A 57671-nucleotide genomic window follows, 5' to 3' on the forward strand; every position below is an offset into this window, starting at 1 on the left:
TTGCAGCTTTCGCATATGCTGAATTTGCTTCAATGGTTCCTGTTTCCGGAAGTGCTTACACTTATTCATATGTAGCTTTTGGTGAACTTGTAGCCTGGATTATAGGTTGGTCGCTCATAATGGAGTATTCCATTGGTAATATTACAGTTGCCATTTCCTGGTCTGATTACTTTACGGGGCTTCTCTCCACAATAAAAATACCCTTTTTAGGCATAGATGGTGTCCATGTTCCAGACTGGATGACTATGGATTACCTGACGGCTTTTAACGGACACAAACATGCAGATGCCTTATTAGCAGCCGGTAAAAATCTGGCAAATTTAGATTCGGCAACAGCCTTAGCCAATAATGCCTGGATTACTGCCCCACAGATTTTAGGTTTTCACTTCGTTGCTGACATTCCTGCTTTAGGGATTATTATACTGATTACCTGGTTAATCTACCGTGGTATGAAAGAAAGCCGTAATGCCAGCAATGCGATGGTTGTGGTAAAGTTAGCAGTAATCCTTTTAGTATTAGCAGTAGGTGTATTTTATGTAGATACTAAAAATTGGGATCCCTTTGCTCCAAATGGCGTTTCTGGGGTTCTGAAAGGTGTTTCGGCCGTATTTTTCGCTTACATCGGCTTTGATGCTATTTCTACTACAGCAGAAGAATGTAAAAACCCTCAGCGAGACCTTCCCCGTGGAATGATGTGGGCCATTATTATTTGTACCATATTATATGTAGCCATTGCGCTGGTTTTAACTGGTATTGTTAAATCTGATACGCTGGCTGTAGGTGATCCTTTGGCTTTTGTTTTTGATCAGATTGATTTAAAGCTGATGAGTGGAATCATTGCTGTAAGTGCAGTTTTTGCCATGGCCAGTGTATTATTAGTATTTCAAATGGGTCAACCCCGTATCTGGATGAGCATGAGTCGTGATGGTTTATTACCAAAATCCTTCTCAAAAATCCACCCAAAGTATAAAACGCCTTCATTTGCTACTATTGTAGTAGGATTTGTCGTAGCTGTACCTTCATTGTTTATGAATCTGACCATAGTAACAGACCTTTGTTCAATTGGAACTTTATTTGCCTTTGTATTGGTTTGTGCGGGTGTATTGGTTCTCCAGAACCGTCCCGATGTTCAGCGGGGAAAATTTAAAATCCCTTATGTTAATAGTAAATTTATCATACCCATTGCATTAATTGCAGCCATAGCATTTGCTTTTACTCAATATGGTAAAGAGACCAAAGCATTTATATTTAACAGTCCAAAAACGATCGAAACAGTAACGTTTGTTACATCTTTAAGTGGTGACGAACTTAAGATTGTTAAAGAAGAAATTATAAAACATGCTGCACCACAATTAACACTAACAGAAAAAGTGGATGCAGAATCTTACCTAAGCAACCTACCTGCCGATCGCTACGAACAATTTATTGCGTCTTCTCAAGTAGCTGTTGATAAAAAATATGAGCATGGCTGGGGATTATTTAAACACAAAATCCCTATGTGGATCTTCCTGATCATCTGTCTCATCATCACTTATTATAGTTTCACAAAGAACTTATCTTTAATTCCTGTATTGGGATTAATCAGCTGTCTTTATATGATGTGTGAGTTGGGCATTACCAATTGGATTGGATTTGGTGTATGGTTAGTTATTGGTTTGATCGTATACTTTGCCTATGGTTATAAACATAGCAAACTGGCAATTGCAGAAGACTAAAAAAATCCCTTATCGAATGGCTAATCACCAGCAGATAAGGGATACGATTTTTTAGATTCAGTTCGGTTAATTAAAATATTTTCAATCCGACAGACAGATTAAATATCCCTGTCTTTTCTCCCAATCCTTTATTGATTTTGGTCAGTCCCCTGCTATATCTTGCATCAATAGTGAGGTTGCCAATATCTACACCAGCATTAATTACTCCTCCTGCTGTGAACTTTTTGTAATCAAACCCGGTGGGTCCACTTACTTTATTCAAGGTATAATTAATATCTGGGCCAGCAGAAACTCTAAAGTTTAATTCCTCAGTATTGATGATTTTATATCCCAGCATCAACGGTAAATTCAATTGACTAAATTTTGGCTCATAAGTATTTGACGCATAACGGTAAGCACTTTTAAATTTCACGAAGTTCAGCTCCGGCTGAAAATAAACTGCCTGCCCGACTCTGGCAAATGCCCCAAAATTATAACCAATTTTGCCTTTTTTATCGGTAATACTGCTTATGCTTGTAGGCAGAGTGGCATAGTTTACGCCTGCCTTTAGGCCGAAAGTTATGCCAGAATCCTGTGCTTTTACTGCTCCTGCCGTTAGCGCCATTACTACCATCATTAAATAAAACCTGATTGTTTTCATACTTTTCATTTGAATAAATAAATGTTGTTTTTAATAGTATGACAACGAATCTTGGTTATACCCCTACGTGAAGGAAAAATAAATGTTCACAGTATGTCAACCAACCCAAAAGACATTTTTCATCATATACTTTCCCGCTTAATATCTATCTCAAACTAACTATCGGCTTCTATCGGTCTGGTGTCCTCACCGACCGAAACAGGCAACTTCAACACTTAAATTTTCAAAAAAAATTCCTATCTTTCTTTTCAATTATCCCTGTAACTTAACAATGATATTATGCATATCTTTCATAAAAGACAGGGTCAAATGGATTTTAATTATCCATATTTTTATACTCAAACCATTGTAAACTTCAGTCACTTATTAAAAGATGACAATTTAAAAATGGTACTCATTAAGTCGCTAAAATTTTTGATCTCTAAAAAATTAATCGAGGTTTATGGCTATGTAATAATGCCTAATCATATTCATTTGATTTGGCGTATGCTCAAATTAAATGGAAAAGAGAGTCCTTCGGTTAGCTTCAGTAAGTTCACTGCGCACAAATTCAAAAAATATCTGGAGCGAAATAGTCCACACCTTTTAGAAAATTATCGATCAGATAAAATGGATAGGGCTTATCAATTCTGGAAGCGAGATTCACTGGCGATACCATTAGATAAAGAAAGTAGCCTAATTCAAAAACTGGACTACATTCATGATAATCCTATAAAGGATAAATGGAGCTTGTCTATCTGCCCCGAAGATTATAAATGGAGCAGCGCAGGTTTTTATCTGAATGGAGAAGATAGTTTTGAATTAACCAGCCATTATAAAGATTAATATCTCGGTCGGTGTGGACACCAACCGATAGATCAACTAATAATAATCTTCTATAGTATGACAACGAATCTTGATTATACCCCTACGTGAAGGAAAAATAAATGTTCACAGTATGTTAACCAGGCGATAGATCGATTATGACTTCTTAACCCAGACTTTTCTCAAATAATTCCTTATTGGGATATCCATAAAAACCAAAATGGTATAAGCCAGAACAATTAGCCCAAACACTCCAAACAATATGACAACAGACATCTGTTGAAGGTCAGGTTTGTAACGCGCCACATAGCTCATAAACAACCAGATGAAAGGGTAATGAATCATGTATAATGGATAAGAAATTTCTCCCGACCAGTTGCAGATCTTTCCCCACCCCGACTTCAGCTGTGCTCCTGCACCCAATGCCACCAAAAAAGGAAAATATAGTATGACTATCAAAATATCGATAATAGCATTCGTCTTTTCAGAAAAAGGAATTAAAAATACCATTATCAAAAGTATGACAAGAGATAAAAATCCTAAACGCGATTTAATGATCCAGTTGGATCGATAAACCAATATTCCGGCAGTAAACGAATAGAAAACCCTTATTCCTCCTCCCAGTATATTATCTCCTCCCCATCCTACACCAAGGTAGCCTGAATGAAACGATTCATAACAGATGGCTACAGCACCAATGGCAGCCAAGACCCACATCAGTTTATTACGCAGTTTGACTAGAATTAATGCATAAACAATATTAGCCAGGTATTCCCAAAAAAGTGACCAGGTAGGTGGATTGAGATGAAAGAGATTAAAATAGCGCTCGTGTACAAGTGGATAAGGAATCATTAAACACGATGTAATAAACATTAGCGGTGTACGATCTGCATAAAGCTGATAAAGGTTGCTAAATGGATCAAAAACAAAAGCCAGAAGCCCGATAATTGACCCCATGATAACCAATGGATGTAAACGGATAAACCTGATTTTCAAAAACATAGTAAAACCTATTTGTTTTAACTTATGATCGTAAGCATAAGCAATTACGAACCCTGAAAGACAGAAGAAAAAATCTACAGCCAAATGCGCATGGGCAATAAAACTCTGGTGATAATCCGGAACAGCAATTTCCATGAAATGATAGATGACTACAGCTATTGCAGCGAGTCCACGGAGGCCGTCTAAAATGGCAAAGTGCGGTCTTGTTTTTAAAGCGACCGCCGGGGCATTGGTTTGAGACATTTGGTTAGTGTTGAAGTATTATTTTACGTCATGAACGTACCTCACAAAGAAAACACATATCGCTCGATAGCTCATCCCATTACCGTATCACTTTTTCAATATTTCATCTCATTTTTTGTGTTTTCCAAAGTCTTTAGTTAAAAATAAGCCCGGACCAGAAAATAAATCCTGATCCGGGCATTCTTTTGGGTGCTAACTACTTGTTTTGAGAAGCTGAGATAATTACCCTTGCCACTGCATCGGGATTCGATGCAAAAATGACATGACTGCCTTTCACTTCTGTGATCTTGGTGTTGGATCGTTTGTACATATTACGTTGAATATCCGGGTTGATGCTTTTATCTTCTGTGGCTACTATACCATAACTCGGTTTAGTTCTCCATGCTGCATCCGCTACAGGAGTTGAAAAACTCTCGGCGTAAATTGGTTGTTGTGAGTCAAACAGAAAATCTGTTTCAGCTTTACTTAAATCCGCAGCAAAACCTGCATGAAATTTATCTTTAGCATAATATACAAAGCCTTTATCATCTGGTGGCAAAATTCCGAATTCTGGAGCTGATGGTAGTGAAGAAGCCCATTTAATAGTATTTTCACCCTTGTCTGGCTGATATGCTGCAACGTATACCAAAGCAGCCACCTTTTCGTGCAGGCCAGCCTCGGTAATGACAACACCTCCCCAGGAATGCCCAACTAGTATTGTCGGACCATCTTGTTTATCCAGTATCCTTTTGGTAGCTTCAATATCATCTTTCAAACCTGTTAATGGATTTTGTACAACTGTAACGTGATATCCTTTCTGAACCAGAATGTCGTGTACCCCTCTCCATCCAGATCCATCAGCAAACGCGCCATGAACAATGACTATATTTTTAATATTTTTTTCCTGAGCTGCAGCAAACTGTGCCAGGAAGGTTAAACTGCCCAAGGTGATTAAAAGGGCCACAAATGTTTTCGAAATACGGTTAATAAAATTGAATGGGTTTTTCATGATGATATATATTGTTTGTTGATTAATTCACTTAGTAAGCGTTCTTTTTTATCTTCTCTACTTTTGTTACAACTCTGTTTTCCAGCACATTATCCATAGGGCGTGTGATTGGAAAAACTGCTGTCATCAGTTGTGCAAGGCCTATTAAAAGGCCATTCACGTGTTTTGTTTTATGATTTGCCATCAGATTATTATTTATTTATGAGTGATTTACCTCAATCTTAGTTACAGCAGTGATTTGTCCGGTTCTGGCATTTTGAATCAGCCCGATTATCTCCCAATCCTGTTTTTCTGCATCTTTGGGAAAGTTTAATATTGCACTGCCAGCATGTGTCTCCTTCAAAGAGATCACAGCGGTTTTGCGAACGATTTGAATGTGTGAAAGACTACGCCCCTCATTTTCGCCTCTTTTAACATCGGTATGCCCGTTTTTTTGCACCAATGCCAGCACTAACTCCTCCCCAGCCTGAACAGCTTTCGCATCATATGTTACCGTTACTGCTTTAGCATCTGCCTCACTGCTCAGGGATAGCGCAGTAGTATGTTTAATGAGCAACTGTCCATCAATTGCATTACTGATTTTCGGCTCATCCGATCCAATAAATTCTGATGTACCATTAACTACAAGTTGTGGGGTATAAACCTGTGAATTTAACCAGCTACTATATCTTTGCTGCCTCCTGGTATTTTCTGCACTTCCAAAAACATCTTTCCAACCGAGATTGTCAAAATAATCTACATGATAAGCCAACACATAGACTGGCTTCCCATTTGATTCACGATCTATTTTAGCTAAAAGTTCTTCTGCCGGAGGACAGCTCGAACAACCCTCCGAAGTAAAGAGTTCTAATACCGCAAAACTTTTTCCGTTGATGGGTAGTTCAACAACTTTATTTGTAGTGGCGCTTGTCCAGATGAATGAATTGAGTACAACAATTGCAATGACGACCATACTTAATGCTGCTATTTTTCCAAAAGTTTTCATATTTCTATTTCTTTTTTGATCAAAAATACCAGCCGTTAGCCCCCTGAACCACTATAAAATGGCTGAGTTAGACAAAAGAGATGGGGAGATGGACGGGAAGGGTTTTGAAAAATTAAAAACAGGAAGCAGAAAGCCCAAAGATTAAGGCCAAAAGGTAAAAATCACGCTAAATTATTGCACGCGAATATGCAAAGTGCTGATTGCATTAACATCAGCACATTGCATATTTTAACTTTCAACTATTCCGTGTTTTTGTTTCCCTTCAAACGATTGCGGTGCTGCTTGCCCCATTTAATCATTTCCAGGATAATATCGCCAAAAGACTCGCAGTAATCGGTTGAGGTATATTCGACTACAACAGGGGTATCATCAATAACAGTGCGTTTGATCAGCTGATTAGCCGTCATTTCCTTAAGTTCTTTAGAAAGCATTCGGGTGGTAATACCTGGGATACTTCTTTCAATATCTCTAAATCGGCGGTTTCCATTACAAATGGAGTTAATAATTGGCAGCTTCCATTTACCCCCCAATACATATAAGGTATCTTGCAGCGCCTGTATTTCTTCCTTCTGATTTCTCGGATTAGACAATACTTCCTTTGCTAATTTTAATCTACTTTCTTCTGCCATGATAGCCCCACATTAAGTAGTGTGATTACAAATGTATACCAAATATATTTAATATTCATAAATATATACTGATGAGAATAAACCAAGCAGGTTATACAATTTAAAAAACCTCCAACAAAAACATAGAAAAACTATTTTACTCTTCGCTCGTTTTCCTGTATTGCAAGGTCATTTATACTGGCAAATCTCTTTTGCATTAAACCGTTTTCATCAAATTCCCAATTTTCATTACCATATGCCCTAAACCACTGACCATTAGCATCACAATACTCATATTCGAACCTCACCGCAATCCGATTATCTGTAAAAGCCCAAAGCTCTTTTTTAAGTCTGTAATTCAATTCCTTTTTCCACTTAGCAGAAAGAAATTTGATGACCTCTTCTCTACCATTGATAAATTCTGAACGATTACGCCATTCTGTATCTTTGGTATATGCCAAAGACACTCTTTCAGGATCCTGACTATTCCAGGCATCTTCTGCCAGCTGGACTTTCTGTGTCGCGGTCTCAAAATTAAATGGTGGAAGGGGAAGTTTTTGCTCCATAAATGTTTTATTTAAAATTAAGATCCAATCTATATTTCGATATAAATCTATCGAAAATCATTTTTTGATTTATAATTTAATTAACAAATAAAACATACCGCTAAAATTTGAAATACATGAGCTATCTTCAATAAAGAATTATTCTAGAGCACATGAATTATGCGGAACTGGCATTTACAGATGCCATCAAAAAACTACAAGAGCGGCTCGGGAGTCGTCTCAGCTATGATCGGATGGAAAAAAGGAGCTATGTTGATGGCTTAACCGAACATGAAATTGACTTTATTGCGCAGATTGATAGTTTTTACCTGGCTTCGTTCGGTGAAAACGGTTATCCCTATATTCAACATCGCGGCGGTCCCAAGGGATTTATCAGGGTAATTGATAAATCTACCATAGGGATCGTAGATTTTATTGGAAACAGACAATATATTTCTGCAGGAAATATTTCCGAGAACCCCAAGGTTTCACTGATATTACTGTCCTACCCATTACGAACCCGGCTAAAAATTTATGCCGAAGCTGAAATTGTGGAACTCGGTGAAGACAAAAGTCTTTATGACTTTTTACGTCCAAAAGATTATAAGTTTAAGCCAGAAAGAATGATGATATTTAAAATTACTGCCTACGACTGGAACTGCCCGCAACACATTAACCCGAAATATACAGTAGAGGAAATAAGAGAGCTTCTTGAGCCTCAAAAGCAGTACATAGATACATTAGAAAAAGAGATTAAAGCACTCAAGGAAAAACTACTCCAGCAACAAGCGTCAAAATCAGACCCAAAAAAACCAGAGGATAATCAGCGCTAATAAAAAACCCATTTAACGCTCTTACCGTTAAATGGGTTAGCATTGCCTATATCAAGCAAATTAAAAAAATCAATCCTTTTTTATAAATGCCATCGCAGTAATGATTACTAAACCAAGGCCTGAAATCATTAGATATCTGTCGGCGTTGTTCCAATCATAAATCTTAGCTGCAGGACCTATAAGAAATAAACAGATGGCTATAATCAACAGCACACTTCTCATATTAAACCGGAAGCCTGTTCAGCTCAATTGCATCTGGTGTAACAAAAATCAACGGTACTTTCTCTACATCTACATAACTGCTATCCAAACCAAAACTTCGTTCCTCAGACAAACTCAGGCGTTTAAGGATAAAATAGTAATCCATAACGGTACGTTCATAGAAACTCAAATTAGTAAATTTAGACAGGTGTTTTTCCAGAAGGACAAATCTAAAATCGCCGGCAATTTTATGCTTATTTAAGGATGTATATTGACTGGTAATATCAACCTCGCCATTTTTAACCAGTTCTTCTACCACTTTACGATAAAGTAGGTTTACCCGCTGCTCAATTCTGAAACCTAATTTAAAATCTATCCGAATCAGTTTCCCTGGAATCAGAAATTCGACTTTATAGTCCATGGTATAAGGTTCATCCATTACGTCTACGTGAACAAGCCAGTACACGTCGGCCCTTTTAGGCTCTTTCTGAATAATGGAATAAATAATCTTCGATTCAATTTCCGTTTTAAAGTTTGCGCTGGTTAAATAAACCAATTGAGATGAATACTTTGGTACACTCTCATCCCCGCTCAACTCACTTAAAATTTCATAGTAATCTTCAATCTCGACATATTTAACAAATCTGTTTTTGATCTTGCGGGCAACAAACCAGCTCCACATAATGGTGAACAATAGTGAACCAATCAAAACCGTTACCCAGCCACCGTGTAGAAACTTGGTTAGGTTACTGATCAAAAACGTACCCTCAATTATTACATAGGTAAAGAAGAAAGTGGCTATAATATACTTAGGAAAGCGCTTACTTCTGAGATAAAAACTCACCAGGATGGTGGTCATTAACATGGCAATGGTAATAGATAATCCATATGCCGCATCCATACTTTCAGATTTCTCGAATAAAAGCACAATACCACAACAACCTATCCATAACATCCAGTTAATGGATGGAACATATAACTGTCCTTTGGAAACTGAAGGATAGACGATCCTGATTTTTGGCCAAAGGTTAAGCCTAACAGCTTCAGAAATTAATGTAAATGATCCGCTAATCAGGGCCTGACTCGCAATTACCGCTGCCATAGTGGCCAGGATAACCATTGGAATCTGAAACTGATCGGGTACAATCTGAAAGAACGGGTTCATTTTAGCTCCAGGAACGTAGGAATCGCTATTTTGTAAGATCCAAACGCCCTGACCTAAATAATTGAGGATTAAGGTTATTTTCACAAAAATCCAACTGGTGCGGATATTGTTTCTTCCACAATGTCCTAAATCTGAGTATAGTGCCTCGGCTCCTGTAGTACAAAGGAAAACACCTCCGAGAATTAAGAAAGCGAGATTGTTTGTAGTTAATAAATGAATAGCATAATATGGATTAAATGCCTTTAGAATGCTGAAATCCTTTACAATAAAGGTGAGCCCTAATACACCGAGAACGGCAAACCACACAAACATAACCGGCCCAAACAACTTACCTACCAGGTTGGTTCCAAATTGCTGAATGATGAACAATACCGTTAAAATTGAAAGCACAATTGGAATAACCGGAACATCAAATTTCTTTGTTAAACCTTCAATTGCTGAGGTGACCGTAATACTGGGGGTAATAATACCATCTGCAAGGAGCGCGCAGCCACCAACTATTGCTGGCAGAACCAGCCATTTGGCCTTCTTACGCACAAGAGAAAATAAAGAAAAAATACCACCCTCACCTTTATTATCTGCCCGAAGCGTAATAATAACGTATTTAACAGTTGTTTGCAGCGTTAATGTCCAGATGATGCAGGATAGTACTCCCAGCACATTTAATGGATTAATATCCTGCTTTCCGCCCAGGATAGTGGTAAAAATAGCGTTTAGCGTATATAACGGAGACGTACCGATATCGCCAAATACAATTCCTAAACTGATTAGAACCCCACCGGCGGTTAATGCGTTGACATTTTTATGACTTGACACCTTTATTATATTTAGTGCGGCAAAAGTAAACTAACTCTAACAATTTAACAACCAAATTATTGTGTTAATTTTCACACTTTGTTTTTTAAAAATTTTTGTTAAATTGTGTTAAAATATGGCTTTTAAACAAAATGTTTAATTTCTTTGTTTTAAATTAATACATTTGCCTAACAATTTGATGAAACTCTACACTAAGATAACGTTACTCACCAGGACCCTGTGCATTATATGTATGGTTTTGTTGTGCAACACTAATTCTTGGTCTCAACAAACAGATTCTCTACGTCTTACCTTAAAGTCTAGAACAAAAAAAGTAAGCAGAGTTCCTGAAATAAAAGCTAATATCCAGCCCTACAAGCCTTCTTATATGTCTATTGGCGGTTCAGGCATGTTCAATACCTACAATGTAATACCTAAAACTGCTGCTGGCACAAACGGGAAAGACAAACTTTTATCTATAGTTAAGATTTATCCAAACCCGGTTGAAGATCAGTTAAACATTATCTTAAACATTGGTAAGGATGGCACACAAACCACCATTAAAATTATCGATTTATTAGGCAATGAAGTAGTAACGCTTGCCAACGAACGTCTAAATGCAGGTGAGCAAACTAAAAGTTTCACTATCCCCAGCAGATTAAACGCCGGAATTTACTTTTTGCGCGTTGTTGCCGGTTCTGAGAGCCAGGTAAAACGGATCTCAGTTTTATAACACCATTTTCTTTTCTATTTTTGAAAGGATTTGATTGCAATCAAATCTAATTCCTCATATTCAAAATTATAAAAGAATGAAAATCATTGCTATCGGACGAAATTACGCAGAACATGCCAAAGAACTTAATAATCCTATCCCCACTACCCCGGTAATTTTCCTGAAACCAGATACGGCTGTACTTAAAGACAATAAGCCTTTCTATATCCCGGATTTCTCTGATGACGTACATTTCGAACTTGAAGTTGTACTCAAAATCTGCAAGGAAGGAAAGCATATCGCGGAAAAATTTGCAGCTAATTATTATGATGAAATTGGCTTGGGTATTGATTTTACTGCACGCGATATCCAAAGTAAGCATAAGGAAAAAGGGTTGCCCTGGGAATTGGCCAAAGCCTTTGACAATTCTGCACCCATTAGCACCTTTCTGCCAAAAAGCGATTTTGAAAATCTTTACGATTTAAATTTTGAGTTGCAGATAAATGAGGAAATCCGTCAGAAAGGCCATACCAAAGATCTTTTATTCTCGTTTGAAAAAATAATCAGTTTCGTTTCTCAATACATCACACTAAAAAAAGGTGATCTTATTTTTACAGGAACTCCAGAAGGGGTTGGTAAAATAAATAAAGGGGATAAAATAGCAGCCTGGCTGGAAGGAAAACAACTTTTAAATTTTGAAGCGAAGTAAAAGATGAAGGAAAAACAAAATTATAATCAATATCCCCTATTCACATTTTTACTTCTCTTATTTTTTTCGAATTTCACTGCTCAAGCTCAGCAGATATTCAGTGCAAATAAATACCCCATCACCGATTTCCGTCAGCCTTTAGATATTATTCCTCCCGCGCTGGCAGGATCTTTTGGAGAAATCCGTGGTAATCACTTTCACTCCGGCATCGATTTCAGGACCAATCAAAGAGAAGGTTATCCGGTATATGCAGTAGCTGATGGTTATATTTCCAGATTGAGGGTACAAAACAGCGGATTCGGACTTGCCCTATACATCAACCATCCCAATGGTTTCACTACTGTTTATGGTCATTTACAACGCTTTTCACCAAAAATCGCAACAATTGTAAAAAACCTGGAGTACGAGAAAAAATCTTTTGAAATAGATGAGTTCCCTGATGCAACGCTGATTCCTGTACACAAGGGTGAGATTATTGCCTGGTCGGGAAACAGGGGCAGTTCTGGCGGACCTCACCTTCACTTTGAAATCAGGGATACCAAAACAGAAGAAACAATCAATCCTCAGTTTTTTGGCATCCAAATTCCAGATAATATTTCTCCCATAATTCATGGGCTATATGTTTATCGCCTGAATGGTAAATCCTTTAATGAAAATACTCCAAAACAGGCCATCGCCATTTCCGGGGCTAGTGGTAACTACAAAACCCTTGCTCCCATCAGTTTAACAGGAGAAGTAGGCTTTGGTGTTATCACAACAGATAGACACAATGGTTTATCTGGCACTAACGGTGTTTATGCTATACAGCTGGAGCTGGATGGAAAAACAATTTACACTTCTGCTTTGGAACGTTTTGCGTTTGAAGACAGCAAGGCCATCAATGCCCATATAGACTATCCTGCCTATATCAGCAGTAAGAGAAGTATCCAAAAAAGCTTTGTCGATCCTGGAAATCCATTGAAAATTTACAGCAGCCTGGTTAATAACGGGAGAATTAATTTCAATGATGGTCAAACACATCAATTGAAATACATCATTACGGATTCCAAAGGAAATTCATCTGTACTTCCATTTACAGTTAATGCCGGCTCAGCTCCCTTAGTTACACCAACGATTCCGGCAGGCCCATTGTTAACATTTAACAAAGTGAATGAATTTAATACTGATGAGATCAAAGCCATTTTCCCAAAAGGTACGCTATATAATGATTTAAACTTCATTTACAGAAAACAACCTAAGCCGGCAGGCAGCAATGCATGGTCTGCCCTGCATCAAATTCACAACCGGTTTACACCACTGCATGTTGGTTTTGAGCTGTGGATAAAAGTTGAAAACCTACCCGAAAACTTAAAAGATAAGGCCTTAATCGTTAACACCAACGGCTCTTCTCAAGGTGGAAATTTTGACAATGGATATATCAAAGCGACTCCAAAAAATTTTGGCAGCTTTTATATCGCAGTAGATACCATTCCACCAAGAATAATTCCCTTGAACGTAACGGGGGGAAAAAATATGGCAGGTTTATCTAAAATGACTTTTAGAATCAGCGATAATTTATCCGGAATCAAGAGTTTCAATGGATACCTGGATGGGAAATGGGTACTAATGGAATTTGATACAAAAACAGCAACGCTTTGGCATAGCTTTGACGAACGCAGCAGCCCCGGTCGTCATACCTTAGAATTGGTTGTTTCTGATTTGAAAAATAACGAGAAAAAATATACAATTTCCTTTTTTAGGTAAAATTAGTGCAAAAACTGGTCAATTATTACTGCGTTGCAAGATGTATTAGTAACTTAGCCTATAGTAATACTAGAAATAATCAACAAAATAATATGGCAGAGCTAAAAGAAGGTGATCAAGCACCTGCAATTACATCAAAAGACCAGAATGGGAACACGGTTTCCCTAAATGATTTTAAAGGAAAAACCGTAGTTCTATATTTTTACCCGAAAGATGATACTCCTGGCTGTACGGCTGAGGCTTGTGATTTTAGAGATAATTATCAAGGTTTGCAGGCTAAAGGAATTGTGGTATTGGGTGTTAGTGTTGATGATGAGAAATCTCACCAAAAATTTATCACCAAGCACAACCTGCCTTTTACACTACTGGCAGATACCGATCAGAAAATTGTTAACGATTATGGCGTTTGGGCTGAAAAAAACATGTATGGGAAGAAATATATGGGAACAGTAAGGTACACCTTCATCATTGACGAAAACGGTAAAATTGCACATATTATTAAAAAAGTAGATACTAAAAACGCTACTCAACAAGTACTCGATTTAATCAATAACTAATTAGGTTATAGCAGGTAAAATATTACCTTTGCTAAGTAACACAACCTCTTATTTTATAATTTTAATGAAACATACAATTAAAGAATTAGAAGATATTGCCTCTCAAATCAGAAGAGATATCGTAAGAATGGTTCATGGATGTCAATCTGGCCACCCGGGCGCTTCGCTTGGATGTACAGATTTTTTCACAGCCTTGTATTTTGAAATATTGAACCACAAAACCGATTTCACAATGGAAGGTGCTGGTGAAGATTTATTCTTCCTTTCTAATGGACACATTTCTCCGGTATGGTATAGCACGTTAGCGCACGCCGGTTACTTCGATAAAAGTGAGTTGGCAACTTTCCGTAAGTTAGATTCAAGATTGCAGGGTCATCCTACTACGCATGAGCATCTACCGGGAATCAGAATTGCTTCAGGTTCTTTAGGACAAGGCTTATCTGTTGCCATTGGTGCTGCACTGGCCAAAAAATTAAACGGCGACAAGTCTTATATTTTTGCATTATTAGGAGATGGCGAATTACAGGAAGGACAAAACTGGGAAGCAGCCATGTTCGCTCCGTTTAATAAGGTAGACCATTTAATTGCAACGGTTGATTATAACGGACAACAAATTGATGGACCTACAAGTAAGGTACTTTCTTTAGATAACCTGCAAGCTAAATTCGAAGCTTTCGGATGGCACGTAATCAATACAGATGGTAACGATATGCAAGCCATTGTTGAAGGCTTACATTATGCAAAAACTTTAACTGGAAAAGGTAAACCAATCTTGAATTTAATGAGCACACAAATGGGTGCTGGTGTTGATTACATGATGGGTACACACAAATGGCATGGAACTGCGCCTAATGACGAGCAGTTAGCTGCTGCTTTAGCCCAATTACCAGAAACTTTAGGAGACTACTAAAATAGACTGGAGACAGTAGATTTGAGATTTGCGACAGTAGTCGATAAACCTCCTATCTAAAATCTCATATCTCATATTTTGAAACAATGAAAAAATATACATATACAGAAAAAAAAGATACACGTTCGGGTTTTGGTGCTGGCTTACATGAAGCAGGTAAGAAAAACGAAAATGTAGTGGCTTTATGTGCCGATTTAGTTGGCTCATTAAAAATGGATGCTTTCATTAAAGATTTTCCGGAGCGTTTTACTCAGGTTGGTATCGCCGAGGCGAATATGATCGGTATAGCTGCTGGTATGACTATCGGTGGTAAAATTCCTTTTACCGGAACTTTTGCCAACTTCTCTACGGGTCGTGTTTACGATCAGATCCGTCAATCTGTAGCTTATTCTAACAAAAACGTTAAAATCTGCGCATCTCACGCTGGTTTAACCTTAGGAGAAGATGGAGCAACTCACCAGATCCTGGAAGATATAGGTTTGATGAAAATGTTACCGGGAATGGTCGTAATCAATCCATGTGATTATAACCAAACCAAAGCAGCAACAATCGCGATTGCCGATTATGAAGGTCCTGTTTATTTGCGTTTCGGACGTCCTGTTATTCCTGTTTTCACTGATCCTGATCAAAAATTCGAAATCGGTAAAGCCTGGATGGTAAATGAAGGTACCGACGTTACCATTATTGCTACCGGCCACATGGTTTGGAAAGCAATTGAAGCTGGCGAAAAACTGGCTGAATTGGGCATTGATGCAGAAATTATCAACATCCACACCATTAAACCTTTGGATGACGAAGCCATCTTAAAATCGGTTAAAAAAACCGGTTGTGTGGTTACCTGCGAAGAGCATAACAAATTTGGTGGTTTGGGCGAAAGTGTTGCCCGTTTATTAACTACCGAACTGCCTACTCCACAGGAATTTGTAGCTACAAACGATACTTTTGGCGAAAGCGGAACACCAGATCAGTTAATGGCTAAATATGGCCTTGATGCGGTAAACATCGTCGAAGCTGTTCAAAAAGTAATTGCTAGGAAAAAATCCTAATATTAAACAGAACAATTAAAAAGGCACCGAGAACACCAAGTACATCTTGTTGCGCTTAGTGCCTTTTTAGTTAATTTAAAATCTAATGGAATAAATGGTTCCATTAGATCGTTAATCCCTAACCTTGATGAAACAAGTTGAAGATTCGGAAATACTAGCCATGTTTGCTGTCGAGAAAACTCGAAATGAAGCTTTTAACTTGCTTTTAAAGAAATATCAGCAGAAAATTTACTGGCACATCCGCCGATTGGTACTCAATCATGATGATTGTGATGATCTTTTACAGGAGGTTTTTGTTAAGGTTTGGAAAAATCTCGATAAGTTTAGAAGTGATTCCCAGCTTTATACCTGGATTTACCGCATTGCAACAAACGAATCCATTACCTTCCTTAACAAACAAAAACTCAAGAATAATACACCATTGGATGAGGTTTCAAGCGAACTAGCTGACAATCTGGTTGCTTCTTCCTATTTTAATGGTGATAAGCTGGAATTAAAACTCCAAAAAGCTATTCTAACCCTTCCTGAAAAACAAAGGATTATCTTCAACATGAAATATTTTGATGATATGAAATATGAAGAGATCTCAGAAGTTTTAGGAACATCAGTTGGTGCACTTAAGGCCTCTTTTCATATTGCAGCAAAAAAAATTGAAGCTTTTATAACAAATGATGAGATAACGTATTAAACCTTTTGAAGTTAATTGTATCATATATCTGTGATGAACGAAAATATAGAAAATAACGACTGGATGAAGGAAGCTCCAACCCTGGCGACCATGAGCAGAAGAAATCCTTTTGCTGTACCAGAAGGATATTTTGAGCAATCAACAGAAAGTATTTCTACGGCTATATTTATAGATCAGTTAAAAAACAGTCAGACTAGTCAGCATAGCTTCGATACGCCACCGGGTTATTTTGAAGATTTAACCCAACGCATTGAAACACGCATTGCCACAAGCGAGCTACCAAAAGCTTCTAATACATTTGATGTTCCGTCAGGATATTTTGAAAGCTTACAAGATAGAATAAATGCAAAGGTAATTGCGGCAACTGAGCCTAAAAAAGAAGCAAAAATCATCCCACTCTGGAAAAAAGGAATGGTGAAATATGCAAGTGCAGCATGTTTCTTACTTGTTTCTGCTTTTGGTATTTATGTTTATCAAAACAATAACAATACTGAAGCCCAGCTTCATGCAACAGAACTCGCCAATGATCAAATGTTATATGACATTGATGAAAACATGATTATTGAGCACTTAGAAGCACAAACAACTCCATCACCAAAAACTAATTCTGCCTCAGATACAGAAATGGAAAACTACATCCTGAATAATTTCTCATCAAGTGATTTAAGCCAGGAACTAAATAATTAATTACAAATGAAAAACCTATTTTTTGCCTTTTTAATGATTTCATTACCTTCAATGCTTTGGGCACAACGGCCTAAACCCGGAGAGATTGAATCTTTAAAGATTGCTTTTTTTACTCAGAAACTGGATTTATCCCCTGAGGAAGCAAAAATTTTTTGGCCGATATACAATGACATGCAGGCAGAACAAAATGCATTGAGAAAGGAGCGTTTCCAAAAGATGATTTCCTTTAAAAAAACTACCGAAATTGACAATTTAACTGATGCTCAGATACAAAGTTTAATTACCAATGAGTTTGACATGAGGCAGAAAGACCTGAATCTGGAAAAGAAATACTATAACAGATTAAAATCTTCTCTCCCGATAAAAACTGTTGGCAAATTCTACCGTGCTCAGGAAGCTTTCAAAAGAGAGCTGTTAGACAGGTTTAAAGGCAGACAAAGAAATTAAAAGATAAGACTACAGGAATACACTAGCTTAGTGTCTTTGCTTTCTTGTTTCCACGAGCTCAACAATATTGCTTATGATCAGATCGGTTCGTTGCTGTTCAGTATACCCAAGGTGAACACTAATCCATTCGTCCAGATACAGTTGCACCACCAATAAAAATTACATCAGCTGCGAGCTCTGCTAATTCATCATAAACCACTTTGATTCTTGTACGGTTCTGGTGATGATTTTCATAATATAATTTCCTTAATGTTTCTTGAGCCATTTTGACCTCTCGAACTCGAATAATATCAATACTAGCAAGCAGAAGATATAAACGATCGTCATTTAGGGATCCCTGAGCTACAGCATTATGTAGAGGAGATATTAACTGGCCTCGAGTTGCACCTTCCAGGGATGGCCATACGTAAGGCTGATCACTCATTTTTTTTTGCTGAAAATAAGCGTGAGAATGAGCAGTATATATGCATTCTGTTCTTTGTTCGCGATTTGCGAACAAAGAACAGGACAATTTAGAGATTTCAGTATTGGTTATTAATAATAAGTTTTTTGTTTTATTGCAAGTGCCCTTTCTGTACTTTTGTACCATGCTTACACAACGTCAGTTGTTTTTACAACACAATGCCCAAACCTCCCCTACGCCCCTATTATTAGAATTTGTAAAGGCCAAAGGGATATACATGTATGATTCTGAAGGAAGAAAACACCTGGATCTTATTGCCGGAATTGGTGTGAGTAATGTAGGTCATTGTCACCCGGCTGTTGTAAAAGCCATTCAAGAGCAAGCCGAAACCTACATGCATTTAATGGTTTATGGCGAATATGTACAAAGTCCTCAGGTTAATTTTGCCAAAGCTTTGGCTGATGTGCTTCCAAAAAACTTAAACAGCACCTATTTTGTAAATTCGGGGGCAGAAGCTGTGGAAGGTGCAATGAAGCTGGCCAAACGTTATACTGGTAAAAAAGGCTTCATTGCTTGCAAAAATGCTTATCACGGGAGTACACAAGGTGCAGAAAGTTTGATGGAAAGTGACTTCTATTCTAAGGGCTACGGTCCCTTTTTGCCTCATGTAAGTTTTATAACACACAATAATATTGCTGATTTGGATAAAATCACCACCGATATAGCAGCAGTATTTATCGAACCCATACAAGGCGAGGCGGGCATTAGAGTGCCGGATGTAGCCTACATAAAAGCTTTAAAAGAAAAATGCCGGGAAAAAGGTGTATTACTGGTTTTCGATGAGATCCAGTCTGGTTTCGGCAGAAGCGGCAAAATGTTTGCATTTGAGCATTTTAGTATTATACCAGACATTCTTTTATTGGCAAAAGGAATTGGTGGAGGTATGCCAATCGGCGCTTTTATCAGTTCTTTGGAAATCATGTCTGTACTTTCCGATAATCCCATCTTAGGTCACATGACAACTTTTGGAGGTCACCCTGTTTGTTGTGCAGCAGGCCTGGCAACCCTTCAAATCCTCCTGGAAGAAAATATTATAAATGAGGTAGAGAAAAAGGGTCAGTTGTTCAAATCGCTTTTACAACATCCTGCTATTAAAGAAATCCGCGGAAAAGGCCTAATGCTTGCCGTAGAGTTTGAAGATTTTGAAACCAACAAACAAATTATCGACGCTTGCATTTTAGACGGGATAATTTCGGACTGGTTTCTGCATTGCAGCAATTCTATGCGCATTGCACCACCATTGATTATAAGCGAAGCAGAAATAGAAGAAGCTTGCAGCATTATCTTAAAAAACGTAAATTCAGTGCTCCAGCTTAAAGCTTAAAAAACTAAGAAATTAATCCACTATAATGAATGTATTAATCGTTGAAGACGAAAAGAGCCTCGCCCTGGAAATGGATGAGTTCTTGAGCAATGAAGGTTTTATTATAGAGCATGCCTGGAAAAAGGCATCCGCAGAAGAAAAAATTTTTGTAAACAATTACGATTTTATTTTGCTGGACTTAGGCCTACCCGATGGAGATGGGTTTGAGGTGTTGAAGCAACTGAAAGGTTTAAAAGACCGGGATGATGCTGTAATCATTTTGACCGCAAGAAGCGCTGTAGACGACCGCATTAAAGGGCTTGATGAAGGTGCGGATGACTATCTACCCAAACCTTTTTCATTAAACGAACTGCTTGCCAGAATGCACGCCATCACCCGAAGAAAACATAAACTGGAGAAAAATGAGATTAATGTTCATGGTTTCTCCCTGAACATTCAGAACCGGATGGTTTCTTTTAACGATGAAAGGTTAAACCTGACAAAAAAAGAGTTTGAGATATTCAATTACCTTGTACTTAACAAGAACCGGGTAGTATCGCGAATGAGCTTAACTGAACACGTGTGGGGAGATATCTTGGAGGTAAACTCTGACTCCAATTTTGTTGATGTACACGTTAAAAACCTACGCAAAAAACTATCTGCGCTTAGCCCAACCGATTGGTTTGAAACCGTTAGAAGCATTGGATACAGGATAAATTGTTCCTAAATGTAATTTATCAATGAAATTACAGGTAAAATTCTCATTATATAATGCCATAACCAAGGTTGCAATTATTCTGGTGTTGGGAGCAATAATCCTTTTTTCATTGGATCGGCTAGCTTATAACCAGCTTGACAATAGAATTCTCAAAAAAAAGAATAAAATTATTGAGCATCTTAATGACCAGGAAATTGATAGCCTGCTCAATAATGAAGAATCCTTTACTGATTATAATATCCTCAAAGAGGAATTTATCATTTTAACCGATATTCCGGATAACCAAAAAACCACAGAAGCTGTAATCTTCACCGAAAAAAGAGAAATTGAAGGTGATGTTGAAGTATACCGGATCCTGAACTATAAATTTCTTTATCATACTAACTGGTACAATTTAGAGATTGGTGAAACCATGACAGCCCTGGAATCGATTAAAACGTCTATACGTGGCTACACCCTGATCGTTCTTGTGGCTGCCTTATTTATTACTTTACTTGCTGACTTCACCTTCTCCAATTTTCTGCTCAAACCTTTTTATCTGATTATCGACAAAAAAATTAACCTTGTTGATGATCCGGCTCATTTCAATTACGAAAATATACCCACCAATACCGACGATTTTAAGATTTTAGACAATAGTATTAATTCGTTGATGCGAAAGATAAATACCTTATTCGCGCTCGAAAAGCAATTTATTGCTAATGTGTCTCACGAACTGCTCACGCCCATATCGATATTGAGTACCCGGTTTGAGAATATGCTCAATACCTCAAATATCCCTGAAGAGCATGAAAACAAAATTTATGCTTCCCTAAAAACACTAAATCGCCTAAAGGTGATTATCAATAGCTTATTGTTGATTTCGAAAGTAGAGAACAATCAGTTCTTAAAAAAAGAAGAAATCAGCTTGGTTCAGGAATTAACTGATATCTATGAAGACCTGGAAGATCGGATCATGGATAAGAAAATCATTTATACACAAGATGTCAGAGAAGATTTCAAATTCACAGGAAATAAAGCCTTAATCCATACCTTATTGGTCAATATCATAAACAATGCCATCAAATACAACAATCCCGGAGGAAGCATATCCATTAAAGGTCAAGCGCATGATCAGTATTTTGAGCTTCAGATTATCGATACCGGCATTGGAATGAGTAAAGTACTTGCCGAAAATGCATTTGATCGATTTAAAAGGGGAAACAGTGATGAAAATGGTTTTGGTTTAGGCCTGGCCATTGTACACAGCATTGCCAAATTCCACGAAATAGAGATTGATGTGCAATCTGAAGAGGGCAAAGGAACATCCATTTTGTTAACTTTTATAAGATAGAAGTTTAAACGGAGTGTTAACACCGTTTTGCCCAATAAACAAATTAGTACCTTTGCATTTAAATGCTTACTATTCATTTCAAAAAATCCTTTCTTTCGATTGTCTGCCTGTTTTTGGTCTTGCTATCCTCAAAGGCACAGCAGGTAGTTTCTATACAGGATACAGTTTCTCAACATATCTTTACCTTCAAAGAAATAGAAGTAATTGAAGATACGACCAATCATTTTACATTTGAACAAATCAGCAGTAAAGCATTCGATAAAGAATTTAAAGCGAGCAGCAGCAGTACGCCACAAACTAAAAAATTAAATCAAACTTATTGGTTTCGGATTAAGGTTAAACCAAACGAAGTGGCCAGGAAGTCATTTTTATTAGAATTTTTCGATCAGACGATTGATCACATTACCGCTTATATTCCACAAGGGGATCATCATTATAAAGTTGAAAACCTTGGAGATGCTAATGAATTCAATAAACGACTAATCCACCACAAAAACTTCGAAATCCCTTTGCAAAACGAGGGTAAGGAGGTACAAACCTATTATTTTAAGATACAATCATCTCAGATATCAGATATTATTATCGTATTGCGAACTGCAGAATGGTTTATTTCTTATGCGCTTGATGAGTACTTCTATTTTGGTATTTTTTATGGAATGATCCTGGTATTCAGTTTCTACAACCTGATCATGTTTGTAGCCATGAGGCAAAAACAGTACCTGTATTACGTACTCTATAATTTAAGTGTGGGCCTCTTTGAGATGAGTACTGATGGTATTGCTTATCAATACCTATGGCCAAATGCAAGCTCATGGAATCAGGTATCCTATGCATTTGCTTTATGTGCAACAAGTATTTTCGCCCTTTTATTTACCCGCGAACTTTTATTTGTAAAAGCAAAAGCGCCCAGGCTTAATAAACTGATTATGTGGGTTATTACCTGCAGAATTGTATTTTTCGTATACTGTTATTTATTTGATCAGCATTTATTCAGTTATAAATTTTTAGAGGCCATTCCGCTTTCAGTTGCTTTCTTTACCGGGATTTACATTTATAAAAAGGGCTACCAGCCCGCACGCTTCTTTGTTTTAGGTTATAGTTTCCTGTTTGCCGGATTCTGCCTCAAATTTCTGATCATGTTAGGAATTTCCTGGCTAAATTTTGGTGCAATCAGCTACTACAGTTTAAGCTTTTGCTTCATACTCGAAATGGTATTCCTATCCTTTGCCATTGGCGATAAAGTGCGGATTTTAAAATTGAAAAAAGATAAGGCTCAACAGAAAATCATCCGCCAGATGGCTGTGAATGCTAAATTAAAAGACACGCTCAACCAGGAGTTAGAAACGAAGGTAGAAGAACGTACAAGAGAGGTTTACCACAAATCGCTCATCATCGAAAGTAAAAATCAAGCGCTGGAAGAAGCCAATGCACTGCTACAACAACAGGCAGAAGAGATATCCAGAATGAATGTACTCCTTGAACAGGATAACGAAGAGCTGCAAACCAGCGTGGAAAAAGTGACACGTGATCGTGTGATGAATACTGATGTGGATTTTGAGGAGTTTAGTAAAATTTATCCTGACAAAGAGAGTTGCTATGCCTTCCTGGCCGAACTAAAATGGTCTAAAGGTTATCATTGTAGAAAATGTAACAGTGACCATTATTTTAACGGGCATATTTTGCATAGCCGCAGATGTAGCAAGTGCGGATATGAAGAATCAGTAACCACCTACACCGTTTTTCACAATACCCGTATTCCAATTAACAAGGCATTCTATATGATTTTCCTCATCTATTCTTCAAAGGGGAAAATTTCTTCTCATAAACTTTCAGAATTGCTTTCGATCAGACAAAGTACCTGCTGGACATTTGGCAGCAGAATAAAAAAAGTGATGGAAGACCGAAAAAAAATCCTGAAGAAAAATTCTAAAAATGGATGGAGCCAGCTGGTAATTGAGTAAAACCCATTCCAACACTTCAAAAAAATTGTTTTTTTTCCATATAAAAACAAAAGGTACTTAAGCGTATCAAAACAGTACATTTGGTTGAGTTAAACCACGTACTTAATCATTGACTATCAAGCCCTAAGCGGCTATTTCCAATGCGGTACTAAAGCGTATTAAAATCAACACAAAATACTTATTATCAATAAGTTACGAATTGTTTTTTATTAAAAACCCTTGCTTTTAACGTTAATTCCGCGTTAACTTTACATCATAATAAATAACAAGAGCAAAAATTATGAGAAAAAAGTTTACTTTGCTTATGGTTAGTTTGTTGTGCTATGTCTCTTTGAGTATGGCTCAGAATATTACCATAAAGGGTCAGGTGAAAGATCAAAAAGGTCTGCCCCTGCCAGGCGTTTCTGTGAAGGTAAAAGGCACCAACCTGGGTGCATCTACTGCCGATAATGGAAGTTACAGTTTAACTGCGCCACAAAATGCTACCTTAGAATTCAGTTTTATCGGCTACAAGTCAGTTGAAGAAGCTGTAGCTGGCCGTACGTCCATTAATGTAACCTTATCTGACGATAACCAGCAGTTGAATGAAGTGGTGGTGATCGGTTATGGAACAACTACCAAGAAAGATCTTACCACATCAGTTGTATCTGTTTCATCAAAAGATTTAGAGAATCAGCCTATAACGAACCCCTTACAAGCGGTACAGGGGCGTGCTGCAGGTGTTCAGGTAAGTTCGCAATCTGGTAAGCCAGGTGCAGGTATATCCATCAGTATTCGTGGAAATACTTCGATTACTGCATCAAATAGTCCATTATATGTAATTGACGGTGTAACCTCCAGAGATGCGAGTTTTCTGAATGCCAACGATATCGAATCGATGACGATTTTAAAAGATGCATCTGCGGCAGCCATTTATGGTTCAAGTGGTGCAAATGGGGTAGTTTTAATTACGACCAAAAAAGGTTCTGCCAGTAAATTAAAAGTTGCTTTTAATGCTTTTACAGGCTTCTCCAACTTATGGCAAACTCAGGATGTGCTGAACAGCGAACAATATATCGCATTGATGAAAGAATTGGGTTATACCACTTTCGGAGGTAACTATAATACTGATTGGCAGAAAGAAACCTTTGGAACAGGTACTCAAAGTCAGTACCAGGCTTCGATTTCTGGTGGAGTTAAAGGCGGGCAATACTATTTTTCTACTGGATATCAACAAGATAAAGGAGTGGTATCTCCTGCAAGATTAGACCGCATCACGGCTAATTTTAACGGATCACAAAACCTTACGCCCTGGTTAAAATTAACCGGAAACGCCGTTTTAACTTCAAGCACTTCTATTGATGTTGGAGACAACAGCAGTGTATCTCGTGGTGGTGTTATTTTGGGGGCACTAACAACCCCTCCCACAATTGGTATTTTTGAACCCAACGGACAATACACAACCATCCCAAATGCTGGTGGCTGGGATAATCCACTTGCACTAGCTTATGGATCTGATAACAGAACCCGTAATTTCAGGTTTATAGGTGCTTTTGGGGCTCAATTGAATTTTACTAAAGATTTATACCTGAAATCTACGATCAGTACCAACAACAACAAAAAGTTTTATCGTTACTTTACAGATAACTTCCTCACTACTTATGGACGCCAGGAAAGAGGTGTTTATCGTGATAACACCACGAATGATCAGGTTTGGTTAAATGAGAACATTCTAAACTACACCAAGAATGTGGGCAAGAATGCTTTCACAGCCACCGGAGGTTATACCATTCAATCATCTGATTGGCAATACAGTAATAATGAGCAAACCCGTTTCTTTGATACTTCCGGAAATCCGATTGCGCCATCTGTTGCATTAACTATTCCGCAGAGGGCACAATGGACAAAACAGTCTTATCTTGCCCGTGTTACTTACGCTTATGACAGCAAGTACTTATTCAGCTCGAACTTTAGAGCAGATGGATCATCCAGATTTGCAAAGGATAACCGTTTTGGTTACTTCCCATCATTCTCTGCCGGATGGAGAATTTCCGGTGAGAACTTCATGAAAGACAGCAAGACCATCAATGACTTAAAACTTCGTGGTAGCTGGGGTAAAGTAGGAAATGATGAAGGTATTGGAGATTATGCTTATTTAAAACTTTATAGCATTAATGCACAAGGCGAGTACAATCTTCAAAATCCGGCAAACGATAGACTTTCCTGGGAGAAAACTACTCAAACCAACATTGGTTTAGATTTAAGCATGTTCAACAGCCGGATTACTTTTACTGCTGATGCTTATCTTAAAAAGACAAATGACTTATTGATCAATGTTCAGTTGCCACCTTCATCTGGTTTTGCAAGTCAGGCTTACAACGTTGGAGCCATGGAAAATAAAGGTTTGGAGTTTGTTCTATCGACAAAAAACTTTGATCGTGAGAAATTCAAATGGAGTACAGATTTGAACTTTTCACTTAACCGAAACAAAGTAACAGACCTGGGCTCTACAACACAATCATTAGATTTCGCTGGCATTTATGAAAGAGATGCAGCGGTTCGTATCGTTACAGGCAAACCACTTGGAAGTTTCTATGGTTACGTGTTTACCGGTGTTAACCCGGCAAATGGAGCAGCCACTTATGCAGATATCAATGGAAATGGCGTTACCGGTTCGGCAGACCCTGGAGACAGAACTTTTATCGGCAATGCCCAACCTAAATTTATTTATGGTGTAACCAACAATTTAACCTGGGGTAACTGGGGTTTAAATGTCTTTTTTCAGGGTGTACAAGGAAGCGAATTGTTTAATGCATCCAGAATTGATTTAGAAGGAATGTTTGACTCCAAAAATCAATCGGCAGCGGTATTAAATCGCTGGACTACCCCCGGACAGGTGACTACAGTTCCTAAAGCACTAAAAAGCAGCTCTGAAAACTCACTTACCTCTAGTCGTTTCGTTGAGGACGCCTCTTATTTACGTCTGAAAACCGCTACTTTATCTTACAGTTTCAGTTCTTCAGTGCTAGAGAAATTGAAAATGAGCAAATTAACCATTTTTGCCACAGGATATAACCTGTTAACCTTCACTAAATATTCTGGTTTGGATCCGGAAGTGAATGTAAATGATGCAAATGGACCATCAATGGGTGTAGATTATGGTACCTATCCACAATCAAGAAGCTTCTTATTTGGTGTTAATGTTGGATTTTAAGAATTAAGAAAATGAAACTAAAAATATATTCGTTAGTAGCAGCCGCAGCATTAACCATCACTTTGCAGAGCGGATGTAAGAAGGATTTCCTGGATAAGCAACCATTTAACCAGGTAACTGGTGATGTAGCCTTTACCACAGCTGCCGGAGCAGAAAAATTAATGGCAGGTGCTTACGGGGGTATGTACAATGATTACCACATCTGGGATTATATGATTAACGGTGATGTTACGGCAGATAATGCCTATGCAGGAGGTGATAACCCAGCCAATATTCAAATTGATCTTTTTACCACCAATTCTACCAATGGAAATGTGGGACGTGATTGGAGCGGACTTTATGCGAACATCAAAAATGCCAATGAAGTATTGGAAAATGTGCCTAATATTCAAGATCCATTACTAGATGCCAATGGCAGAAGAAGCCAGATTCTGGGTGAGGCTTCAACGCTAAGAGCCTATTTCTACTTTCATTTGGTGAGATTATGGGGAGGTGTTCCGTTGGTGCTAAAATCACCTACCAGTCTTGAAGAAATGCAAAAACCACGTTCTACAGTTGATGAGGTTTACGCACAAATTATTAAAGACTTAGAATATGCCTTACCAAATGTACGCGCAACCGCAGCAAATAAAGGCATTATTACCAAAGGAATTGTTAACGCTTTACTGGCTAAAGTATACGCTTCGAAACCAAACCCGGATTGGGCTAAAGTGCAGCAATATGCAGATGCAACAATTTCTGGCGGCTACGGATTGATGGGCTCTTTTGATCAGCTATTTGATGGCAACCATAAAAATAATAGCGAAGCCATTTGGGAAATGCAATATGATGGCTGGGGTGGCCCTAACGGACGTGGCAACTGGATGCCAAGTGTTATTGTGGGAACCGGCTGGAAGCGTTTCTGCACCCCTACAAATGACTTAGTTGCAGCGTATGATGCAGAAGGTGATGTAGTCCGTAAAAATGCCAGTGTGAGCTTTAATAACGCCAGCAGCGAAGGATGGTCTGATGATTACTGGGCGAAATCGAGTTATCCATACATTAATAAATACCGAAAGGATGACGTTAGTGATGCTTATTTTATCCGTTTAGCCGATATTATTCTGTTAAAAGCGGAAGCTTTAAATGAGCAAAGCGCAAGCGGATGGTCAACGGCTAAACCTTTGGTGGATCAAATCAGGGGGCGTGTAAACCTGGGCGGTACGCCTGCAAATGATCAGGCCAGTATGCGCCTGGCCATCGAAAAAGAACGCCGTTTAGAACTCGCTTTTGAAGGCCACAGGTGGTTTGATTTATTAAGAACCAACCGTGCAGTGGCAGTAATGAATGCCCAAAAAGATGGAAAAGGCAATTCATTGAACTACAATGTAACCAGTGCGAAATTGTTATTCCCGATTCCACAGGCCGAATTAGACAGAAATCCTAACATTCGTTAACAGCTATTAAGGGGCAGGCTTGTCTTGCCCCTGATTTCTATAGAAAAATCCTGTTGGACTGACCATTAAAAACTTTATTCGAGACCGCAACTCTCTGAATCCTTTATTCCCCCCTTCATGAAAGCAATTTACAGTATCTGCATGGCTGCGAGCATTTTATTTGCCGCTTGCGCCTGCCGAAAAACCAAAACAAATGAATCTGGCACTGCAACCACTACAGAGCAGGTAAAAACTGAAGTAAGCATGTGGCTCACAAAAGGCGATCAGACCGCTTTACTTCAAAAGCAGAATATTGCCTTAAACTTCTCTGATGAAAGTAACGGTAACCCTTCAATTGAAGTTGATCCTAAAACAACTTTCCAAACCATGGATGGCTTTGGCTATACTTTAACCGGAGGTAGCGCCAGCTTGATCAATGCTCTACCAACAGCCCAAAAAGATAAATTAATAAACGAACTATTTGGCTCGGCAGATGATGCCATCAGCATCAATTACATCAGAATAAGCATTGGCGCATCTGATTTAAGTGCCACCCCGTTTACTTATAACGATTTGCCGGCTGGGCAAACAGATGTAAATCTAGATAAGTTTTCAATAGCAAAAGAACAGGAAGATTTAATCCCTATTCTTAAAAAAATTGTAGCCATTAATCCTAAAATCAAAATTTTAGGTTCGCCCTGGACTGCACCGGCATGGATGAAAACCAACAATAGTTTTATTGGCGGAAGTTTAAAACCCGAATATTACCAGACCTATGCCAATTACCTGGTAAAATATATAAAAGCGATGAAGGCAGAAGGTGTTGTAATTGATGCCATTACGCCTCAAAATGAGCCATTACATCCCGGTAACAATCCAAGCATGTATATGGAAGCCCTGGATCAGGCAAATTTTATTAAAACTGCCCTGGGTCCTATTTTTGAAAAAGCAGGAATCAGCACAAAAATTATTGTTTATGACCATAACGCTGATAAACCAGAATATCCTATCACCATTCTTAATGATCCGGAGGCTAAAAAATATGTTGATGGTTCAGCCTTTCACCTTTATGCAGGTGAGATTACTGCGCTAAGCAAAGTACACAATGCGCATCCTGATAAGAATCTATATTTTACAGAACAATGGGTTGGCGGGCCAAGTAATTTCGGTGAAGATCTTAAATGGCATGTTTCAACCTTATTAATTGGCGCACCGAGAAACTGGAGTAAAAATGTACTGGAATGGAATCTGGCAGCAGATGCAAACTATAACCCACATACCGATAAAGGCGGTTGTACCTCTTGCTTGGGCGCAATCACTATCTCACCGGCAATTAGCCGAAATGTAGCCTATTATGTGATTGGACATGCTTCAAAATTCGTACAAACAGGTTCAGTTAGAATAGCATCAAACATCAGCAACAATTTGCAAAATGTAGCGTATAAAACGCCGGAGGGAAAAATAGTTTTAATCGTTTGCAACGGTAACAACAGCAGTACCGTCTTCAATATTAAATACAATGGAAAAATAGTTACCAGTAGCTTAGAAAAAGGTGCTGTGGCTACCTATGTATGGTAAATCTAGTTTAATTGTTAAGATGGCCCCGCTTTTCGGGGCTTTCTTTTTGGCTTAAACTTTTTTGCAAGGCTTTTGTTTTAAAGAAATACCTAATTCAAAAACATGAAAAAGTTACTTTCCCTTATCCCGGTTGGTTTAATGTTGATGGTGGCCTGCCAGAGCAAATCTGTTAAAGAGGCAAAATCTAAAATAGATTCTACCATCACCAGTGGTGCAGATAACGACACAGCGGCGAACCAGTGTTATCAATACCTAAAAAACCGGGATACAGCATTTTTAACCTTAAAAATTGATCATGATCAGTTTACAGGTGCATTGAGTTATAATCTGTTCGAAAAAGATAAGAATGCTGGAAATATTGCAGGGATTATTAAAGGCGATACACTTATTGCCGAATACACTTTTCAATCTGAGGGCAGCACTTCAACACGACAGGTGGTTTGGTTAAAAAAGGGTGATCGACTTGAAGAGGGATTTGGAGATATTGAAGAAGTAGATGGCAAAACAAGGTTTAAAAATACGGCCTCATTGAAATATGGTGAAGCGATGGTATTTTCAAAAACTCCTTGCAAATAAAGCTTGTATCCTAGCAGTTCTCAAAACGTTCCCAAAAACCATCTACCGGAAGTTTAGCAAATATGTTAACCGGCTCTTTCTTTACAGGATGGCTGAACTGTAGGCGACGGGCGTGCAAACAAATGCTTCCTTTTTTACTTCCTCTGGGATAGCCATATTTATTATCTCCAACAATTGGGCACCCCATAGACGAAAGTTGTACCCTGATCTGGTGAGAACGCCCGGTTAAAGGATCAACCTCTAAAAGGAAGAATTCACCTATCTGAGCAATCAAACGGTATGAAAGTTCTGCCCGCTGACTGTTGGGCACCTCTGTTCTGTAATGTGTAACCACATTCTTTTTAGGGTTTTTAATGAGCCAGTGCACCAGTTTACCTTCAGGATTCTCCGGTTTGTTTTTAACTACAGCCCAATAGGTTTTCTTTACTTCCCTATTCTTAAAAGCGGCATTCATCCGCTCAAGTGCTTTACTGGTTTTAGCAAACAGAATTACCCCGCTTACCGGCCGATCCAGGCGGTGAACGACCCCTAAAAATGCTCCATTGGGTTTGTTGTACTTTTGGGCAAGATATTTTTTAATCTGCTCATCCAGTGGTTCATCCCCTGTTTCATCAACCTGTACAATATCCCCTGCTCTTTTGTTAATGGCAATAAGGTGGTTATCTTCAAATAAAATATCTTTATCGGTAATGGGCATTTTAATATTGCTCTTTATCGTTAGGGAAATCTAAACCTTTAACGTCACGAATATAAGATTGTGCTGCACCGTATATTTCCTCATAAAGATTAACATACTGACGCAAGAACCGCGGCTTAAATCCTTTTGTTAAACCGATCATATCATTTACAACCAATACCTGGCCATCACAATGCGGTCCGGCACCAATGCCAATAGTCGGAATATGTAAACTTTCTGTAACTACCTTACCCAATGCAGCAGGAATTTTTTCCAGCACGATACCAAAACAACCTGCTTCCTGAAGTGCCAATACGTCTGTTTTCAGTTTATTAGCTTCTTCTTCTTCCTTTGCCCTAACCGTATAAGTACCAAATTTATAAATAGATTGCGGCGTTAAGCCCAGGTGCCCCATAACCGGGATGCCGGCAGTAATAATACGCTGAACGGATTCAATAATTTCTTCACCCCCTTCCAACTTTACCCCATGTGCTCCGGATTCCTTCATAATTCGGATAGCAGAATTTAAAGCTTCTTTAGAATTGCCCTGGTAAGATCCGAAAGGTAAATCAACTACCACAAAAGCACGTTTAACGGCCCGAATTACAGATGCGGCATGATAAATCATCTGATCTAAAGTAATGGGTAATGTTGTTTCATGACCTGCCATCACATTAGAGGCAGAATCGCCCACCAATAATACATCCAATCCGGCATCATCTAAAATGGTTGCCATAGAATAGTCATAAGCGGTTAGCATGGATATTTTTTCACCACGCTGCTTCATTTCCTGTAAAGTATGGGTGGTAATGCGTTTTACTTCTTTGTGTACCGACATTATAATCTGTTTTGTGCCTCCAAAAGTATTGTTTTTTCTTTAAAAGAGGGCCTAAAAACAAAAGCTAAAAGTATGGGTTTATATTAATTGAACGTCATTTTGTTTAGCTTGCTTTCTTTGATGGAAATGCGGCTAATCCATACACACATTTTTAATTTCAAAATTCATTTTACATTACCAATGTAAAACTCTATCTTTGTACCCCGAAATGGAAGGGATTAGTTCATCATTTTTTGCACCCTGCAAAAACGGCTTTAATGCCGAAAGCCACCCTTTTTTCAACTCTTTTTTAATCAAAAATCAATATTGTAATTACCATGACTAACTACACCAAGTTACCTGCGATTCTATTACTTGCTGATGGCACTGTTTTTTACGGCAAAGCTGCCGGAAAAATTGGCACCACTACAGGCGAAATCTGTTTCAACACAGGGATGACAGGTTACCAAGAGATTTTTACTGACCCAAGTTATTTTGGTCAAATTATGGTTACTACCAATTCGCATATTGGTAATTACGGTATCCATGCCGATGAGATTGAATCGGACTCGATAAAAATCGCTGGCTTGGTTTGTAAAAACTATAACATTGTTTACAGCCGTAAACAAGCAAAAGAATCTATTCAGGATTATTTTCAAAATGATAATCTGGTAGCAATTTCAGACATTGATACTCGTGCATTGGTTCGTCACATCCGTGATAAAGGTGCAATGAATGCCATCATCTCTTCAGAAATTACTGACCTGGAAGAATTAAAGCAAAAGCTTGCTGAAGTTCCTTCTATGGAGGGTTTAGAACTTTCTTCTAAAGTAAGTACTAAAGAACCTTATTTTTATGGAAACCCTAATGCGAGCTTAAAAGTTGCTGCTTTAGACCTTGGTATCAAGAAAAACATTTTACGCAATTTCGACGCAAGAGATATTTATGTTCAGGTTTTCCCTGCAAAAACCACTTTTGCGGAGATGGAAAAATTCAATCCGGATGGATATTTTATTTCTAACGGCCCTGGCGATCCTTCGGTAATGCCTTACGCAGTAGAAACTATTAAAGCTATCCTGGCAGAAGATAAACCATTATTTGGTATTTGTTTAGGTCACCAGTTATTAGCTGAATCTAATGGTATCGGTACCATGAAAATGTTCAATGGTCACCGCGGATTAAACCATCCGGTTAAAAACATCATCAAAAACCATTGTGAGGTTACTTCACAGAATCATGGTTTCGGTGTTATTCCCGATGAAGTTAGAAACTCTGACAAAGTGGAGATTACACACGTTAACCTGAACGACCAATCTATCGAAGGTATTCGTGTGAAGGGCAAAAAAGCATTTTCAGTTCAATATCACCCTGAATCTTCACCCGGCCCTCATGATTCACGTTATCTTTTTGATGACTTTGTGGATGTAATGACCGGTAAATTAGTTTGGTAATCCAACAACAAGTTTAAATAAAATAAATCTGCGGATCTAACAGCATAGCGAGGCTGTTGATTCGCAGATTTCGTTTAAAGGCTTGCCGTTACATCATTTAACCGACATTTTCTAGTCTATTCTGATCAAATTCATTCTCTATTCATATTAAGCTTCTTACATTCGCAACATGGAAACAAGAAAGGCCATTATCAGTGTTCATAATCTGGTCAAAAATTATGAAGATTTTAAAGCTGTTCAGGGGATAACCTTTGATGTTTATGAACATGAGATTTTTGGGTTGTTAGGTCCCAATGGTGCGGGCAAAACAACCACACTTGAAATCATTGAAACCCTGAGAACTAAAACCTCTGGTGAAATTTCAGTGGATGGTCTTTCGATTGACAAACAGGCCCAGGAGATTAAACAAATCATTGGGGTTCAGTTACAGGCAGCAGGTTATTATCCAAATCTTAATTTAATTGAGCTGATCGAACTTTTTGCCGGGCTGTATGGCGCCGATATTAAGCCCATGGACATGCTTGAAAAAGTTAATCTTCAGGATAAGGCCAAAGCCAAATACAAGGCGCTTTCCGGCGGACAAAAACAACGCTTTTCTATTGCCACCACCCTTATTAACCAACCTAAGATCATCTTTTTAGATGAGCCCACAACTGGCTTGGACCCTCAGGCGAGAAGAAATCTTTGGGACCTGATTAAAGAAATCAGGAACAACGGCACTACAGTTGTTATCACTACCCATTACATGGATGAGGCAGAACAATTGTGTGATCGTGTAGCTTTTGTAGAAAGAGGTAAAATCATTGCATTGGATACACCTGATAATCTGATCGACAACCTCGTCAATAGTGGTTTCGAACGCAAAAAAGAAGTTAAAAAAGCAAATCTCGAAGATGTATTCATCAATCTGACGGGTAAAGAGTGGCGGGAATAACGCGTATAGAAAACGATCAACTCAACAGTATTAAACAGGCAAGAAATATGCAAAACGATATACAACCTGCAAAGGAAAACCCTGAGAAGGTACAATTCAGCAACACTAAAGCAACACTGGCTTTAGCCAAAGCAAGCTTCCGTTCGATTATGCGCAGCCCCTCTGCGGTGATTTTCACACTCGCCTTTCCGCTCATATTCATATTAGTGTTTGGCTTTTTGGGGGGTGGAGGCACGCACATAGATGTAGGAATAACCCCTGGTTCTGATATCAACAATCCGGTAATCGGCATGTTGGAACAAACCAAAATGATCAGATTGAAAAAAGATAAATCGAAAGCTGATTTTGACAATCTACTTGAAAAAGGCAATATAGATGCCATGATCGAGGTGCAAAGGAAGGTCAGCTCCCAGGCATATTCTGTTAAGGTAGTTTATACTTCTGCTTCATTGGATAAAGGAAATATTTTAAAATCTGTACTCAACAATCTTTTCTATGATAAAAATCTAAAACCGAATATCGCTGAGATCAAAGCGCATACAGTGGAAGGCAGGGAGTATAAAACGATCGATTTTATCCTCCCGGGACAGTTAGGGTTCTCTTTACTAAGCACCGGTGTTTTCGGAACAGCCTTTGTTTTTTTGAGTTTACGTCAAACGCTGGTAATCAAACGTTTTTTTGCCACTCCGGTAAGGCGTTCGAGCATTGTAATTGGTGAAGCGATTGCCCGTATTGGTTTTGCCTTAATAGGCGCCTTATTTATCATTGTCCTGGGCCATTTCTTTTTCGGATTTACCCTGGTCAATGGTGTACTCACAGTCGTCAATATGCTTATACTAGCCACTTTGGGCGTAATAGTATTTATGGGCTTTGGGTTTATTATTTCAGGAATAGCCAAGAACGAAAGTATGGTTCCACCCATTTCCAATATCGTAACACTTCCTCAATTTTTATTATCGGGTACTTTTTTCAGTATAGAAGCTTTTCCGAATTGGTTGCAACCTATTAGCAGGGCCTTGCCTTTGACCTATCTGAATGACGCCATGCGGAAAGTGGCCTTCGAAGGATTAGGTTTATGGGATGTTAAACAACAGATACTCATCCTAATTTTGTGGGGGATAGGCATTTACGCGGTAGCAGTAAAAGTTTTTAAGTGGGAATAATTCCCATTAGTAAATCGGATGAACAACCACATCCGATTTTTTTTATGGAAAAAAATCTAAATATCGGTATACTGTCTTTTTAATCCGAAACGATATTAGTAACTTTAGGGTATGTGGGAATTTGAATTGAACAATCTGGAAGAACTGCAGCCCCAGATAGATCGCTTATATGAGAAAAAATCAAAGTTGGATAACTCCAGGCCATTGCCGGGCAGTGCGCTTAATCGAATAAAAACTGATTTAAACCTGGAGTGGACCTATAATTCTAACAGTATAGAAGGCAATACACTCAGTTTAAAAGAAACCCAGATGGTTTTACAAGAGGGATTAACTGTTAGTGGTAAATCTTTAAGAGAACATTTTGAGGTTTATAACCATGAAAAAGCCATTGACTACCTTTACACTTTAGTTAATAACCGTTACAAACTTAGAAGCATTGATGTATTATCACTTCATGGCTATGTATTACGAAGCATAGAGGATGAATATGCGGGAAGATTAAGAAATGGAGGTGTTCGGATTGTTGGCGCCAATTTCACCCCTCCAAACGCCAATAAAGTTTCTGATTTATTCGATGAGCTTGTCATATTTATAAATGATAATCCTTTAGGCTTAAACGATATTTTACTGGCTACAATTTTCCATCATAAATTGGTATGGATACATCCATTCTTTGACGGGAATGGCAGAACAGTTAGGCTTGCAATGAACTTACTGTTAATGCGTAAGGGCTTCCCTCCTGCTATCATCTTAAAGAACGACAGAAAGAAATACTACGAGGCGCTAAATCAGGCAAACAAAGGAAACTACCACAAATTATACCTTTTAATGTTACAGGCTACGGAGCGCTCTTTAAACATCTACATTAACGCGCTTCCCGGGCACAGCTATGACGACTATGAACCTATTTCTTTTATTGTTTCAGAACCTGATGTACCTTACGGACAGGAATATATTAGTTTATTAGCCAGGCAAGGCAAAATAGATGCTTATAAAGAAGGTAAAGACTGGTTAACCACCAAAACGGCAGTAAAAGATTACATTCTAAAACGAAAAAGAAAGCGTTAACCTTTTTTAACTATTTATATCTGGATTTTGAGATACTTTTATCCCAAAATCGCAATGAAATACTTAAGCATCTGCCTGCTCTTTATCTCTGTTTACGCACAGGGACAATACAAATTCATAGACAATACCAGCTCCGGACAATATGACGCTAAAATATTTGTTGCCAATTGCGAAAAAAGCTCCTGTGATGGAAAGGGAATAATTATACTGTACAATAAAATTTCGGGAGCAGAAATTCAAACCTTTCATTCCATAAACCTGGAGTTTTCACTCACCGATAAGCAAGATGCTAAGTTAGGCTGGCTCCCATTAGGAAAATATCAAAGTCCCTTAATCTTTGGCGATTTCAATTTTGATGGCTTTGAGGATATTGCTATCCGCAATGGTAGCAAAGGTAGTTATGATAGTCCTTCATATGATGTATATGTAGCTACCGTAAATACCAAATTTAGCTTAGATGCCAGGCTCACAGCATTGGCCAGCCAGAATTTGGGCATGTTCGCCTTCGACAAAAAGAATCAGTGGATTTCTGTGGAAGAAAAAAACGGCTGTTGTTACTTGAAAACAACCCGTTATAAGCAAGATCATAAAAAACAATGGCTCGTTGTTGAAACCGTGATTGAAGACTCAAGTATTGGCGAAGATGTATTGGTCATTACACAGAAACTGATTAACGGAAAAATGCAAAAAACCGTAGAAAAGTTTAAGACAAAAGACTACTACACCAACTGATCGATCTGTTTACAAAGCAGCCTTCACTAAAAATGGAAGTATCTCTTTTTGGAAGCTCACGAAGTTTTTACGTACATCTGAGTCGCTAACAGAAGTAAATGCAAAAGAAAATACAATGCTTTTGCTGGCTTTAAGCAAAAAGGCTAAACCTTCTCTCCTGGCAGGATTGTTTTTAAAATTATCCAGTTCGAGATATGCCGCCAATAAAAGGGCCTCTAACTGATCAGAAAGGTGCTTTAAGAATTCCTGAGAATTGGCGTTCTCCCTGACGAAATCCCAACCGATAAATTCATTGCAGGCTGTGAATGACAATCGACTGGTTTTCATAACCAAAGCTTTAAGATACTCTTCTTCAGAAGAATAACTCACTTTATTATGTAAAATCTCCTTCAGGTTCTGATCCAGATAGTCCATTAGAATACTGTCTAAAACCTGTTCTTTACTCTCAAAATATTTATAGATAGTAGCTTTTGCGATACGTGCTTTTTTGGCAATCTCATTCACACTGGTTTTGTGATAACCATACTTTCTAAAGAGTTCTTTGGATGCTTTCTTTACGGTATCTTTTATTTTTTCGGCTTCCATTTTTAATTCGTTACGCGTATCGTGTTGCCTGAAATGGCTACTGTATATTGTTTTAAATATTTTTCTGCTGGTGCTTTTGCCGGACTTCCATCTTCCAATAAAAACTTAGCACCAGAACAAGGATCGGTTACAGTGATGTTTGATTCATCAACTGTTACTGCACATCTGCTTTGGGGATTCACCGAGCTACACCGATCATATGCCAGGTATCGGCCGGTTCCACTGCGATATAAAATTAAACCTGCTATACCATATCCATTAACGGTTATTGCTTTTCCCGAGCTCAGTCCGGTTAAAGTGGGATCGGTAAGCAAGGTAGTGTAATTAACCGGGATATCTGGAATAAAATCTTCCTCCTTACCACATCCGGTAAACAAAACCAGCAGTAAAAAGAGGCAGGCTAGGTTTTTCATCATTAGATCAATGCAGATTTATATTGCTTTAAAAAGCGAAGGTCATTTTCTGAGAATAAGCGAAGATCTTTGATCACAAACTTAAGGTTGGCAATGCGCTCAATACCCATTCCGAATGCAAATCCGCTATATTTTTTTGAATCTATACCACAGTTTTCCAATACGTTAGGATCAACCATACCACAACCTAAAATTTCTACCCAACCACTGTGTTTACACAACTGGCAGCCTGCTCCATTGCAAATGGTGCAAGAAATATCCATTTCAGCTGAAGGCTCGGTAAATGGAAAATATGATGGACGGAAACGTACCTTAGTACCTTCACCATAAAGTTCCTGTACAAAATAAAATAAGGTCTGTTTTAGATCAGCGAATGATACATTTTCATCCACATATAAACCTTCAATCTGGTGGAAGAAACAATGCGCTCTGGCAGAAATTGCTTCATTTCTGTACACCCTACCCGGCATAATTGCACGGAAAGGAGGTTGCCCCTGCTCCATCATGCGCACCTGTACTGATGAAGTATGTGTACGCAATGCGATATCACCTTTTTCACCACCCTTTTTAATGAAGAATGTATCCTGCATATCTCTTGCCGGGTGCTCTTCAGGGAAATTTAAAGCCGAAAAGTTGTGCCAATCGTCTTCTATTTCTGGCCCTTCTGCAACAGTAAAACCCAGTTTGGCGAAAATCTCTACAATTTCCCGGCGTACAAGAGCTAAAGGATGGCGAGAACCTACTTCAAAGCCTTCACCCGAAAGGGTTAAATCCAACCTAAGGTTATCCGCCTTAGCGTTTGAATTTTCTGTAGATTCCTTTAAAGTTTGGTATTTGGATTCAGCTAACTGCTTAAATTCATTTAATACCTTCCCTAACGATTTCTTTTCTTCTATCGAAACAGATTTAAATTCATCGAAGATTTCTTTAATAATGCCTTTAGTGCCTAAGTACTTAATACGAAACTGCTCTAGTTCATCTGCTTTTTCAGTTACAAAAGCATTGATCTTTTCGGTATACTGGGTTATTTTATCTTGTAACATGGCTTCAAATATACGTCAAATTTTCTAAGATTTTTAATGCTGAACGGTTCAAAAAAACTGTTTACAATATCATTATAAAAGAAAATGAACTCATGAGGCATAAAAAAAGCCGCACGATGGCGGCTTTAGTATATGAATTGATTTTTAAATTACACCAAGTTCTTTACCAACTTTGGTAAAGGCCGCAATCGCTTTATCTAAATGATGTTGTTCATGCCCTGCAGAAAGCTGAACCCTGATTCTTGCTTTTCCCTGTGGCACTACCGGATAGAAAAATCCAACCACATAAATGCCTTCCTCTAACATTTTTGCAGCGAAAGTCTGTGCAATCTTTGCATCGTAAAGCATTACAGGAACGATTGGATGGAAACCAGGCTTGATATCAAAACCTGCCTCGGTCATTTTCTCACGGAAATATTTTGTGTTACTTTCCAATTTATCTCTTAACGCGGTTGTTTCGCTTAGCATATCCAACACGGTAATGGATGCTCCGGCGATAGATGGAGCCAGTGTATTGGAGAATAAATAAGGACGTGAACGTTGACGTAACATATCGATAATCTCTTTTTTACCAGAAGTAAATCCACCAGACGCACCACCTAAGGCCTTACCCAAAGTACCGGTGATAATATCTACACGGTCCATTACATTAAAATGCTCATGGGTACCACGGCCTGTTTTTCCGATAAAACCTGAGCAGTGTGATTCATCAATCATTACTAATGCTTCATATTTATCGGCCAGGTCGCAGATCTGATCCAGGGGAGCTACGGATCCATCCATAGAAAAAGCACCATCGGTAACAATGATTCTGTGTCTGCAATCTTTAGCCGCTATTAATTGCTTCTCTAAATCTTCCATATCTGCATTTTTATAGCGGAAGCGTTGTGCTTTACAAAGTCTTACACCATCTATAATAGAAGCGTGATTTAGCTCATCAGAAATAATCCCGTCTTCAGCATTAAACAATGGTTCAAAAACACCTCCGTTTGCATCAAATGCCGCTGCATATAAAATCGTATCTTCTGTACCTAAAAAGGCAGAAATTTTAGCTTCCAATTCTTTATGTACGTCTTGTGTTCCACAGATAAAGCGAACAGATGACATACCATAGCCATGATCATCGATTGCTTTTTTTGCAGCTTCGATAACTTTTGGATGCGATGAAAGACCAAGATAGTTGTTTGCGCAAAAATTGATTACATCGGCACCACTGCTTACTTTAATATCAGCTCCCTGAGGTGTTACAATAATGCGTTCGCGTTTAAACAGTCCGGCATTTTCTATTTCCTCAAGTTCTTTCTGAAGTACGGGTTGTAGGGTTTTATACATTGTTTCTTATGGTTGATTTGAACATTCCAAAGTTATAAAAAAACTATTTAGTGTTATAAAATCAGACCTTTTTAGCAATTATTCTCAAACAAACGTTTGATGTTTTTGAATAGTCACTTAAAAACTTATTCTTAAAGTATCGATTTTAAGGTAATGAGCAATTTTTTATCAAATTAACAAACTTTAACACCTACTTATCTGTATACTGTTTAAACTTATTCGATATTTATGTTTACTAATAATCATCTATGAACCGTTTATACGCCCTCACTATTCTTTGTTGTTTAAGCAATCTGGTCTTTTCACAGCAATTAACGCTAACAGGCACTATAAAAGATAGCCAGGGAGAACCGGTACCTTTTGTTTCCGTTTACCTCAAAAACACAACTACAGGAACTTCTGCCAACGTGGAAGGTAGATATGTGTTAAAGTTGAAGGCTGGAGAGCACATCATTAGTTTTAGGGCTGTAGGCTATAAACAACAGGAAAAAACAGTGAACCTGGATGATAATAAAGCCTTAGATATTACCCTGGATGCTGAAAGCTATACGCTCGACAATGTGACGATAAGAGCCAATGCTGAAGATCCGGCATATGCCATCATCCGCAATGCAATAAAAGAACGCAAAAAACACCAGCAGGAAATCAATGCTTTCAGCTGCGATGTATATATCAAAGGGGTTCAACGATTAAAGGGAGCTCCAAAGAAGTTTTTCGGGCGTGATATCCAAAAAGTGCTTGAACTGGATACCAACAGAAGGGGGATTATCTACCTGTCAGAATCACAGAGCAAATTCAATTACCGCAGACCAAATGATATCCGTGAAGAGATGATCTCCTCTAAAGTAGCTGGAAGAAACAATGCATTTAGTTTCAATAAGGCTTCAGATTTGATCATTGATTTTTACGACAATTACTTATTGGAGAACAAGCTCAGCTCCAGGGGATTTATATCACCGATTGCAGATAATGCGCTATTCTACTACCATTATAAATTGTTGGGTGAAAGCAATGAAAACGGGGAGAGGATTTACAAAATACAAGTGATACCCAGGCGTGAGCACGATCCTGTATTCAGGGGTATTATCTACATTATGGACGATAGCTGGAGAATATACAATACAGATCTTTTCTTAACCAAAAATGCAGGAATAAACTTTATTGATACACTAAATATCAATCAACAATTTACTAAGGTAGAGCAAACCTATATGCCTACCAATATTAATTTCCAGTTTGCAGGTAATGTACTGGGTTTTAAAATTGCTGGGTATTTTATAGGGGTTTACAGTAATTATGATTTGAATCCAAAATTCCCAAAAAACTTTTTTAGTGGTGAGATTTTAAAGATCACAGAAATGGTCAATAAAAAGGATTCAGTTTACTGGAAAAACAACCGCCCAATCCCATTAACTCCTGATGAAAGGTTAAACTACATCAAAAAGGATAGCATTGCTAAATTAAAGGAATCAAAAGTCTATTTAGATTCCCTTGAACGTGAAAACAACAAATTTGGGATAGGAAAACTGGTACTTAGGGGGCATAGTATAAATGATCGGTTTCACAAAGAATATGTATCCTTTGATCCGGTTATAACTTCTGTTTTTTACAACACAGTGGAGGGCTTCGCTGTTCGGTATGGTGTAACTTTTAGAAAAGAATTTGAAAACCGTAAATATTTTAGTTTCAGGCCCGAAGCACGTTATGGATTTGCCAACCGCAAACTAACCGGAAGTTTAACTACCAATTATTACTATAACCCTGTTAAAAGAGCCAACATTGGGCTTTCGTTTGGCAATGGTATCTTCGACATGAATGACCTGGGCTCTATGACTTTACTAGGCAATGCCCTTAACTCATTACTGTATGAGCGAAATTTTTCGAAGTTTTACCAAAAGAGTTTTGTTAACCTGAACACCACCCGGGAACTTACCAATGGCTTACAGGGGTATTTGGGGGTTGACTTTGCGCGAAACAAATATTTAACTAACAGTACTGATTTTAAATTTATAGATGTTAAAGATTTGGAATTTAGCAGCAACAATCCTTTTAGCCCGACTGCTGAAATACCCTTATTCCCAACTTACAATGCTTTAAGTGCAACCGCCAGCTTAACATACACCATTGGTCAGCGCTATATCACCAGGCCCGATGGAAAATTTTATACAGAAGCTAAATACCCAAGAATCACAGTTTTATATAAAAAAGGGTTTGACAAAATATTGAGCAGTGATGTAGACTATGACTTTGTAAAGGCCGAATTATTTCAGGAAAGGATCAGTTTAGGGTTATGGGGTTACACTTCTTTCTTGGTTGGGGCAGGTAAATTCCTCAACAGCGATAAAATGTACTTTTTAGATTACAAACATTTTGCGGGAAACATTTCTACCATCTTCCCGCCTAACCTACGGAAATTCCAGTTTTTGGACTTTTATCAGTTCAGCACCAATAAAAAGTATTTTGAAGCACATTTAGAGCATAATTTCTCGGGCTTCTTTACCAATAAGATTCCATTGCTCAGAAAAGCTAAACTGGAAGAGTTTATTGGCGGGGGATATCTATCCACACCTGATAAAAGAAATTATAAGGAGTTTTATTTCGGCTTACAGCGATTAATATTTAAAGTAGGTTATGGTTTTGCTTACGATGGAAGTAAAAAGATTTCGCAAGGATTTAGAATCAGCTATGGGCTTTAAACTTATTTCAATTTAAAATCTAAGCTTAAAAGAGATTTTTGGTTTTCTTCTCACAAATCTTTTCCTTATATTTCATGACAAAGATTTGACACGCTGAATGAGATTATTTTTAAAGCTACTTTTTTTGGCTTTTCTGGGGGGATTCAACAGTTACGCACAACAGTTTACATTAACGGGTAAGATTACGGATGGGAATAACAATGCTATTCCTTTTGTTTCCCTGTATGTTAATACCACTACTAAGGGAACTTCATCTAACGTGGAGGGGAATTATAAGTTAAATCTTCCTGCAGGAAAAACTGATCTTTTATTTAGCGCGATAGGATTTGAAGATCAACTGGTTAGCATAAACATTAAAGAGAATACCACCCTTAACATCACCTTAGTTTCAAAAGTATTTACCTTGAATGAGGTAACCGTGGGCAGAAGCAAAAACAGCGATCCTGCAGATGAGATCATTAGAAAAACTATCGAAAACCGGGAAACCTATCTGGAAGAACTGGACGCTTATACCTGTGAGGTGTACACCAAGGGCATGCAGAAATTACTGGCTTCCCCTAAGAAATTTTTTGGGCGTGATGTTGCTAAAATATTAGAGTTAAACACGCAGGGACAGGGCATTATTTATCTATCAGAAACTGAATCCAAACTCGATTTTCAAAAAGAGAACAAAATCAAAGAAGTGATGGTATCTTCCAAAATTGCAGGGAATGATAATGGCTTTAGTTTTAACAAAGCTTCTGATTTAACAGTAAACTTTTATAAGAATGTTGTATTAGAAGACAAACTTAATGTAAGGGGTTTTGTATCTCCCATTGCAGATAATGCATTTACCTATTACCGGTTTAAACTATTGGGCAGCCATCAGGCCGGTGGGCAAACCATAAGTAAAATACAGGTTACCCCCAAGCGGGAAAATGACCCTGCATTTAGTGGAGAGATTTATATTGTAAATGATACCTGGCGAATCAATTCGGTTGACTTGTTTCTCACCAAACGATCTGGAATAGAATTTATAGATACCTTAAATATCAAACAACAGTTGGTATTGGTGGATGGAGTTTCTGTTCCTTCTTCTGTACAATTTGACATTAGAGGAAAAGTTTTTGGATTTAAATTTGCCGGCTACGTGGTGGGTGTTTACAAAAATTATGATGTTAAGCCTCGTTTCAATAAGCATTTTTTCACCAATGAAATTTTAAAAATCAACTCGAGTTCTAATAAAAAGGATTCTTTATACTGGGCAAAATCCAGGCCCGTTCCACTGACTTTTGAAGAGAACGAAAATTATGTCAAGAAGGATAGTATCAGCAGGCTAAAGTCGTCTAAACGATACCTTGATTCGGTAGATAATGTAAAAAACAAATTCAACATTGGCCAGATTCTCATTACGCCTTATGTTTTTTATCACAGCTATAATAAGAAAAGTGTTACTTACGACCCTCTTCTGACCAGTGTTTTTTACAATACTGTTGAAGGTGTGGCGCTAAAATATGGTGCAACGATGCGGCAGGGCTTTAATGATGGCCGTTATTATACCATTAGGCCCGAGCTTAGATACGGTTTCTCAAACCGGCACTTTAACGGAAATATTTCGGCCAAATACTTTTATAATCCGATTCGCAACGGTATGATCTCCATTGGCGTTGGAACGGAAGTAGCCAATTTAAATCCACTTAAACAAACCAATTTTTTCAGGAACAGTATAAATGCACTAATTTTTGGCAGGAATGTATCTAAGTTTTATGAGCGACGGTACCTGAATATTCAGGCAAGCAGAGAATTCGCACCCAGTTTTGAGGTTAAGATCACAGCAGATTATGCCGAAAGGCTTGCATTGCTGAATACCAGTTATGATTCTTTCCGTAAAACCAATGAATTTGATTCCAATGACCCCTTTAAGCCCCTGGATGAAAAAAGTTATCTTTTCCCCAGACATACAGGTTTTGTGATCAGTGGAATGGTAGCATATACCATTGCTCAAAAGTACATTACCAGACCTGATGGCCGGTTTTACATCGAAAGCAAATATCCACGGATTGAATTTAATTACAAAAAGGGCATTCCCAATTTTTTCAATTCAGATGTAAACTATGATTTTATCTCTGCCGAAATTTTTCAGAAGGATGTCCATTTTCTCTTGATGGGTAAGTCATCACTATTACTTGGAGCCGGAAAGTTCCTGAACACCAAACAGCTATACTACCCAGACTGGAAGCACTTCCGCGCCAACCGATCATTGATATTTGATTCAGATGTCCGCAATTTTCACTTTCTTGATTTTTATCTTTTCAGCACAACCAAACAATATTTCGAAGCACATTTTCAACACAACTTCGGATCATTCTTCATCAATAAGATTCCATTATTGCGGAAATTAAAATTAGAGGAAATTATTGGAGGGGCCTACCTAACCTCTCCCGAAAAGAATAACTATAGTGAATTTTATTTTGGCTTTAAACGATTAAATTTCAGGATCGATTACGGATATGCCTTTGATTCCAATAAACGAATCCAGCAGGGCTTCAAATTTTCTTATGGCTTCTAATTTGAATTACTGTTTTTTGGCTTAAACAAAATCCTTATCTTTGCAGCGCTTTAAACGCCGTTTGCAACGGTATCAATGCAGCATATGAAATATCAAACATTACTTTACTACTGCTATAGTCATATAGCCGATGCGGAGCAATTTGCCGCTGATCACCTTAAATTTTGCAAATCACTAGGCTTGGTAGGTCGAATCATTGTAGCCGATGAAGGCTTGAATGGTACAGTATCGGGAACACCAGAAGCTTGTAAAGCTTATATGGAAGCCATACATGCCGATGAAAGATTTGCCAAAACCGAATTTAAGATTGACAATGTAGAAGAACCTTCGTTCATCAAAATGCACTGTCGGTACAAATCCGAAATTGTTCACTCGGGTTTGAGGGACAACAGCATTATTAATCCCAATGAAAAAACAGGAAAGCATTTAGAGCCTGTTGATTTCATGAAGATGAAAGACGATGAAGATGTGGTCATCCTGGATGTACGTTCTAACTATGAACACAACCTGGGAAAGTTCAAAAATGCAATTACACTTGATATAGAAAACTTCAGGGATTTCCCTGAAAAGATAAATGAACTGGCACAGTACAAAGACAAAAAAATCTTAACTTATTGTACTGGTGGTATCAAATGCGAGAAAGCTTCTGCCTTACTTCTGCATCATGGATTTAATGATGTTTATCAGTTACATGGCGGAATCATTAAATATGGTAAAGAGGCAGGTGGAAAGGATTTCGAAGGTAAGTGTTATGTTTTCGATAATCGCATTGCTGTAGATGTGAATCAGGTTAACCCAACTGTAGTATCGGTTTGCTACAACTGTGGTACAACAACACCAAAAATGATTAATTGTGCCAATCCAGAGTGTAATGAACACATTACGCAATGTGACGCCTGTGGAGAAGAATTACAAGGTTGCTGCTCAGTAGCTTGTACAACCAACCCGCGTAAACGTCCGTATGATGGTACTGGATATTATGTTAAAGTTCCACAGCCTGTTGGTAAGATTAGTTTGGTATAACTAAAGAAGATTAAAAGAAAGCCAGTATATGATGACAGCATCGCTATACTGGCTTTTTCCTTTTGCCTGTTCTTATCCAATTCGCGTTTTTTTAGTTACTTTGTACATAAAAAGCTTGTACATCCTTGTATGCTATGCCAAAATTTCTACGATACCTTTTCTTCGCGCTATTTTATATTTGTTACAGTACCTATGCTGCTGATATCAAAAGTATCGGAGTTCCATATATAGAAAACTATCCAAAATCTGTTTACGCTTCTGGAAATCAAAACTGGAGTATTGCCAAAGATAAGAATGGCGTAATGTATTTTGGTAATGTTGAAGGGCTCTTAGCCTTTGACGGACGTTACTGGCAGGAATACAAAATGCCTAACCGGCAGATTGTCCGTGCTGTTGCTACAGATAATAAGGGGCGGGTATATGTGGGATGTTTTGGAGATTTTGGCTATTGGGCCATTAAGGATGGTAAACAAAAATATAACTCGCTTACCCATTTGCTTCCAAAGGGCGAAACAGTTACGGATGAAATCTGGAAAATCTATGTAGATAAGGATAGGATAATTTTTCAGTCTTTTTCCAGAATTTTTATCTATAAGCAAAATAAGATATCGGTAATTAAATCGCCTTCTTCTTTTTTATTTCTACATGCAGTAAGAAACCGATTTTTCATTGAAGTTTTAGAAAAAGGTTTATTTGAACTGGTTGGTAACAGCCTCATTCACCTTCCACAAAGTGAAAAAATTGGGAAGCAAGGCATTCTTTCTATCCTTCCTTATAAAGAAAATGGTTTTATTATCGGTACCAGTAAAAATGGATTGTTTACTTATGATGGTAAGGATTTCATCCAGCTGAATACACCGGCAAATAATTTCCTTAAAACTTATCAGCTTAATAATGGGGCAATCCTGTTTGATAAATATTATGCCTATGGCACAATCCTAAATGGATTAATCATTATTGATCAGAACGGACAGATTGTTCAGCGAATCAATAAATCAAGCGGTTTACAGAACAATACAGTACTGAGCTTATATGCTGATAACGAACAAAACCTCTGGACAGGACTCGACAATGGTATCGATAGAATTGAACTCAATTCACCTTTATATTTTTACTTTGACAAAACGGGTCAGTTTGGAACAGTTTATTCAAGCATCATATACAATAACAAAATCTATCTCGGCACCAATCAAGGGCTTTTTTATAGTGATTGGAAGGCTAACAACGAGCTATCTCCTTTCAATTTTAAGCTGATCCCCAATTCACAGGGGCAGGTATGGGAATTGAGCATCATTGATGGGGAATTGATCTGCGGGCATAACAGTGGTACTTTCAGGGTATTGGGTGATCGCATCGAATGGATTTCGACAACCAGTGGTGGATGGACAATCAAAAAACTCAATTCTAATCCCAACTATCTTATTCAGGGTACCTACACTGGTTTATCCTTATATGCAAAAATGGCAAATGGACTATCTTTTGTTAAGACCATTAGCGGGTTTAATGCGCCTTCAAGATTTGTAGAACAAGACAACAAAGGAGATATATGGGTAAGCCATGCCTATAAGGGGCTTTATAAACTTACTTTAAATCATGACTATACTAAAGTTACCAGCACCAAATATTTTGACGAAAGGAATGGTTTAGTCGGGAATTACAACATCAACATCTTCAATCTGGAAAACAGAATTGTTTTTTCATCCGACGCTGGCTTTTATACTTATGATGAATTGAGCAATAAATTCAGCAAATATGAAGTTTTAAATAAAAAGTTGGGGTCCTTTGCCACTTCAAATAAAATCATAGGTGCTGGCGACAAAAGATACTGGTTTATTAACCATGGCAAAACTGCATTGGTTCATTTTACTGAGCCTGGAAAGATGGAGATTGATTCTAATCAGTTCAGCATGCTGGATGGACGAATGGTTCAATATTATGAAAATATCAGCCGCATAGGCAATTCTATTTATTTAATCAGTGTTGATGATGGATTTGTAATTTATAATGCTGCCCTAAATCAATCAATTAAAACAAATTTACCTTCAGTATTAATTCGTAAAATAGAAGATATTACCGATAAATATACACTGATCAGTGAAACTGGAAGCGGCGAAAATCCTATTGAAATCCGCAACAGCAGAAACAATATCAGGATTTCTTTTGCCCTTCCCTATTACAGACAAGCCAAAGTTAAATACCAGTTTTATCTGGATGGCTATTCTAAAGATTGGTCTGACTGGAGTCCGGCAACCCAAAAAGATTTTACCAACCTGAGCAGTGGCGACTATAAGTTCAAAATAAGGGCGAAGATCAACGAATCTACCATAAGTGAAGTTACCACTTATGAATTTACGATTTTAAGGCCCTGGTACCTTAACAACTGGTCGCTACTGCTCTATATAATCATCTTTATTGCAGCATTAATTTTAGGAAAAAAGATTTACGAGCGGAAACTGAGAAGGGATAGTCAGAAAATCAGTGATCGCTTACAGGCCGAACAAGAGGAGATTTTGAAACAGGAAACCGAAGCCAATGAAAAACAGATCATCAAACTTCAAACGGAGAAATTGCAGGCGGAGTTAGCTTCAAAAAATCGGGAATTAGCCAACTCAGCGATGACCTTGGTTTATAAAAACGAGCTGCTTCAAAAACTAAGTAGCGAAATCACCAAACTCAAAGATGAGAATGGAAAAAAACTGTCTGATGATCAAACCCGCAAAATCCAAAAAGTAATTAATGATGGAATGAATGATGAGCGGGATTGGCATCTTTTTGAAAACAGTTTCAATGAGGCCCATGAAAGCTTTTTCAAAAAGCTGAAAGCACAACATCCAGATCTTGTACCGAATGATCTTAAGCTGTGTGCTTACCTCAGAATGAACATGAGCAGCAAGGAAATGTCTTCTCTTCTAAATATTAGCCTTAGAGGTGTAGAAATACGCCGGTATCGTTTGCGTAAAAAACTGGAGGTTCCCCATGATAAGAACCTTACAGAGTTTTTAATCGAGTTATAGCACTACATCATTACCTCTCATAACCAATTTTTCAACCCCACAAAAACCTTAGTGTATTTTTTACACTTGTGTATCTCTAATTATTGTGGTCAAATTCAAAAAACTGCGTTTTTAGGCCAAAATCGAATACAGTCTCGCTTCATGTGAAACCAAATTAGTTCAATTGATGTATTAATGTTGAGGTAAGTTTACTTGCACAAGAGCAAAAACAACCTCAATTTTAACTTAACAATTAAACTAAATTTATAATAATAGCATGAAAAGAATCTTTACAAGAATCTCTGTTCTCGCTGCATTTTGTTTGCTAACAATTAACGTAGCAATTGCGCAAAACATTACTGTAAAAGGTAAGGTTATTGATGGAGGAGATAAGACCTCACTCCCGGGCGTTACTATCTTAATCAAAGGAACTCAAAATGGAACGCAGACAGATGCGAACGGCAACTACTCGATTAGTGCGCCGGCAAATGCCACCCTGGTATTTAATTTTGTAGGTTATACTGCACAAGAGCAAGCTGTAAATAACCAGACAACAATCAATGTTACTTTAGCATCCTCCACACAACAATTAGAGCAAGTTGTGGTTGTGGGGTATGGAACGCAGAGAAAGATAGATGTGACAGGTTCAGTTGCAACTGTAAAGGGAGAAGATATTTCGAAACAGGCATCTGCCAATGCCGTAAGTGCATTACAAGGTAAGGTTGCAGGTGTTTCTATTACCAATTCAGGAACTCCGGGAGCAACACCTCAAATTACAATTCGTGGTACAGGTACTATTTACGGTAATTTAGGTGTACTTTACGTTGTTGATGGGGTATGGTATGACGATATTAGTTTTTTAAATCCTGCAGATATTGCTGATATGAGTATCTTAAAAGATGCTTCATCTCAGTCCATCTATGGTATCAGGGCAGCTAATGGTGTAATCTTAGTTACCACAACCAAAGGAAAAACTGGTAATCCAACTATTAATTATAATGGTTCTGTGGGTTATAAAAAAGTAACTAACCAAATTGAAATGGCTAATGCTACTGAGTATGCAACCATTATCAATGAGCTTTCTGCATCGAGTGGTGCGGCTCCGTTATTTTCTGATCCGGCTAGTTTTGGTACTGGAACAAATTGGTACAATCAGGCCTTTAGAAATGCCCTGCAAACCAATCATCAGATTTCTATCAATGGTGGTACGGAGAAAACAAGCTATAATTTTTCATTGGGATATAACAATGAAGACGGCATAGTTAAAAATCAAAACTGGAAACGCTATACGGCAAAATTTTCTAATGATTTCCAGGTATTAAAATCATTAAAAATAGGGTACTCTATTTCTGGTACAGCAATCAATTCTAACGATATCAACTCTGCTATTTTCCGTCAGTTATATGCTGCCGGGCCTGTTGTTCCGGTTTATTATGCCGATGGAACTTATGGTGATGCCAATGACTTTGGCTTAGGAGGTGGTAACAACTTCAATCCTCAGGTAACGCTTGATTTCTTTAACCAGAAAAGTAAAAACTATCGCATTAACGGGAACGTGTTCGCAGAATTAAATTTTGCAAAGAACTTTACGTTTAGAACCAGTGCCGGTGGAGATTTTGGGCAAAATGAAGTACTTGCTTATGCACCAGTATACAAAGCTACCCAAGGACAGGTTAATGATATCAGCAGATTGAATGTTAACCGGGATGAAAACAGAAACTGGATACTGGAAAACACCCTAACCTATAAAAACACATTCGGAAACCACAACTTAACCTTATTAGCCGGTACAACAGCACAGAGGAGAAAGAATTACTACATTAATTCTACAGCATTGAATGTTCCTTACACTACTGATGGCGATCTATACCTGAGCTTAGGTACTGCTGCCAATCGTGAAGTTACAGATGGTGGTAGTTTATCTACATACCTTTCTTACTTCGGAAGAGCCAATTACTCTTATAAAGATAAGTACTTGTTAAATGCAACCTTACGTGCTGATGCAGCTTCCCAATTTTATGGAGGTGGCGATCTGTGGGGTTATTTTCCTGCGGTTGGCGCTGGTTGGGTAATATCCAATGAAGATTTTATGAAAGACCAAAAGGTTTTCAACAACTTAAAACTAAAAGGATCATGGGGTAAAGTCGGTAATGCCGGAGTACCAGTTAACCCTACAACACTTACTGTTACACAGAGCGGCGGTTACATCGCGTTCTTTAATGGAGTGGCATACACAGGTGCGAATGTAGCTTCACTGGTACCATCCTTCTTAAACTGGGAGCGTACAACAGGAACGGACGTAGGCATTGAAGCTGCCTTTTTCAAAAACCGTTTAAATGTTGAAGCTGGTTTCTACAATAAAAAAACAGAACAGGCCATTTTTGAAATTCCAATTTTAAGTTCTATTGGTACTTCATCAAGTAAAATGATAGGTAACCAGGCAGATTTTCAAAACCGTGGTTTTGAGTTCCTGGCTACATGGAGAGATCAGGCGAAAAGTGGTTTATCCTACTCTGTAAGTGCCAATATTGGCATTAACCAAAATAAGGTAACTTCAGTAATTACTGGCTTAAACCCAATTTATGGTGGTGGACAAGGTATTGCAAACGGTGCTTTAGCCACCAGAACAGTTCAAGGTGGAGCAATTGGTGAATTTTTTGGATACCAGGTTGCCGGAATCTTCCAAACGCCGGCAGAAGTTGCTGCTTCTGCTCAAACAGGTGCTAAGCCAGGTGATTTCCGCTACACCGATCAAAATGGAGACGGTGCTATTGATGGAAAGGACCGCGTAGTTTTAGGAAACCCAAATCCTAAATATAGCTATGGAGTTAATACAACTTTCGCTTATAAAGGATGGGACCTTGCTGTTGATATCCAAGGGGTTGCCGATGTTGATGTTTACAATGCTAACATTGCGTATCGCTTCGGTAATGAAAACTTCAGCAAAGACTTCTATGATAACAGATGGCATGGGGCAGGAACTTCAACAACTTACCCATCAGCAAATGTAGGTTCAACGACTAACGCCGCACCAAATTCATTTTATGTTGAAGATGGATCTTACATCCGTTTAAGAACGGTACAGTTAGGTTATTCCCTACCATCTAATTTAATGAGTAAATGGTCTATGAAAAAGATCAGGGTTTTCTTAGATGCTCAAAATGCGATTAACCTGTTTGGCTACAAAGGCTTTACTCCAGAAATTGGATATGATGCCGGAACTGGCCCGATATCAAGAGGTATAGATGCGAATGTGTATCCACTATCTGCAATTTATAGATTAGGTCTTCAAGTTCAATTCTAAAACAACAGACGATGAAATTAAATATTAAAAACACATATATTCAAAAGCTTGGATTAATTACTTTATGTTCAAGTATTTTGATCATGCCTGCTTGTAAAAAAGATTTCTTAAATGTAGATCCTCAGGCAAAACAGCAGGCCGTAACATTTTGGAAAACACAAGATGATGCAACCAAGGCTGTAAATTCAATCTATGCCAATTTAAGAACCTGGGGAAATACAGCATTCCCGGCTTTGGCCGTTGAAAGTATTCCTGGCGATGATGCAGAAAAAGGTAGTTCTCCTAACGATGCGAGTTACCTGAACAATTTCGATAACTATACCGCGTCTTCAACAGAAGGTCAGTTTGGTGGATTCTGGGAAGCACAATACCAGAATATTAATTTATGCAACCAGGTTTTGGACAACATCCCCGCAATCAGCATGGATGCAAGTTTAAAAGCAAGATATTTAGCTGAAGCTAAATTTGTACGGGCCTATTCTTATTTTAGGTTGGTTCGTGCATTTGGTGATGTTCCTTTAAGATTAAATGTTCCAAAGGATGCAACAGAATTCAATATTCCGAGAACCCCCAAAGCCCAGGTATATGCAGCAATCGAAAAAGATCTGGATGACGCAGCAGCAGTATTACCTCCAACTTATACTGCGGCAGACCTGGGTAGAGCAACGAAGGGTGCTGCTATGGGTTTACATGCTAAAGTAGCCATGTATCTTGGTAAATGGGATTTGGTACTTTCGTTAACCAATAGCGTAATGACTCTTGGTTACGACCTTTATCCAAATTACCAGGAAAGTTTCCGTACCAACCGTGAAAACAATATTGAATCTGTCTTTGAAATTCAATGTGTATTATTATTAAATAATAAAGATGCATCAAATTCGCAGTACAGTCAGGTTCAAGGTGCCAGAGGAAATACACCTGATACCGGATGGGGCTTCAATGTTCCTACACCAGCATTAGATGCCGCTTATGAAGCTGGCGATGTGCGTCGTAATGCAACAATCCTTTACAGAGGAGAGACAACCCCTCAGGGTGATGCAATTTCTACAACAGCTGATAATCCGATGTACAATGAGAAATCTTATGTGCCTTTCGCTAACATCGTATCAGGATATAACCAGGGTGCAGATCAAAACGTACGTGTTTTACGTTTTGCAGATGTACTTTTAATGAATGCTGAGGCAGCTAATGAATTAAATAACCCAACATTAGCCAAAACTTCATTAAACAGAGTTAGGGCACGTGCACGTGGTGGTGTTGCCGGTGTTTTACCAGATGTTACCACTTCAGATAAAGAAGCACTCCGTCAGGCAATCTGGAAAGAAAGACAGGTTGAACTGGCCATGGAATCTGATCGTTATTTTGATGTTATCCGTCAAGGCCGTGCTGCTGCGGTGTTTGGGCCTAAAGGTTGGAAAGCAGGCAAGAATGAAGTATGGCCGATTCCTTCAACAGAGATTGATAAAAGTGCAGGTACTTTAACCCAAAATCCAGGTTATTAATTGCTTTAAATTTTAATAGAAATGAAAACAAGATATTTTTTATTGATGGCAGCTATAACCATGGGGTTATCTTCATGCCAAAAAGAATTTGATCCGGCCAGTTATGCTCCCCCACTCAATATTGGCGGGTATACCAGTGCCAAACAAATTGCACCAGGTAATTTAATTGCTTATTGGGCATTTAACGGCAGTTTAGTGGATAGTATTTCTAACACTGCCGGGGTAAATACCGGAACAACTTTCGCAACAGGTATAAAAGGTGAAGCCTTACAAGGCGGGGCAAACAGCTATGTTTTAAGCAATCCTTCGGCAAAAGTTACAGGTTTACAGAGTTTCACCATAACGGAATGGATCAATACTCCCCCACCATCTAATGGTATTATAGGTTTATTTAGTCTTTCTAATAAATCAGAATTTTGGGGTAACATTGAGGTGTTTATCGAAAATGGCAGTACTAATGAAAATGGCATGTTAAGAATTCACATCAATAAGGGTGGAGACAAGACTTATGCAGCCAACAATGTACTTAACCTGTTTGGAAAATGGGTAGGCCTAGCAGTTTCCTATGATGCTGCAACAGGTGTTGTGAAAGTGTTTGTTAACGGTTCAAGGGTAAGCACAGGAACGGTAACTGGCTTAACAGGCCCATTGGCTTTTACCAATTCTGGTAATCTGGTATTCGGAACAGTTCAGTTTCAAACCACACCAAGCCAGACCACTTCAACCGGAAAACAAGATTGGGCGAGCTTCTTAACTGGCAAAATCGACGAGGTTAGAATTTACGATAAAGCCTTATCTGAACAAGAAATCGGTTCTCTAGCGAAACTGGAAGGTAGAGGAAAATAGTGCCTAACCGGCAAAATGACAAAGGGTTGCCCTGGGCAACCCTTTTCAAAACAGCTTCATAATGCAAAAAAACTACTGTTATTTTCTCTTCATTATCCTCTCTTTACTAGCTTGCAAAAAGAATGGTGAACCAGCTCCTATTGAGCCCGTTACTCCAGTTACAAGTTATTCTTTCTCAGAACTGAAGGTAAACGGCAGCTACAACGGTTTTACCTACTATGGTTTAAATAATGCTCCGGTAATTAAAATCACTTTCTCATCGCCAATTAACCTCAGCTCCGTAAGTGGCAATGTTACCCTTACTGATGCATCTGGAAATACTTCAGCATTTACCTCAACATTAGAGAACAACGACAATACGGTTGTTATTGCGCCCACAGCATTACAACCCATTACAAAATATATTTTAACGGTTAACACCGGACTATTATCTAAAGCGGGTAACAAACTTCAATCTGCTATTGCAGTTAACCTGATTACCGCTGTAGACGATACAGACAAGTTTCCACGTATAAGTGACGACGAATTACTAACACTGGTACAAAAGCAAACATTTAAGTATTTCTGGGACTTTGGCCATCCTGTAAGCGGTTTAGCCAGAGAACGTAATACATCTGGAAATACGGTAACCTCTGGTGGATCAGGCTTTGGTATAATGGCTATGATTACCGGAATAAACAGAAATTTTATTTCGCGAGCAGAGGGTTTAGCCAGGCTTCAGAAAATTGTAGCTTTCCTAAAAACCGCTGATCGCTTTCATGGTGCTTTTCCACATTGGTTAGATGGAAACACTGGAAAAGTCATTCCATTTAGCGTAAAGGATAATGGAGGAGACCTGGTGGAAACTTCTTATCTGATTGCCGGGTTAATTACGGCAAGACAATACTTTACAGCTGCAGATCCAGCTGAAAGTACATTAAGAAATGATATTAATACTATCATCAATGGAGTAGAATGGAACTGGTACAGAAAAGAGAACAGCAACACACTTTACTGGCATTGGAGTCCAAATTACAATTGGGATATGAACCTTCCTATTAAAGGATGGAACGAATCTTTAATCACTTATGTACTTGCGGCAGCATCAACATCATATTCTATCCCAAAATCTGTTTACGACAATGGTTGGGCACAAAACGGGGCAATGAAGAATGGTAATACCTACTATGGCATTCAATTACCTTTGGGCCAGGTCAATGGCGGTCCGCTATTTTTCGAACACTATTCCTTCTTAGGCATAAACCCTATTGGCTTAACAGATGCCTATGCCAATTACGAAAGCCAAACCAAAGCACACACATTGATCAATTACAATTATTGCAAAGCCAACCCAATGAACTTTTATGGCTATGGAGAAAGTGTTTGGGGATTGACGGCCAGCGACATCCCTAATGGATATACCGCAAGTGCTCCTGGAAACGATGTGGGTGTAATAGCGCCCACTGCGGCACTCTCCTCTTTTCCCTATGCACCTGCCGAATCAATGCAAGCGCTTAAATATTACTATTATAAACTGGGCAACAAGTTATGGGGAGACTACGGTTTTTACGATGCTTTTTCGCTCCACGAGCAATGGTTTGCCTCTTCCACATTGGCAATTGATCAAGGCCCTATTATCGTAATGATAGAAAACTATAGAACCAAATTAATCTGGAATCTCTTTATGAGCGCCCCAGAAGTTAAAGCCGGCATGAAAAACCTGGGATTTAACAGTCCAAATTTATAACACACACAAATGAAATCATTAACTAACATCATTCTAATTTCACTGGTCGGCCTGAGTTGTCAATCTGATGCACAGCAGTACGAAACCATTCAGGCCGCACCAGCAATTAGAAAAAATCTAAGCGATACCGAACTATTAGATGTCGTTCAGAAACAAACTTTCCAATACTTTTGGGATGGCGCAGAACCCACATCAGGCGCAGCCCGCGAACGTTACCATGCTGATAACATCTACCCCGAAAATGATAAAAGCACCG

The 57671-nt window shown here is 38.3% G+C and carries 49 protein-coding genes (2 of these 49 only partly in view); 34 read left to right on the plus strand and 15 right to left on the minus strand.

Annotated elements, in window-relative coordinates; all coding sequences use genetic code 11:
• On the plus strand, positions 1-1715 hold the 3' portion of the coding sequence (locus ACQY77_RS07310; RefSeq protein ID WP_421938637.1) for an amino acid permease. The gene continues 235 nt to the left of window position 1, outside the view; 1715 of the gene's 1950 nt are visible here — the last part of the coding sequence; the start codon falls outside the window, past its left edge; the stop codon is at positions 1713-1715.
• Positions 1716-1785: 70 nt separating this feature from the next.
• Here ACQY77_RS07310 and ACQY77_RS07315 read toward each other — a convergent pair whose 3' ends face one another.
• Positions 1786-2355 (minus strand): porin family protein, encoded by a 570-nt coding sequence (locus ACQY77_RS07315; protein WP_421938636.1) that lies wholly within the window; start codon positions 2353-2355, stop codon positions 1786-1788.
• 309 nt (positions 2356-2664) lie between these two features.
• Between ACQY77_RS07315 and ACQY77_RS07320 the strand changes: the two genes are divergently transcribed.
• A complete protein-coding gene (locus ACQY77_RS07320) occupies positions 2665-3180 on the plus strand; it encodes a transposase (protein WP_421938635.1) in 516 nt (171 codons plus the stop codon).
• A gap of 135 nt (positions 3181-3315) precedes the next feature.
• Here ACQY77_RS07320 and ACQY77_RS07325 read toward each other — a convergent pair whose 3' ends face one another.
• The 6 genes from ACQY77_RS07325 to ACQY77_RS07350 all read right to left on the minus strand — a co-directional run bounded on the left by ACQY77_RS07325 (position 3316) and on the right by ACQY77_RS07350 (position 7551).
• Positions 3316-4404 carry an acyltransferase family protein gene (locus tag ACQY77_RS07325; protein WP_421938634.1) on the minus strand — a complete coding sequence of 363 codons (1089 nt, stop codon included), beginning with the start codon at positions 4402-4404 and terminating at the stop codon, positions 3316-3318.
• Positions 4405-4600: 196 nt separating this feature from the next.
• Positions 4601-5392 carry an alpha/beta hydrolase gene (locus ACQY77_RS07330; protein ID WP_421938633.1) on the minus strand — a complete coding sequence of 264 codons (792 nt, stop codon included), beginning with the start codon at positions 5390-5392 and terminating at the stop codon, positions 4601-4603.
• A gap of 31 nt (positions 5393-5423) precedes the next feature.
• A complete protein-coding gene (locus ACQY77_RS07335; protein WP_421938632.1) occupies positions 5424-5576 on the minus strand; it encodes a hypothetical protein in 153 nt (50 codons plus the stop codon).
• A 15-nt stretch (positions 5577-5591) separates the two neighbouring features.
• Positions 5592-6377, minus strand: coding sequence for a DUF1223 domain-containing protein (locus ACQY77_RS07340; RefSeq protein WP_421938631.1), 786 nt, complete (start codon positions 6375-6377; stop codon positions 5592-5594).
• Positions 6378-6616: 239 nt separating this feature from the next.
• On the minus strand, positions 6617-7006 hold the full coding sequence (locus ACQY77_RS07345; protein WP_421938630.1) for a winged helix-turn-helix transcriptional regulator: 390 nt from the start codon (positions 7004-7006) through the stop codon (positions 6617-6619).
• Between the two features lie 131 nt (positions 7007-7137).
• Positions 7138-7551: a DUF1348 family protein gene (locus ACQY77_RS07350; RefSeq protein WP_421938629.1), complete on the minus strand. Its 414-nt coding sequence runs from the start codon at positions 7549-7551 to the stop codon at positions 7138-7140.
• Positions 7552-7703: 152 nt separating this feature from the next.
• Between ACQY77_RS07350 and ACQY77_RS07355 the strand changes: the two genes are divergently transcribed.
• A complete protein-coding gene (locus ACQY77_RS07355; RefSeq protein ID WP_421938628.1) occupies positions 7704-8363 on the plus strand; it encodes a pyridoxamine 5'-phosphate oxidase family protein in 660 nt (219 codons plus the stop codon).
• A gap of 223 nt (positions 8364-8586) precedes the next feature.
• On the opposite strand, the gene ACQY77_RS07360 is transcribed toward ACQY77_RS07355, so the two are convergent.
• Entirely contained in the window at positions 8587-10545 is a 1959-nt protein-coding gene (locus tag ACQY77_RS07360; RefSeq protein WP_421938627.1) for a KUP/HAK/KT family potassium transporter, read from the minus strand.
• Positions 10546-10912: 367 nt separating this feature from the next.
• Between ACQY77_RS07360 and ACQY77_RS07365 the strand changes: the two genes are divergently transcribed.
• From ACQY77_RS07365 to ACQY77_RS07405, 9 genes are all read left to right on the plus strand, one after another.
• Positions 10913-11257, plus strand: a complete 345-nt coding sequence (locus ACQY77_RS07365; RefSeq protein ID WP_421938626.1) for a T9SS type A sorting domain-containing protein — start codon at positions 10913-10915, stop codon at positions 11255-11257.
• A gap of 76 nt (positions 11258-11333) precedes the next feature.
• Complete coding sequence (locus tag ACQY77_RS07370) at positions 11334-11945, plus strand: fumarylacetoacetate hydrolase family protein (RefSeq protein WP_421938625.1); 612 nt, start codon at positions 11334-11336, stop codon at positions 11943-11945.
• 3 nt (positions 11946-11948) lie between these two features.
• A complete protein-coding gene (locus tag ACQY77_RS07375; protein ID WP_421938624.1) occupies positions 11949-13688 on the plus strand; it encodes a M23 family metallopeptidase in 1740 nt (579 codons plus the stop codon).
• A 92-nt stretch (positions 13689-13780) separates the two neighbouring features.
• Entirely contained in the window at positions 13781-14245 is a 465-nt protein-coding gene (bcp, locus tag ACQY77_RS07380) for a thioredoxin-dependent thiol peroxidase (RefSeq protein WP_421938623.1), read from the plus strand.
• 64 nt (positions 14246-14309) lie between these two features.
• A complete protein-coding gene (locus ACQY77_RS07385) occupies positions 14310-15155 on the plus strand; it encodes a transketolase (protein ID WP_421938622.1) in 846 nt (281 codons plus the stop codon).
• Between the two features lie 86 nt (positions 15156-15241).
• Positions 15242-16201 (plus strand): transketolase family protein, encoded by a 960-nt coding sequence (locus ACQY77_RS07390; RefSeq protein WP_421938621.1) that lies wholly within the window; start codon positions 15242-15244, stop codon positions 16199-16201.
• Positions 16202-16328: 127 nt separating this feature from the next.
• Positions 16329-16889 (plus strand): RNA polymerase sigma factor, encoded by a 561-nt coding sequence (locus ACQY77_RS07395; RefSeq protein ID WP_421938620.1) that lies wholly within the window; start codon positions 16329-16331, stop codon positions 16887-16889.
• A 33-nt stretch (positions 16890-16922) separates the two neighbouring features.
• Positions 16923-17576: a hypothetical protein gene (locus ACQY77_RS07400; RefSeq protein WP_421938619.1), complete on the plus strand. Its 654-nt coding sequence runs from the start codon at positions 16923-16925 to the stop codon at positions 17574-17576.
• Positions 17577-17582: 6 nt separating this feature from the next.
• A complete protein-coding gene (locus tag ACQY77_RS07405; RefSeq protein WP_421938618.1) occupies positions 17583-18023 on the plus strand; it encodes a hypothetical protein in 441 nt (146 codons plus the stop codon).
• A gap of 118 nt (positions 18024-18141) precedes the next feature.
• Here the strand turns inward: ACQY77_RS07405 and ACQY77_RS07410 are convergent, their stop codons facing one another.
• Complete coding sequence (locus ACQY77_RS07410) at positions 18142-18447, minus strand: hypothetical protein (RefSeq protein WP_421938617.1); 306 nt, start codon at positions 18445-18447, stop codon at positions 18142-18144.
• 163 nt (positions 18448-18610) lie between these two features.
• On the opposite strand from ACQY77_RS07410, the gene ACQY77_RS07415 reads away from it, so the two are divergent.
• The 8 genes from ACQY77_RS07415 (at position 18611) to ACQY77_RS07450 (ending at position 30563) form a co-directional block, all read left to right on the plus strand.
• Positions 18611-19810: an aspartate aminotransferase family protein gene (locus ACQY77_RS07415; protein ID WP_421938616.1), complete on the plus strand. Its 1200-nt coding sequence runs from the start codon at positions 18611-18613 to the stop codon at positions 19808-19810.
• A 25-nt stretch (positions 19811-19835) separates the two neighbouring features.
• Positions 19836-20516, plus strand: coding sequence for a response regulator transcription factor (locus tag ACQY77_RS07420; RefSeq protein WP_421938615.1), 681 nt, complete (start codon positions 19836-19838; stop codon positions 20514-20516).
• A 13-nt stretch (positions 20517-20529) separates the two neighbouring features.
• Positions 20530-21840 (plus strand): sensor histidine kinase, encoded by a 1311-nt coding sequence (locus tag ACQY77_RS07425; protein ID WP_421938614.1) that lies wholly within the window; start codon positions 20530-20532, stop codon positions 21838-21840.
• 62 nt (positions 21841-21902) lie between these two features.
• Positions 21903-23801, plus strand: coding sequence for a 7TM diverse intracellular signaling domain-containing protein (locus ACQY77_RS07430; protein ID WP_421938613.1), 1899 nt, complete (start codon positions 21903-21905; stop codon positions 23799-23801).
• Between the two features lie 280 nt (positions 23802-24081).
• Entirely contained in the window at positions 24082-26994 is a 2913-nt protein-coding gene (locus tag ACQY77_RS07435) for a SusC/RagA family TonB-linked outer membrane protein (RefSeq protein WP_421938612.1), read from the plus strand.
• 11 nt (positions 26995-27005) lie between these two features.
• Positions 27006-28430 (plus strand): RagB/SusD family nutrient uptake outer membrane protein, encoded by a 1425-nt coding sequence (locus ACQY77_RS07440; protein ID WP_421938611.1) that lies wholly within the window; start codon positions 27006-27008, stop codon positions 28428-28430.
• A 117-nt stretch (positions 28431-28547) separates the two neighbouring features.
• Positions 28548-29987 carry a glycoside hydrolase family 30 protein gene (locus ACQY77_RS07445; RefSeq protein ID WP_421938610.1) on the plus strand — a complete coding sequence of 480 codons (1440 nt, stop codon included), beginning with the start codon at positions 28548-28550 and terminating at the stop codon, positions 29985-29987.
• Between the two features lie 102 nt (positions 29988-30089).
• Positions 30090-30563, plus strand: a complete 474-nt coding sequence (locus ACQY77_RS07450; protein WP_421938609.1) for a hypothetical protein — start codon at positions 30090-30092, stop codon at positions 30561-30563.
• 10 nt (positions 30564-30573) lie between these two features.
• Here ACQY77_RS07450 and ACQY77_RS07455 read toward each other — a convergent pair whose 3' ends face one another.
• Both ACQY77_RS07455 and panB read right to left on the minus strand, forming a co-directional pair.
• Positions 30574-31260 (minus strand): RluA family pseudouridine synthase, encoded by a 687-nt coding sequence (locus ACQY77_RS07455; protein WP_421938608.1) that lies wholly within the window; start codon positions 31258-31260, stop codon positions 30574-30576.
• A 1-nt stretch (position 31261) separates the two neighbouring features.
• On the minus strand, positions 31262-32077 hold the full coding sequence (panB, locus tag ACQY77_RS07460) for a 3-methyl-2-oxobutanoate hydroxymethyltransferase (RefSeq protein ID WP_421938607.1): 816 nt from the start codon (positions 32075-32077) through the stop codon (positions 31262-31264).
• Between the two features lie 317 nt (positions 32078-32394).
• On the opposite strand from panB, the gene carA reads away from it, so the two are divergent.
• The 5 genes from carA (at position 32395) to ACQY77_RS07485 (ending at position 37404) form a co-directional block, all read left to right on the plus strand.
• Positions 32395-33507, plus strand: a complete 1113-nt coding sequence (gene carA / locus ACQY77_RS07465; protein ID WP_421938606.1) for a glutamine-hydrolyzing carbamoyl-phosphate synthase small subunit — start codon at positions 32395-32397, stop codon at positions 33505-33507.
• Between the two features lie 169 nt (positions 33508-33676).
• Entirely contained in the window at positions 33677-34441 is a 765-nt protein-coding gene (locus ACQY77_RS07470) for an ABC transporter ATP-binding protein (protein WP_421938605.1), read from the plus strand.
• A gap of 47 nt (positions 34442-34488) precedes the next feature.
• Positions 34489-35604, plus strand: coding sequence for an ABC transporter permease (locus ACQY77_RS07475; RefSeq protein WP_421938604.1), 1116 nt, complete (start codon positions 34489-34491; stop codon positions 35602-35604).
• 111 nt (positions 35605-35715) lie between these two features.
• Complete coding sequence (locus tag ACQY77_RS07480; RefSeq protein ID WP_421938603.1) at positions 35716-36672, plus strand: Fic family protein; 957 nt, start codon at positions 35716-35718, stop codon at positions 36670-36672.
• Positions 36673-36726: 54 nt separating this feature from the next.
• On the plus strand, positions 36727-37404 hold the full coding sequence (locus tag ACQY77_RS07485) for an XAC2610-related protein (protein ID WP_421938602.1): 678 nt from the start codon (positions 36727-36729) through the stop codon (positions 37402-37404).
• 9 nt (positions 37405-37413) lie between these two features.
• Here ACQY77_RS07485 and ACQY77_RS07490 read toward each other — a convergent pair whose 3' ends face one another.
• The 4 genes from ACQY77_RS07490 to kbl form a co-directional block, all read right to left on the minus strand.
• A complete protein-coding gene (locus ACQY77_RS07490) occupies positions 37414-37989 on the minus strand; it encodes a TetR/AcrR family transcriptional regulator (RefSeq protein WP_090883213.1) in 576 nt (191 codons plus the stop codon).
• A gap of 2 nt (positions 37990-37991) precedes the next feature.
• On the minus strand, positions 37992-38405 hold the full coding sequence (locus ACQY77_RS07495; RefSeq protein WP_421938601.1) for a Rieske (2Fe-2S) protein: 414 nt from the start codon (positions 38403-38405) through the stop codon (positions 37992-37994).
• Positions 38405-39445 carry a phenylalanine--tRNA ligase subunit alpha gene (gene pheS, locus ACQY77_RS07500; protein ID WP_421938600.1) on the minus strand — a complete coding sequence of 347 codons (1041 nt, stop codon included), beginning with the start codon at positions 39443-39445 and terminating at the stop codon, positions 38405-38407. Before pheS ends, ACQY77_RS07495 begins: the two co-directional genes overlap by 1 nt.
• Before the next feature lie 144 nt (positions 39446-39589).
• The gene (kbl, locus tag ACQY77_RS07505; protein WP_421938599.1) at positions 39590-40777 is read right to left on the minus strand and encodes a glycine C-acetyltransferase; all 1188 of its coding nucleotides are present in this window, start codon (positions 40775-40777) and stop codon (positions 39590-39592) included.
• Between the two features lie 248 nt (positions 40778-41025).
• Here kbl and ACQY77_RS07510 point away from each other — a divergent pair, with 248 nt between their 5' ends.
• The 9 genes from ACQY77_RS07510 to ACQY77_RS07550 form a co-directional block, all read left to right on the plus strand.
• Positions 41026-43473, plus strand: a complete 2448-nt coding sequence (locus tag ACQY77_RS07510) for a DUF5686 and carboxypeptidase regulatory-like domain-containing protein (RefSeq protein ID WP_421938598.1) — start codon at positions 41026-41028, stop codon at positions 43471-43473.
• 97 nt (positions 43474-43570) lie between these two features.
• The gene (locus ACQY77_RS07515; protein WP_421938597.1) at positions 43571-46021 is read left to right on the plus strand and encodes a DUF5686 and carboxypeptidase regulatory-like domain-containing protein; all 2451 of its coding nucleotides are present in this window, start codon (positions 43571-43573) and stop codon (positions 46019-46021) included.
• Between the two features lie 75 nt (positions 46022-46096).
• The gene (locus ACQY77_RS07520; RefSeq protein ID WP_421938596.1) at positions 46097-47044 is read left to right on the plus strand and encodes a rhodanese-related sulfurtransferase; all 948 of its coding nucleotides are present in this window, start codon (positions 46097-46099) and stop codon (positions 47042-47044) included.
• A gap of 134 nt (positions 47045-47178) precedes the next feature.
• On the plus strand, positions 47179-50058 hold the full coding sequence (locus ACQY77_RS07525; protein ID WP_421938595.1) for a ligand-binding sensor domain-containing protein: 2880 nt from the start codon (positions 47179-47181) through the stop codon (positions 50056-50058).
• Positions 50059-50314: 256 nt separating this feature from the next.
• Positions 50315-53341 carry a SusC/RagA family TonB-linked outer membrane protein gene (locus ACQY77_RS07530; RefSeq protein WP_421938594.1) on the plus strand — a complete coding sequence of 1009 codons (3027 nt, stop codon included), beginning with the start codon at positions 50315-50317 and terminating at the stop codon, positions 53339-53341.
• An 11-nt stretch (positions 53342-53352) separates the two neighbouring features.
• Positions 53353-54843 carry a RagB/SusD family nutrient uptake outer membrane protein gene (locus ACQY77_RS07535; RefSeq protein ID WP_421938593.1) on the plus strand — a complete coding sequence of 497 codons (1491 nt, stop codon included), beginning with the start codon at positions 53353-53355 and terminating at the stop codon, positions 54841-54843.
• 21 nt (positions 54844-54864) lie between these two features.
• Positions 54865-55689, plus strand: a complete 825-nt coding sequence (locus ACQY77_RS07540) for a LamG domain-containing protein (RefSeq protein ID WP_421938592.1) — start codon at positions 54865-54867, stop codon at positions 55687-55689.
• 61 nt (positions 55690-55750) lie between these two features.
• Positions 55751-57415 (plus strand): glucoamylase family protein, encoded by a 1665-nt coding sequence (locus ACQY77_RS07545; protein WP_421938591.1) that lies wholly within the window; start codon positions 55751-55753, stop codon positions 57413-57415.
• Between the two features lie 9 nt (positions 57416-57424).
• Positions 57425-57671 carry the start of a glucoamylase family protein gene (locus tag ACQY77_RS07550; RefSeq protein WP_421938590.1) on the plus strand. Its footprint extends 1115 nt past the window's final position, so 247 of the gene's 1362 nt are visible here — the first part of the coding sequence; it begins with the start codon at positions 57425-57427; its stop codon lies beyond the right edge, outside the window.

This window comes from Pedobacter sp. (assembly GCF_965279535.1).
In the GTDB taxonomy this organism is placed as follows: domain Bacteria; phylum Bacteroidota; class Bacteroidia; order Sphingobacteriales; family Sphingobacteriaceae; genus Pedobacter.

Bases quoted from the DNA above. Each gene is read 5' to 3' on its own strand.
- ACQY77_RS07330 (WP_421938633.1), bottom strand. From the start codon at position 5,392: ATGAAAAACCCATTCAATTTTATTAACCGTATTTCGAAAACATTTGTG.
- ACQY77_RS07390 (WP_421938621.1), top strand. From the start codon at position 15,242: ATGAAAAAATATACATATACAGAAAAAAAAGATACACGTTCGGGTTTT.
- bcp (WP_421938623.1), top strand. From the start codon at position 13,781: ATGGCAGAGCTAAAAGAAGGTGATCAAGCACCTGCAATTACATCAAAA.
- ACQY77_RS07425 (WP_421938614.1), top strand. From the start codon at position 20,530: ATGAAATTACAGGTAAAATTCTCATTATATAATGCCATAACCAAGGTT.
- ACQY77_RS07535 (WP_421938593.1), top strand. From the start codon at position 53,353: ATGAAATTAAATATTAAAAACACATATATTCAAAAGCTTGGATTAATT.
- ACQY77_RS07520 (WP_421938596.1), top strand. From the start codon at position 46,097: ATGCAGCATATGAAATATCAAACATTACTTTACTACTGCTATAGTCAT.
- ACQY77_RS07480 (WP_421938603.1), top strand. From the start codon at position 35,716: ATGTGGGAATTTGAATTGAACAATCTGGAAGAACTGCAGCCCCAGATA.
- ACQY77_RS07320 (WP_421938635.1), top strand. From the start codon at position 2,665: ATGGATTTTAATTATCCATATTTTTATACTCAAACCATTGTAAACTTC.
- ACQY77_RS07415 (WP_421938616.1), top strand. From the start codon at position 18,611: ATGCTTACACAACGTCAGTTGTTTTTACAACACAATGCCCAAACCTCC.
- ACQY77_RS07435 (WP_421938612.1), top strand. From the start codon at position 24,082: ATGAGAAAAAAGTTTACTTTGCTTATGGTTAGTTTGTTGTGCTATGTC.
- pheS (WP_421938600.1), bottom strand. From the start codon at position 39,445: ATGTTACAAGATAAAATAACCCAGTATACCGAAAAGATCAATGCTTTT.
- ACQY77_RS07375 (WP_421938624.1), top strand. From the start codon at position 11,949: ATGAAGGAAAAACAAAATTATAATCAATATCCCCTATTCACATTTTTA.
- ACQY77_RS07355 (WP_421938628.1), top strand. From the start codon at position 7,704: ATGAATTATGCGGAACTGGCATTTACAGATGCCATCAAAAAACTACAA.
- ACQY77_RS07445 (WP_421938610.1), top strand. From the start codon at position 28,548: ATGAAAGCAATTTACAGTATCTGCATGGCTGCGAGCATTTTATTTGCC.
- ACQY77_RS07495 (WP_421938601.1), bottom strand. From the start codon at position 38,405: ATGATGAAAAACCTAGCCTGCCTCTTTTTACTGCTGGTTTTGTTTACC.
- ACQY77_RS07315 (WP_421938636.1), bottom strand. From the start codon at position 2,355: ATGAAAACAATCAGGTTTTATTTAATGATGGTAGTAATGGCGCTAACG.
- ACQY77_RS07365 (WP_421938626.1), top strand. From the start codon at position 10,913: ATGTCTATTGGCGGTTCAGGCATGTTCAATACCTACAATGTAATACCT.
- ACQY77_RS07455 (WP_421938608.1), bottom strand. From the start codon at position 31,260: ATGCCCATTACCGATAAAGATATTTTATTTGAAGATAACCACCTTATT.
- ACQY77_RS07430 (WP_421938613.1), top strand. From the start codon at position 21,903: ATGCTTACTATTCATTTCAAAAAATCCTTTCTTTCGATTGTCTGCCTG.
- ACQY77_RS07350 (WP_421938629.1), bottom strand. From the start codon at position 7,551: ATGGAGCAAAAACTTCCCCTTCCACCATTTAATTTTGAGACCGCGACA.
- ACQY77_RS07345 (WP_421938630.1), bottom strand. From the start codon at position 7,006: ATGGCAGAAGAAAGTAGATTAAAATTAGCAAAGGAAGTATTGTCTAAT.
- ACQY77_RS07395 (WP_421938620.1), top strand. From the start codon at position 16,329: ATGAAACAAGTTGAAGATTCGGAAATACTAGCCATGTTTGCTGTCGAG.
- ACQY77_RS07410 (WP_421938617.1), bottom strand. From the start codon at position 18,447: ATGAGTGATCAGCCTTACGTATGGCCATCCCTGGAAGGTGCAACTCGA.
- ACQY77_RS07420 (WP_421938615.1), top strand. From the start codon at position 19,836: ATGAATGTATTAATCGTTGAAGACGAAAAGAGCCTCGCCCTGGAAATG.
- ACQY77_RS07325 (WP_421938634.1), bottom strand. From the start codon at position 4,404: ATGTCTCAAACCAATGCCCCGGCGGTCGCTTTAAAAACAAGACCGCAC.
- kbl (WP_421938599.1), bottom strand. From the start codon at position 40,777: ATGTATAAAACCCTACAACCCGTACTTCAGAAAGAACTTGAGGAAATA.
- ACQY77_RS07450 (WP_421938609.1), top strand. From the start codon at position 30,090: ATGAAAAAGTTACTTTCCCTTATCCCGGTTGGTTTAATGTTGATGGTG.
- carA (WP_421938606.1), top strand. From the start codon at position 32,395: ATGACTAACTACACCAAGTTACCTGCGATTCTATTACTTGCTGATGGC.
- ACQY77_RS07405 (WP_421938618.1), top strand. From the start codon at position 17,583: ATGAAAAACCTATTTTTTGCCTTTTTAATGATTTCATTACCTTCAATG.
- panB (WP_421938607.1), bottom strand. From the start codon at position 32,077: ATGTCGGTACACAAAGAAGTAAAACGCATTACCACCCATACTTTACAG.
- ACQY77_RS07515 (WP_421938597.1), top strand. From the start codon at position 43,571: ATGAGATTATTTTTAAAGCTACTTTTTTTGGCTTTTCTGGGGGGATTC.
- ACQY77_RS07540 (WP_421938592.1), top strand. From the start codon at position 54,865: ATGAAAACAAGATATTTTTTATTGATGGCAGCTATAACCATGGGGTTA.
- ACQY77_RS07400 (WP_421938619.1), top strand. From the start codon at position 16,923: ATGAACGAAAATATAGAAAATAACGACTGGATGAAGGAAGCTCCAACC.
- ACQY77_RS07335 (WP_421938632.1), bottom strand. From the start codon at position 5,576: ATGGCAAATCATAAAACAAAACACGTGAATGGCCTTTTAATAGGCCTT.
- ACQY77_RS07485 (WP_421938602.1), top strand. From the start codon at position 36,727: ATGAAATACTTAAGCATCTGCCTGCTCTTTATCTCTGTTTACGCACAG.
- ACQY77_RS07440 (WP_421938611.1), top strand. From the start codon at position 27,006: ATGAAACTAAAAATATATTCGTTAGTAGCAGCCGCAGCATTAACCATC.
- ACQY77_RS07470 (WP_421938605.1), top strand. From the start codon at position 33,677: ATGGAAACAAGAAAGGCCATTATCAGTGTTCATAATCTGGTCAAAAAT.
- ACQY77_RS07545 (WP_421938591.1), top strand. From the start codon at position 55,751: ATGCAAAAAAACTACTGTTATTTTCTCTTCATTATCCTCTCTTTACTA.
- ACQY77_RS07510 (WP_421938598.1), top strand. From the start codon at position 41,026: ATGAACCGTTTATACGCCCTCACTATTCTTTGTTGTTTAAGCAATCTG.
- ACQY77_RS07490 (WP_090883213.1), bottom strand. From the start codon at position 37,989: ATGGAAGCCGAAAAAATAAAAGATACCGTAAAGAAAGCATCCAAAGAA.
- ACQY77_RS07385 (WP_421938622.1), top strand. From the start codon at position 14,310: ATGAAACATACAATTAAAGAATTAGAAGATATTGCCTCTCAAATCAGA.
- ACQY77_RS07340 (WP_421938631.1), bottom strand. From the start codon at position 6,377: ATGAAAACTTTTGGAAAAATAGCAGCATTAAGTATGGTCGTCATTGCA.
- ACQY77_RS07475 (WP_421938604.1), top strand. From the start codon at position 34,489: ATGCAAAACGATATACAACCTGCAAAGGAAAACCCTGAGAAGGTACAA.
- ACQY77_RS07525 (WP_421938595.1), top strand. From the start codon at position 47,179: ATGCCAAAATTTCTACGATACCTTTTCTTCGCGCTATTTTATATTTGT.
- ACQY77_RS07370 (WP_421938625.1), top strand. From the start codon at position 11,334: ATGAAAATCATTGCTATCGGACGAAATTACGCAGAACATGCCAAAGAA.
- ACQY77_RS07530 (WP_421938594.1), top strand. From the start codon at position 50,315: ATGAAAAGAATCTTTACAAGAATCTCTGTTCTCGCTGCATTTTGTTTG.